Below are 44869 nucleotides of genomic sequence, written 5' to 3'. Positions count from 1 at the left end.
ACTAGTGGTAGCCAGCGATTTAGAGTTGCTATAAGTCTAGCCCTCGCTATTGGTCAATATGCAGGACAAGGCGCACGCCACATCGAGTCAGTCATCATCGATGAAGGCTTTGGTAGTTTGGACAAAAACGGGCGCGATGATATGATTCAAGAACTTAACGAATTACAACATCGACTAGCACGCATTATTTTAGTGTCGCACCTAGAAGATTTCTCCTGTGCTTTTTCCAATGGTTATTCTATTGAATTAGTCAATCAAGCCTCAAAAGTCAGACCGTTAGAACCTGCCTAGTCTAAAAATACTAAATTGCTAGTAATGTATAAGTCTATGCAAAACTACATTTAGTTGCTTAGGTCGCCTGTTAATGCAAATTGTTGCTGGCATCAGTCTGAAAGGAATCAAACCTCGCGTGTGGGATAAAAACTCTCCTTATTATCTTCCACAATTGCAAGCAGTTATGGTTTCCTACGCTGAATTTCATCAAAGACCAGTGCTTCGACGTAAAGTTATGGAGCAAGGTATTAGAAAATATCTTGGCATCCCAGAAGAAGTAAAGCTTTACCTTGATAATGGAGCTTTCTACTTTATTAGTCGCGGTGGAGAAATAGTAACAAAAGACTATGAAGAATTTGTTCAAGGCGCGAAACCAGACTGGTGTCCAATTCCTCAAGATTTTATTCCCACCCCCAAAATGTCATTGTCCGAGCAGAAAGAGTGCTTTACTCGGACAATGAAAATGAATCTTACTTATAATAAAGATAAACAATTTATTCCTGTTATTCACGTTAGTAATTTTTTAGAGGATTATGTTATTAAAGTAAAGAAAAATAAGGCACTAAGACTAAAAACAGGAATTGCATTGGGTGGTATTGTTCCCAACTTGCTACGCGCACCAAAAGCCATACCATATCAAAAAGTTTTAGAGAACCTTCAACACGTTCGAGAAGAATTTAAAGATAAAAAACTTCATGTATTTGGCATAGGTGGTACAGCAACATTACACATAGCAGCATTATTAGGAATTAATTCTGTGGACTCAAGTGGGTGGCGCAATCGGGCGGCTCGTGGAATAATACAGTTACCAGGAACAGGGGAGCGAATAGTTGCCGAATTGGGGAAATGGAAAGGTCGCAAGCTTAGTCAAGACGAGTTTAAACAACTTGAAGAATGCCAATGTCCAGCTTGTAAAATGTATGGTGTGGCTGGTCTTCAACAAAATGGAGGTATAGGCTTTTGGAATCGAGCTACTCACAACCTGTGGACTCTTCTAGAAGAAGCTCGGCTGATTGAACAACATTTAGTGGCAGGTACTTATCAGAATTGGTATCCAACACATCTGGATAACACTATCTATCGCCCACTCATTGATCAAATAATCAAAATTTCTCCCTCTGTAAATTACACAGCTTAGTCGGTCATAGCATGAAGCCGAGATGCGCTGCTGGCTTCTATTGATGAGTTGAGTGAAGAATATAATTTTAGATATTTGCGTACTCACATACTCAAAAACACAAATATTCAAACAGAACAGTACATAAAATGACGGCGATCGCCTGCTTGATTTTTTGCGTATCTAAAAACTCAAATATTCAAATACTTGATGTTTTTTCAATGAGTTGGTAAATTATGAGCATCAAGTTTTCAGATTTTTGCGTACCTGAAATTTCAAGTATTCAAAAACGCAAGTTTTCAGTATTTTAAAAACTCAATATTTAGCATGACACCATGATTATTACAGTTGCATCATTCAAGGGGGGGGTGGGCAAAACGACGACTGCCGTTCACCTCGCTGCTTATCTCCAGTCCAAGGGGGAGACACTGCTCATTGATGGCGACCCCAACCGTTCTGCTAGCGGCTGGGCAAAACGTGGCAATTTACCCTTCAAAGTAATTGATGAAAGGCAAGCTGCTAAATATGCGAAGAATTATCAGCATATTGTCATCGACACCCAAGCGCGACCGGAGCAGGAAGATTTAGAAGCATTAGTAGAAGGATGCGATTTGCTCATTCTTCCCACTACTCCTGATGCTTTATCCCTCGATGCCCTCATGCAGACTGTAAATGTCCTCAAGTCATTAGGTGCTGACCAGTTCCGTATCCTAATTACCCGCGTTCCACCCAAGCCCCGGCGGGATGGAGAAGAAGCAAGAGAGATGTTGACTGAGGCTGGATTACCTATATTCAAAGGGAGTATCCGCGATGCAGTCGCTTTTCAAAAAGCTGCACTAGCTGGTGTACCAGTTAATAAAGTTTCCGACCCACGCGCCAAGATTGCTTGGCGAGATTATCAACACATCGGTCAAGAGGTGATCAAGTGAGCAAATTTAAAAGTCTTTTGGATACGGTAAAAGGTCGTGAGCCGGAGCCAGAACCAGAAAAACCTCCTCAGGATTCAGATGTCAATCACAAAAAGCCAGTTGTTAGACAAGAGCCTATTGTTGAGCCACAGCCCGAACCAAAACGGGGACGACCAAAGGGTAAGCGTTCTGACCCTGATTACGAACAGGTGACGGCTTACATCCGCAAGGACACTCACGCCAGCATCAAAATTGCCCTGCTTCAGGAAGGTCAAAAGCGCGAGTTTAGCGAGCTGGTTCAGGAATTACTAGAGCAGTGGGTTAAATCGCGTACTTGAAATTTCAAGTACGCAAAAACCTGAAAATTCAAATATATTCGGTAGGTTGTAAAATTTAGAGATAGGTCAAAACTTCAGGCGAGGTGGTTTCTGGGACAGAGAATGAGTTTGCTGGTATTATCCTGGTTGATTTAGTGGAAAAAGCTTATTGTCGCGCGCTCCTTCTTCACGCATACCATTATCAGAAACCGTTGGATCAATAACTAAAATGCGTACCTGAAATTTTAGATATTCAAAAATCTGAAAACTCAACCTTTAGGCAGGAAGCAGGTCAAATACAGCCAAATAGCTCACAACTCAAGTTAAAAGAGGAGACTTTCAATGAGTACTGAGCAAACCTCAACTATAGCAATTCAAACATAAGCACGGCGGTAATATTTTTGTATTACACCTATGCTCTCAGAATATGACCATGCAACCATTGTTCAAAATTGGAAGGTATACCGACACCAAGTCCAGATGCAATCGTTTTGAGAATAGACTGCGCTCGTTGAGTTTCAGGTATGCTCTGTGCTTCTGATAATTCACTTTCAATTAGCCGAGGAGTACTAAAGCGGAATCGCGTCTTCTCAAAAGTATTAGTCCAGTATCTTAAAAGAAAAGGCAAAACGATACGACGGTAAGTGGCAGAAGATGGTGTCAACCACTTATACAAGTAATGCGTAACATATAGATGAGTCATAAGAGCGCTTTGAGGTGTAGCTTTATTTTGTAATGATGCGACTAAGTAACCAATTGCCCAGAGAATTTCATGTTCCGGAGTGAACCCGTTACTCCGGTTGATAAGTTCCTCGAACGATGCTTGTTGTAAATAAATTTGTTCAATCAATTCAGATGCTGTCACCCAAAGCACCTGGTCAAAAGCTATAGCACTGACTTGCTGGCAAGCTGCGACAACTTCTTGTGCTTGTACCTGTATTAATTCGGGCTGGGAGATTGCTACAGTAGCAAGCCGAAAAACAATAGGAAGTAACCCCATTGTAGCCGCATCACGTTCTGCCCTTAGCCACAGTTCATTTGGCTTTGAACCAAGCAGAGCTTCCACATTAAGATTGGGTTCAAGAGCATTCATGCCTGCGTCAAAACGTTGTTTAGATGCAATTAGAATCGCCCCCGTTTCTATGGCAAAATCAAGAACTTCGACGTAGCGGCTATCCAGCAGCAGATGGGGTATAGCATTTGTGCCAAGCACCGGGAGCGCGGTCAGTTGATTAGTTTGCCGTGCCACCTCTATTCCTTTTAAAGCCCATTTAGCTGCTTGTTCCTCATCGCCTGTAGCTTCAGCAAAATCCGCAAGATGTACAGTTAAAAAGCTATCATAAGAGTTATTGTAACGTGCTGCCATCTGAGGACGATGGGTGAAAAAGAACCCTCGTTCAGGTGCTACATATGGTCCACCATCCAAAGTGTTAGTCGGTGGAATTCCCCTACACGCAAGGGAAACCAAATATCCAGATACGTGACTAAACACGACAAAAAGTTCTTTCCAATCATCTGAATCCGTTTTACAAGCGAAAAGCCGTTCCGCAGCTTGCTCCCAAGGCTCAAACGCCCCAGCTAAGTCCCTAGCCAGCCACCGAGCGATAGCCAGTTCTCCGAGTGTCTTTACTAGCGTGTTTTCTGAAATGGCATCATTACTTTGAGCCAATTTTGCGGCTTGTTGAACGTACTTGAGCGCTGCATCGGGATCTTCAGGTGCTACTGCACGACTTGCTAGCATTAGCGCATCCAATCTAACAGTAGGATAGGAAGTTGTGTCTTGGCTTATCGCTTTGTTTAGCCAAGTCAGCGCTTCACTATTGCGGTGAGCATTAAAATACTGTCGCCCCATGCACTCGGCAATCAAAAGCTGGATGCGAGGTTCATCAGACTGAGAAATGACAGCTTCAGCAGCAGTTACTGCTGCATCAATATCATTTAAGTTTGTTCCAAGAACAGCTATCTGTGTACGCACCGCACATGCCCACAGTAGTTTTATTTCAAGTTGAGAAGCTCGCTCTGCTAATTCACGCAAGGCATCAAAAACTATGTGCCACTGCTGATTCTCTCTTGGTTTAGCTTCCTCTTTATGGTATAAATCTTCAGATACTATCAAACAACCAAGTTCAGCAAACCCATCTGTAAATGCACGTCGCCGCTGTCCATCTGTAAGATGCTCTAAAGTGTAAATCCAATCCCGCAGATGGTCAAAAGAAGCAATTCCCTGCTTAAGATTTGTCCAAATTAGGATTTCCAATGGCTCGCCATCAGGGAATAATAATTCACCCGTGTCAGGCATTTTTATTTCTGACCAAAGTTGAAGCGCAGACCGCACATAGCGGTTCATGCACATAGGGTCGTACTGAGAAAATAGTGAGTCTACAAGCAGTATAACTCCAACTACAGCTACAGCTTCCTTCTCAGATGCTTGCCTAAACAGTGCATCCAAATCTTCGACTAAGTAGGAAATACTCATGCCATACTTGTGTCGCACTACAATTTGTAATCCGCGCAGAAACAGGCGCGTCGTTAATTCCATTTGCTCTGGTAGTTGTTGGTCTGACCAAAGCAGCAACAAACCCTTATCATCAACGAGAACATCCAAATCCATCAAACTGCGAAGCCCAGAAATCAGTAGCCAGCCCGCACGATTGAAATTTTCAGCGCCGCAAAAATGTATCAGTGCCTGCATCCCATCTACTTGATTTAGCTGCTTTTTACGTATGATGCGCTCACCAAGTAAGAAATGACACTCTTTGCGTGTTTCAATAAGCAAATCATTACTGCCAAGTGCTTGAACCAGTGGTGAAACTAGCAAGCGATTGTTATCATCCCGTTGTACCCAAAGTCCAATTAGGGTGTTTAGACGTTCGCGTGGTCGCTCCACAATTGGCTTAACCGATGCAACTGCTTGCATATCGTCAAGCGAAAAATGTCTTTGCACCAAGTTAAGTCGGTATAAAAGCTCTCTAGTTTTTGTGTCTTCGATAGTTACTAATAACCTGCTAATTGTCTCGTTGTTGAGTTCTGCTGTATATTCACTCTTGAATAACCCCTCAAGAACGTCTTCGGTGAATTGCCAATTCTGCTGAAGTAAGTACCGTGCGGTCGCAGCTAGCAGTAATGGGTGTTGCTTCGCCAAGCCGTTTATGAAAGTAACCAACTTTGTAGTCAACAGAGAAGGAGGTGCCCCGTAAGCCAGAAGCATTTCAGATGCTTCCTGGTTATTGAGAAGCGGAATTTCCATCACATAAAGTGTCTGAACATTAAGGGATTCGCGCAAATTAAGTGGCAACTCATAACAACTAGTTGACAAGAGGTGAACACCTTTCTCTCGGCAACTATTCGCCAGTAGGAGTAGTCGCTCCGAAAATTCATCTCCTCCCAAAAGTCGGGGTATATCATCTAAAACGAGCATTTGCGATGGCGATCTCATCAATGTGTCCCAAGCTGCGTCTAGCCGGACACAAGCTTGTTCAGTAGTTAGCCCACGCAATCGCAACCAAGCAGTAGTAACACTGCAAGCACGAACAACTAAAATGGCTAGTTGGGTTTTACCTGTTCCTGCACTACCATGAATTGCTATCCAAGTGTGGCTACTAAAAAGACCTGTTAAATTATTGACGGTTTCTGCTCTACTGCTAAGATGCTTGACAGACGGAGGAACGTCCAGAATTGGTGTAGTGACAGTGTACCTGATTGACGCATCAATGCCTTGTTCCCTCGCTAAGCGTTGTACCTCAGCATTAATTAGCGTAATCGCCTGGTTAGTTTGTGATAAACCTTGCTCTAACGTACCTACACGAGATTCAATAGCTTGAACCAAAACCCAAAGGTTGTTGAGCAGTTGGCGATCGCTTTCACTAAGGGGTGGCAGAGAAAGTTGCTGGGTTAGCTCATCTACAGTTAACTGCTTACTTCCACGCTGCGAAAGCAGCTTGAATACGTAGAGAAAAAGCCGTTGGTATTGCTCTTGCGCCTGGAGATTGTCTGTAGCGTGCTGCTCGATAAGCAGTTTTTGAAGCTTGGGACTTAACGATAAAGCTTCAGGTGCGTTCGTACTCCACTCAAACTTGCAAATCAGGTCGAGGAGTTGGTCGTCACTAGCAGTTGTAATGAAGTCACGAAAAATCTGCCAGGTATTATCATGAAGCTTGTCAGGTTTCTTAGCACTGTTTAAAATTTTACGAATGCCTTCCAGAACCTCGCGTTGTGTCGCTGCTTGCCATTTCCCTTGGCGTATTTGTTCCCATGCACCGATAGCTGGTGTTTTGTTAGGTATCAGCGACAGTCGCTCTTTGCCAATTTTGCTATTAGTCGTAAATCGAAATACTAGGTTCGCGCTTGGGTTGCTCTGGCGATGCTCTATAAAACAAGCGATAGCGGTTACAGCTTCAGGAGTCTTGAGGGTAATGGAATCATCGCGATGCTTGACCTGTTCCAGCAGTCGCTGCTGTTCATCTGGAGTAGCTGTAAGCGAACGTGAAACTATATCTATATCTTCACCACACTCAAGTTCAAGGGTTTGTCCAAGCTGTAAGTTCAACCAACGCTCAATCGTCAGGTCAACTTGGTAGACATACCCTCGAATCGTGTTCCATGCATCTCTATCACGCAGTGTCGTGAAGGTAGACATAGCTCCAAAAACTCAAGCAATGCTTAGAAAATATAATTTTACTCTTCCTTAGCAATAAGCGCTTGTAGCTCTGCCAATAAAGATTTCAACTTCTCCTGTTTGTCAGGATTAGACCACACCTTTGACTTTTTGACTTTTTTGTAGGTATTTTCCAAGAGCTTTTGAAGTTCCCTACCCGAAGAGGGTGGTTGTAGAGCTTTGACCTGCTCTCGGATTTCATTTAAGGACAGAGAATGCTCTATAGCAGCTTCCAGCAGTTCCATACGGTCAAAATTCGACAAAACCTTATTTATCTCCCTAGCTTTTGTATATTCAATTTGTCCAGTTCGCAGAGCATCCAAGATGTCACTATGAAGGTTGAGCAACGGCAATCTGTGCGTCCTAAAAGCCTCCGGGGTCATCTTGCCAATGCTTTTAAACACTTCTTCAATTATCTGTTTCTCTTCTGGGCGGACATCGTTGTCCGCCATTATACCTCTTTGAGCTTTGGATAGTTTGTTGAGCAGCGAGACAATCCCCTCCTTATCACTTTCCAGCCTACTAGCCAATAAATCTAAAATCCCTTCCGTCTCCTCAACCGGATTCAAGTCCTCCCTTTGCAAATTCTCAGTAAGCGCATACTGTATTGCCTGTGTATCAGACATCTCTCGGATTGTCACAGGTACTTCGTACAAGGAGCATTCTTTAGCTGCCTTAAATCTTCTGTCTCCAGCCACCAACTCATACTTATCACCCACTGGTCTTACTAATAAAGGCTGGAGGATACCTTCACGGCGTACTGACTCCACCAGAGATTGCATAGCCTTGGGAGCAAAATAGCGCCGGGGTTGAGTCGCAGGCATGACAATCATGGATAACGGCACTAATTTGGGAGCCAAAGAAGAATCTTCTTTCTTATCCAAGACCACCGTAGTAGAATCTTCAACATTTTCTAAGGGCACTGTAGAAGCAGCTACATCAGAAGAATCTTCTTTTTTCTGTTGAACAACGTTTTTTGACTTAGACTTGCTTGAAGTTGCAGGCGGTCGTCGGGTAGCTTGTCTAGGACTCATCTTAAAATCTCCATGAATAATGATATTTCATCAAAACTGTGGACACAGTTCTGATTCTTTCTAGTACATTATGCTTTGGGTCTACCATAGCTACCGCGCCAAATACAACCCACTGCTTTCATCAGGCCGGATGTGCGTGTAGAGACTAGTAATGCTTGATTCATTACTCTAAGTCCAGTCAGAATAATAAACCTCCTAAGAGTACGATGATTTGCGTCCCCGTCCCGTTGATTGAGGCAGTGCGGGAATTATTTCGCTTGCACAGAGAAGGGCATACAACTGCTATCCTTCCTCCAAGGCTTGCAGGTATAACCAAGATACGGGGCTGCATGATCCAGTACGATAAGCAGACCTTGATTTATCAACGGTTTGAATGAGCCAGATCTGCCTAGTAGGGATTAGTGCGCTCCCGTTTACACCAAATCTTCCAACAGCGCGGTAATTCTCCCCTGCGCCTTAGTACGGTTGTCGTCGTAAATCATCAAAGTATTTAAACTCGCATGGCGACTCAACTTTTGCACGCTCCTCACATCTCCCTTACTTGCATCCAGTGCCGCCGTCACCGACGAATGCCTAATTTTGTGCGGGCTGATGGTTTTGGATATGCCAGCAACTGAAGCGATTTCCACAACAATCTTGCGGATACCATCACCTGTCAGCCTATGCCCGTAGCGCGGACGTAGCGAAATAAACAAGGGTTGCTTAATATCTAACTCAGATCGTGCCAACAACCAATCTTGGAGTGCCGCACAAGTCTTATGATGTAAATCGATATTTTCTTTTTGCGTACCCCTACCTTTTCCCAGGATAGCCAGCGTTCGCGCCTCCAAGTCCAAGTCTTCAATATTACATCTGGACACTTCCTCTCTTCTGAGCGCGTTCGCCCACAACAGCCGCAGCAGTGCATAATCCCGTTTTCCCTTCAACGTATCCCTATCAGGCACTGCTAACATTTTTTTAAAAGCTTCCGGTCCAATCCCCGTCGTATCGCGGTACGGCTTAACCTTCTCGCACTTTATATCTGCAAGCGTCCAGTCACACTTCCCCACACCGTAGGCATAATTAACCAGTGCCTTAATCGCCGCCAACCGTCGGTTAACAGTAGCTTCCTTTAATTCCCTATCAACCAGCGTCGCCTTGTAGCGCAAAACGAGGGTAACCGCCGAGAACCTGTCCATTTGTAGAAACTGCGCTACCAACACCGGAGTTGGCTTCTGACCACACACCGTCATAAAAAAGTTCTTTAAATCTTTAGCGTACTCGTGCCGGGTGCTTTTGTTACGCTTGCCCACCAACAACTCCTGCAACAAATCACGTTCCGGCAAGATCGCAAAGGGATTTGCCCATGAAAGCGAACTATCATCTGGTGGCGGCATAAACTATCGAAAATAAACCTTTTCGATACTTATTGTACGCCATGTGTCCCTTAATCTAACCGGTTGTCGCCACTCATCGAATCGCAACAGTACTGTTCTTTCATTCATGTTTCTGTACCAACAACGGGGCAGGCATAAACTGATATCCTGATAGCAATGCTATCTGTTCGATATCGTGCTTCATCGATATCAATACTGCTATCACCATGCCTGACACTAGTAATGACAAACCCAGCCAGATGATCCGCGTACCCACTCCCCTGATTCCAGCAGTTAGGGAATTATCCCGGTTGCACCGACAAGGACTTACAAACGAGGTACTTCACTCTTTGGATGAATTAATACTGGCGTTGGACAGTAACAGTAGAAGCGCCAACTCTACGAATCAAACGCTATTAGCTATTTGCTCACGACTTGATAAGCTAGAGTCACAGTTGTCAGGCGAATCTAATAGCAAAGAAACACCCTCAATCCATAATCTCGCCGATTTAGAACAAAAAATTGAGGTGATTACAAATCGGATGGCACAATTCGCCGAGGCGATTATTAAAATTCAAAATCATCTCAACAACCAACCGAGACGGCAGAAGAAATCGTACTACAACAATTCATCCTATCAAGGGCAAACTCCACGTATTCAACCGCTAACGGAAGAAAGTTTAGCTGCAAGACTTGGTTTAACGATAGAAACTATACGCGAGCAGCGAATTAATCTGCCACCACCGCTTTTTGTGGCATGGTGCAAGGGCAAGGATAAATCTGGTATGGGGTGGCAGTTTAATCAGGATACGGGACTGTATCATCCGGTAAGTTAAGGGATCTAGGACAAGTACGAAATTCGACAAGCGATCGCTTTTCTATGACTAGCACCAATTCAGAAATTGTTGAGCAGCTAAAACGTGCATCCGATGGTTTACTGTTCATGAGTGAGTCGGAATATCCATTTGAGGTTTTTCTTTGGGAAGGTATTGCACCTGCGACACCTGAAAAAGTTGTACAACAGACACATCATTCACAAGATACACCCGTTGAAATCGTGGGGGTTGACGACTTTTTAAAAGTAGCTACGACTCCTGAAGATTGGCACGGCGAAGAGGAGAAAGCAAGCGTCAACAAATTTCAAGCTCTTGTGCAAACACTTAAAGAAAACCTGAGCAATTTGCAGGTGTATCGCCTCGGACACAAAGAGGTTGATGTTTATATTGTTGGTCAAACCCCGACAGGAAATTTAGCGGGGATTTCTACTCAAGTTGTAGAAACTTGACTTGCTTAAGGACTATCTACTTTGCTTTCAATAACTTCCTGAATATTTGGGGAAACTGAGGAGAGAAAATCATAGCCTGTGAGTTTCTCTAATTCGTCAACGCTGACTTTATAAGCTCTCCAGTCATTGTTGATTTCTTGTTCATTTGGTATGTTCACCGCGATGACACGAGTGCTGGCGGTAATACCATTAATCCCAGAGCCTGGGCTATCTAGTACGACAACAATCTTCCAAGTTGATTTGGGAACTGTCACCTTACCTTTAAGGGGTTCGCCAAGACTACCACTTGGCCCTGCAACAACATAAAGTTCTTTTCCCTGGCTTACCAAATCTCGGCAATAGTCTTCTAAATTTCCCCATGTGTTGCGATTATTGTCTGGTGTTTGGGGCATCATGTTGGTCATTAGGAAAGTTGAGGAATTATCCTCTTTTGTCTTGGTGCGGTCTGCCGAAGGTACAATATGGCCTCGGTCATAACCTGAACCAGAGTACATAGAAGGAGTTACCCGCTCCCAACCAGCAGGCAATGTGTTGTCTGGGCGAAAGTTATCTTGGCGCTCTGCGTCCCCTAACCATGAGGAGTTAAGCTGCCAGCTTGCCCAGTTGGCAGTTCCTTGGCTTCGGTTGTAGGAGAGTGCATACTGATTTTTTACCATGAGGTAATTATCAGGCGTAAGCTTTGTTGGAGTTGCACTGCTGGGATTTCCCAGGAGTAAATGCACACTTATTGATGGGGAAAGTTCTGTGTTAGGAGGCACTTGGGATTGCGCTGGCGAACACCCAATCACAAGCGCAACCAAAGCCGCTACACCCCAAAAACGACGGTTTGGCATAAATTTCTGGACTTTTAAAGATTTATCATCCCTGGCGGGAAGACCCCAAGTGTAACGCAGTGGAACTTGGGGATGAAAGCCCGGGCAGGATCTAGAGCACTTAACTATCAGACTGCCACTTAGTTTTGCCTTACTGCAAGACTTACAGTCGTTGATGGGTGGCCGCCGAGATACCTGCAATTTGAAAAATGGACTAGGTATCGTGACCCAGGCTCGCTTTGTTGGCGATTTAATGAAGATGATCTGTTATGTCATCCTGTAACTCTGTAAGGTAGTCAACTTTCAAAAAAGTAATTATCCCCTTTCTACAAGTTTTTACTTAACTGCTTAAAACCCTTAACTTTGTAACCCCATCTCCATTCTCGCTATCAGTTCTTGAGCCAGGGGATAAAATATTTCGGCACGTTTTTGTGCATTGGGACTAAACCCAGCGTCCGCAATCTCACACTTGATTTCTGTCTGTCCCGTTGCGGAATGGGATTTCAGCACAATTCGACCAAGTTTACCCAATTCGCTGTGGGTAAATACGAAATAAAAATTATCCCCTTTTTGTTCTTTAGTAAAACTAACTTTTGGTGGCATGTTGATGGGAGTCATTTCTACTTCGGCAATTGCAACCATCTCCATTGCACCAGAATTTTGAGCTACAAATAGCTGGGTAGTAGGTGGGACAACCATTACAACTACTGCTTCTTTGTTTGGGTTGTATTTCTGGACAACGCTTGATACTTCTCGCTTAAATTGCAAGTTCGTCATCCATAAAGCTGTTGAAGTATTAGCTTCGGTGATATACAAAAAATCTTGCTGCGTCGGCATTTGTAGTCCTAAGATTATGCCTCTACCGTGCGATTGATATTGAGTAGATGCAACTTTAAAGGCACTAGCACCAAATACTTCCATGACGGGTGTGTTGGGATTACTATGGTTTTGTGCCATGCATTCGTCAATTAATTTTTTGACCGAACCGCCAATTTTGTCTTGATTTGAATCGTTCAATTTACCTTATCATCCAAAATATTTTTATTATCATACTTGGAAATTGACCGAAGAAAGGCAGCTATGCTGAAGGGAAGAATTTGTTTCTGACTCTACCAAAAGGTGTCAATATAATTGGAGTTTTAAATATTCTCGAATTATGTTGAAACAAGTCGGAGAGGTTATCCCCGACTTGGTTATAAATTAATTAATCTACTGATGATGAGTTATCCTTATTGTTGGTTGAACCAAGTTTCTAAATCAGCAACAGTAGAAAAGTCTAATAATGCTTCTCCTAAATTCTCTAATTGTTCAATCGATAATCCTTTAATTCGCTCGATTAATGATGCATCAATTTCACCAAGACGGCGATTGAGTTGACGCAGTATTAAATCTTGTCCAACTTCAAGCCTTCCCTCTTGCTTGGCTTGTTCTCTGTCTCTTTGATAAAGTGGTTCTAGTCGCATAATTAAATAACTCTAATCATATAATTAGAGTTTAAAATATTCTCAAATTCTGTTTTAACAAGTCGGAGAAATTAGACCAGACTGGGTTATGAATTAATATCCTGATGATTTTAACTCATTGTTGGTTTAACCAAGCTTCTAAATCAGCAATCCCAGAAAAGTCTAGTAATGCTTCTCCTAGATTCTCTAATTGTTCAATCGATAATCCTTTAATTCGCTCGATTAATGATGCATCAATTTCCCCAATACGGCGATTGAGTAAGCGTAGAACTAGACGTTGTTCTCCTTGCTTATTTCCTTCCTGTATAGCTTGTTCTCTATCTCTTTGATAAAGTGGTTCTAATCGCATAACTAACTCCCTATCATCTTCTTCTAATTCTTGGTTTACTCTCAAGTTTTCGCGCAAGTTGTAAACTAATTCGAGTGTTGCTTTCTGGTATGGATGATTTAATGGTAACGCTTGCAACTCGACAATCGCTTGTGACTGCACGCTTCCCCTTCCCAAAAGCCTCAACCACAAAGTCTCCGGTGTTTGCGGTAGTTGGTGTATCGCCACAATTGCTGTCCGCAAGGCATCTGGCAGAAAATGTACTCCCGATAACCAATCTTCTTTTTGAATAGTTCCAAAGCTAGACAATCTAGTTTCAGATACGGTAGGTGTCAGCACCCACAACTTGGGAATTTCTGAGTCCTGAAGTTTGGTTTTATTTGCTTTAGCTTCTCGTCGCAATAAAGCCTTTACTTCTAATAATTTTAGAATACAGTCGCATATTTCATCGGTAGAAACTGGATTGCGGAATGGTTCTATGAGCGCAGGATGTTCAGCAAATCTTCCTAGCAATCCTAGCACTTGTAAATTAGAGCTTTGCTGTTTATTAGGAGTGAATAAAACATCTATTTCTTTAATCTCTCCTGAAACTTTTTCTGATGCCTTGACTTCTCCGTAATCTTTTAATAATTCTTCCAGATAGTCCTTGGCGAATTTATCATGTATAAAGCGCGTCATTCAAATTAAATTTCGGGATATTTATGGAGGATGATTAATAATTGTATTATACATATTCTGACAATTAAATAACTATTTTTAAATTGATTGAGCTATTACTGGTAATTTAAACTAGCTTGATTCTGGAGATATCAGTCGAATATTTTTTTATTGGATTATCTACTACTTATAAGTTGGATTTTTGTTGGGGAAGAGAGTGAAGTGTTGGATTGGTGTTGGATACTGTAATCTCGATATATCAATACTTTTGGGTATTTCGGTTGGTTTTGGATGTGTTGGGTAAAAGTGCATATATTCCCCAAAAAGTGGAATTTATCCACCCCATCCAACAGTCCAACCTAATCGACTAATCTGTAACTATCTTCACCTGCACAAATGACTTTCTCTTTTTGCACAAGTAGGTTGAGTTCGTCGCGAATTTGTGCTTCCGATATGCCCTTGAATTTATTACCTGCATTCTGTTTAATTTGACGTGGAGTCTTTGCACCTTTCCCCTTAAGATAATCAACCAGTTTGGTTTGAATTTCGGTTAGTTTGATATCTGGGCTTGCTTGATTGTCATCAATTGCATTTTCATCAACCCGATGATTGGTTGTTTGATTAAGCAGACTATTTATACTAGTCGTGGATAAATCAATATCGAATTCCAGCTTGAGTAGATTATCAAGATATTCCGGACTAACTGTATCAAGTTGAATGGCTGGTTTAATTCCTGGCTTATAACTGGTGATGTCTGGCAGAATATCTAGCTGCATCGGGTCAACTGAGATAAATATTAGCGGTTGTCCTAGTTGCTTGGATTGTGATTTTAGGTCGGTAAATCTTTCTTTTAATGAGGAACGCAGTACTGCATCTTCTACAATCTTGGCATTAGTTATGAGGTTGTACAGCACACCATAGCTGTCATTAACTGTGCCGTCTGCTTCAACGTTATAATTGCCTTGGGCGATGATGTAAAGGTTTTTTCTAATATTACTGTCACCTATACCCAAGGCAGCTAAATTAAACGATTGAGTGTCGATAATCAGGCAAACATTTAGTTCTCTACCGACTGTAATAATGGTGCTGATTTTCTTGAGGTATGGTTGAAACCACGCTTCGTCCTTGCAAGTCTCGTAAATTGAATGCCAATCAGCAAGGATTAATCTGACTGGTTGATGCTCAAATTCATAGCGGCGATGTTCCGGTACTCGACGGCGTTGGTCATAGCTGTTGTAAACTTGGTCAATGGCAGCCATCGCCAGTTGTGGTTCTAAAGGGTCAAATAAAAGTACCCGTCCTTTTTTGTCTAGCCCACAAAAACTGTCATTCTTTTGAGCGATCGCCCAAACATCAGCTTGGGGAAAGCGTTTACTGAACCTGTTGAGCATATAGCTTTCAGTCACCGATTTACCAGCACCAGTGCCACCTACAATTAGGGTTGAGCGCTTGGCACCCAAGATGCGATTAAGCGGCTCCAGGGTGGGACTTGCATCATTACTAGAAGTCCGATTTTGGGTTGTTTCAGAGATTTCACCCCCTGTATTCTCACTTTCTAAGCGTGCTTCTTTATCCTCCGAACCTTCTACTTTGTCGCTGGGGTCAACTGTTCCCTGTAAAGTTTGGCTTCCTTGCAGGTATGGAGTCTTTGAGGAGCGTAGAAAGTTGATGTACTCCTGCTTCTGTTGCTCGCTCATCCCAGCAGTTTCTGCTTCAAACACCGCGTCGTTGGCTTCTATCTGGGTAATTTTGATTTCGGTTTCACCCAAGATTTCGGCTTTTTGGATGTCTACCGTGTGGTCGTTGGCAATCAGTTCTAGCTCAGTCTGCAATTCTACCTGTTTAACCGCAACAGCGCGATAATCATCTAGTAATCCTGATTGTGCCTTGAGTTCAGCCCGTGCGTAGTCCCGTTTCTCTGCTACAGTCTGGAAATTGGCTAGCTGGCGTTCTGTGTCTTGCAAGTGCCTGAGCATCCACCCCGCAGTGGCAAACCCAACGAATGCACCCATCGCCCACAGGGGTTTGTAAGGGTTAGTAGCTTTGACCAAACCCTTGGGTGAAATACCCTCATTGGGTACAACAACCGTAGGCATTCCGTCTTTCTGCCACTGCTGCCAGTGCCATAAGGTGATGCGGTAAGGGCGATTGTTCTTATCGACACACCGTAATTCTTGGTGGGGAGTGCGAATGCAAAAGTAAATGCGATCGCTCGCGAACTGAGTCCAGGAAGCAGCTGCACAGGTTACGCCGATGGTGAGAGAAACCCCAATGGCTGCAATCTTCCTATCAAAAGGCAGTTGTCCGAACCACTGCATGAAGCTGGACTGCTGCTGACGAGCTAATTGTTCGTGTTTGGGGGTCAAGTAGCTCATCTTCTCTCCCTACTAACACTGGTAATATAAACAACCAAAACAGCGATAACTACTGCAATCCCTACTCCCGTTGTCCAATTTGATTTGTTGGTAGGTGGTGCATACATCTGTTGGATTTCGCTCTGTGCCACAGATTTAGATGTACTTGCTTCCCACCATTCGCCCACAGGTTCTGAGAGGGAACACAGGAGGGCAAGGGAGGCACTACAGCCCGTCATTATATTGGTTACTTGTCTCCCCTTCTCCCCTACTGCCGTTGCGGTGAAGTACAAATGTGCTACACCCAACGCCAGAAGCAGACCAACAGGGTGGACTTGGAGCAAGTGGAAGGTAAAAATCACGGCGGAGTTGAGGGATGCTCCAGCCACAATCTCGCATAGATTGCCTGCCCGTCGAAATGTCCGTTCCCGGTTGTTTTCTGGTACGGGCGGAGGCTGTGTGTTGGATTGTTGGGATTTTACCTGTTGTGGTTGTACCAGCCCCATATACTCAAAAGGGCTGGTGTTAGTCGGTTTATCTTCGGGCTGACGTGCCAACACGACTCTATCCTCCCCTTAGCGCTTACTTAAGCCATCCCAGAAATTAGTCCACCAATTTCCAAAACCTCTGGGTATCCCAGAAGCAGAGACAGAACTGGCAGGGGGACTACTAGCAGCAACTGATACTGGTATCGTTTCCGGTTGCTCTTGGTGGGGGTTCAACGCCCTAGAGCCATATCTGGCACGGGCAAGTAATTCCTGCCTTCTAGCCCTCAACCCCTCTTGGATGGTTTGACGTTGTTCGCTTACTTGGTGGCGACTCTCGATGGAAGACATCTTGTTTTCGTGTCGCCACAGTTCCGCTTGCAAGTCTTGGTGTAGTTGCGTGGCAATCTCAGTAAGGGCATTCTTCCGCTTTTGCTCAATCCGCAGCAAATCCGCCCTATCTTGGGCATCAACCTTCTGCATTTCGGCATCAAATTCGGCATTGAGCTTCCTGATTTTGGCGATCGCGTTTGCCACTTTAGAGCCGAACTGTTTCCTTAGCTCAGTCCATGTCACCTGCCCGTCAGCCAGCTTTTGCATTGCCTCGAAGTAGGTCTTGGCGTTTTCTAAAAACGGGTCGAGGTACTGCGCGAGTTGGTCGGCGTTTTGCGCCATGTCTGCAAACTGCTCTAGCTTGCTGACATCAGAGAGATAAGCCAGAATATCAGCGTCTACACCTCCCCAAGCGAGGGATTTTTCGTCAATGTGGGAGCTATGCCCCATTGCTGGGTTTTTGATTCCAAAATCCATAAGTCCTCCTAGAAATTGCCCCAGGTCAACGCCTGGGACGTTGCTTAATGACTATTAATGTCTAGCCATGTCTAGTCAAAATCTTTCTGGTATTGCCCCAACGGAGTTGGGCAGTCAGCGCTTCGATTAGCCCTTCTACCTCATCTTCAGCAATACCCTCAAGAATGGCGATCGCTTCACGGATATTGCTCTGACATTCTTGTGAGTACCCCTGCAATGTTTCATCAGCAGCGTGTTTCAGGGTGTACTCTCCTTTGTCAGCAACTTCGATGTGAAACAGGTAGTAAGTCAGTGTAGCTCTCAAGGCAAGTTTTTCAGTATGGTCTAAGGAGTCTAATTGTGACCCGAAGCGTTCAACAAGGCGGTCAATTTGGTCAGTCTGGGTGAAATAAGTTACTGGTTTTGTCATGATGGTTAATGTCCTAAATCTCATTACTGGGATTTATGAAGGCAGGAGGAGTGACGCCTGAGATTCGCAGTCCGTAGTGTCACTCTCCTTTAAATGCTTTGGCTGCACATTCCATGCACTGGCTGACTGCCATCTTTGCGTCGCCCAAGGGTACATCTACATGTAGGTAATTCAATAACTGGCTAACTGCCATCTTTGCGTCACCCAAGGTTACATCCACGGAAGGGATATAGTCATCGACAATGACTTTAAACTCTGCACTGGCGATAATTTCGCCCAACCACTGCTCGATTTGGTTGAGTTTGGCGATTTGGTCTATTGTCATGCTGCCTCCGACTCATACAAATCACCCAAGTCTGCGTCAAACTCAAAGTTGTCTGGTTCTGGAACAGATGCTTTAAGTGTTGGAGCATCCGTCGCCTGTTGGTTCAATCCAACAACTCTACTACCAGGAACCCAACTCATCAGCCAACTAAACAATTTGGCGAATGGTATCTGTTTCGCCATTGACTGCGCCAACTTGTGTTCGTAGATAATAGCGTTGGTCAGGGTGGTTAACTCAGCACTGGTAACTAAAGATGCTGGTTTGTCTAACACCCTCTGTGCATGTGACTTGAGATATTCCTCAATGTGTGGCTCTAGGCGCACTCGCTTGTTCTCTGCCATTGGTTATTTCCCCCGCTGCATTCTGCCAAATGCCATGCGTTGCAATCCAACTGCATTGGCCCAACATCCCTCTGGTACTGGGGTAATACCCTCTCGTTGCAGCATGGAGGCTATTCCTGGCATCTCGACACCACCGCCCCAGGCGACAAAACTTTGAGCGGCATCTCGCCATTCCTCAACTTCTTTAAAGGCAAGGCGCAGGCGATCTGCTAACCAAGGTTTGAGATGACGGGCATAAATGTGACGGAAGTTAAAATTGCGAGTGCCGTACTGGAATAGATGCGATTCAATACCCTGGCGAATAATTTCAATGCTGCCAGCTTTGCCCGTTCCCAAGAATTGAACCAATTCTGGATCTGCGGCTATTGCATCCAACAAGTCGATACATCCTCCTACCTCTAAAACTTGGCGATGGATAATGCTGCCACCTGGGGCGAAAACTGTGGGGATAACTGTGGATGTACCAAAATCTACTGCGATGGCATGGGCGCTGCGGTCAATTAATGGTTCAGGTTTGGCTGAAACGCAGTAGGAGTAAGAGCCTGCACCTTCGGGAACAACCAAACTCACGTTCAAATTGACCTGTGACATCGGCGTATTTTTGCCGTTGAAACTGACTGTGTGACTGCCACTGGTTTTGTCGGTTAACAAATTTTTGAAAACCTTGACATTATGTATAGATAGCACTAAATGCAGGTTCCACTCTTGACGGTAGGGCAGGGTAGCCAACGCCCCAAGTAACGTGTGCAAGCCGTATTCAGCCTTGAGCGCTGGGTCGTCACTGAGTTTGATGTGGGTTGTAGGGGCTTTCCAACTGGCAAGTGTACCAGTGAGGAATTCCCGTCCAACTAAATCCTGCCTGTCGCCTGAGTGGTAGAAGAAGTGTCCTCCTTCATCTGAGGTCAGGACATCGTGCAATTCTTCCTTAATTTCCAGCACTTTTGAGGGAGTACGGACTCTTGTTTGGGTAGTCCCATTGCCTAAGCAAAGCTTTTTTAGCCCTGCCCCTGAGTCGTCTCCAACTGCAATTTTTGAGGTAGTTTGGGGTGTTTCAGCCTCTTTTAGCTGAGTAGCAATCATTATTCAGTTCCTCCAGATATTAGAGTTTCAGGCGCTCAATCCTTTGTCAGGAGTTGATTGAAGCGATTTTTTTGACAATAAAACTTTGTCACCCAAATTAAACTGCAAATAGGCTTGCAGTCAGGTTTTTGGGCGTTTTTAGTCTATGAATGTTAGGATAACATCAAGTACATCACCTATCAACTAGTACATCAAGTGCTGTTTTAATTAGGGTAAGTAGCAGGACAGCGCATAATGTCTACTGAGTAGATAATTTATGCCTTTGAATGCCTACAAAGAAGCCCAGAACTACCGTTACTTTTGACCCTGATGACTATGAGGAGTTGCAGCAGTGGGCTGAATCTGAGTTTAGGTCTGTGCCACAGCTAATTCTTGCAATAGTCAAAAGGGCATTGATTGAACGCAGAGAACGCAGACAAAGAGAGGAGAAAAAGTGAATGTAGCAAAAATCAACCCTTTAGAACTCCCATCGCTGCCATTGGTTGAGCGATCGCGGCCTGTCTGGCTAGCGCACCAGGAATCTACGTCGCTATCGACTGACTAGGCTCTTTTTAGTACATTGGTCTGTCAGTCACCCCTTAGCAACGTTGATTACAACACCATCGGCATTTAGCTGATATGGGCGGAGTCAGGTGTAAAAGATAATTTCAAAATAATTTTATGGCTAATAGCGATTGCATAAAAAATAATTATGAAAGCTTCTATGTAGAGGATTTATGCTCACTAGTAGGGCTTGTTAAAAAAACAGCCCCCGTGACTAAACCACCATTATTTCAAACAACTGATGATGCTCCCGTAATGACTTCTCACCCTTACTTATCAGGAGCGCAAGCTTGTTTAGGAAAAACCCTTTGGGATGATATTGAGGGTGTTCCTTGTTTTCGGCGCTTTTTTGGTCAAGGTTTTATAGAACACAACATCATTAAAGAAAACCCAGAAACCAACAGAATAGAACTTGTAGCTGGGAATGCAGCCTGGGAGATTATTCAGAAATTTAACCCAGAAGTTGCTTATATGTTTTTAGTTTTTGCATCTTGCGCCACGGATTTAGAGCAACCTTGGTCAGGTGCATTTACCATCAAAGGAACTGATTTAATTAAAACTTTTGGTTGGAGTAATAGAACAGATTTAAGTTTGGGTAATAAGCTGAAAAAACTCGGAATTCTTGCCCAGCAAGTAGCCCACCTGAGTATCACTATTAATGAGCTTGATCTAAAACGGATGAAATATTCAGCCGAAATTCAAGCTATGTGGCGGTTGAAGCTTAGATATGAAGGAGACGTATCTCCAACCGTGGAACATAATCAGCCTAATAAAGTTAGCAATGAGACTGACGAGCCTACAGAGTTATTCATCACGGTTGGGGCTAATGACTGGGTTCGACCGTTTCAGGATTTAGAAAACTACCGCTCACTGTATGAGTACGGACTTTTAGCTAAAAGCACTCTGCAAATCAATCCTTATCACAATCCGATGGCTGCAAAGCTAGCAGTATTCCTAACCATAATGAGCCGAATTAAAATTGATGGGGAATACAAGGTAGGAACATTACTAAAACGGATAGGATATCTTTCAGAAACACAATTGCAGGAGCTTCAGAGTACGAGTAATCGTTATAAAAGAAAGGAACTAATTGAACAGTGGGATAATGCCTTATTAACCCTACAAGATTTGGGTTGGCAAATTAGTTTTGATTTAGTTACCTACCCAGAATCAATTCAACCAAATTGGGTATTACCAGAAGATAAAAATATAGAAGGACAGCGACGACCTAACGGGTGGCTAAATATTTGGCTAGAAGCCAAATTAATTATCAAACCTACGGCAAAGATTCAGGAAAAGCTAGAAGCGATTAACGCTCCTGCACTTCCAGTTAGCAAGCCCAAGCCTTACTCTGAGCCAAACCTTAAAACTGTACTCACCGAGAGTAAAAATTCGCACACTAACAAGCAAAAAACCACAGCGCTAGAAAATAGCCAAAAACTAATTCCTGGATGGGCTTTGGAAGAAGCTTTGAAGCTTAGAGGATGGACTAAATCGCACCTAGCAGAACGGTTAGGCTTGCAAAAATCCCTTCCTGGTAAGTGGATCAATGGAAGCCGTAAAATTCAACCCCTTCATTTAAAACAGCTTTGGGAGTGGTTAGCTCCAGAATTAAACCAAATTATGAGCGATTAAACTATAAGGGGTAGTGTGACTGTTGCTGCGACCAGGGGCAAAGTACGCTCTTATCCTTGCCAACAAGGCTTTTTAGATGATTAACGCTGCGGTACTGCTTCGAGAGAATAATCTTTGGATAAACTTCCAATCTGCGTAGCGGAGGAAGATTAAACCCAATACTGGTACCGAATATTCAGAAGATTTAAGCTTAGAGTTTGCCCTTAGTTCATCGGCAGCATCCCATAGGCGTTTTTCTAAGTCAGTTGTGTTCGCAGGCATAGGGAAATTGTCATATTGTCATTAGGATAACCAAAGTTATGAGTATAGGACTTTTGGGTTGTCAATCACCGAATGACATACAAAATTTAGGTATGTAAAGATGAGAGTTACTTCACAGCTTAAGCGTGGATTGTTTGCTCAGCAGCTTTAGTTAAAATCTCGTCCATCCATCCGTTGATACTCTTACCCGCTTTACTGGCCGCAATAAAAATTTTGCGATGATTTTCTGGTGTCGTGCGAAAAGGAAGTTTACCAGAAAAAGGTTTATTAGGCTCTTCTCCTGATTCTTCACACCATTCGAGATAATCATCAACAGAATCTTCAAATGCTTGACGAGCTTCTTCAACAGTCTCGCCTTGAAATGTAATTACGTCCTTGATATCTATAACACGACCACAAAGAATGTTCTCTTCCGTATCGATTTCTAACTGACCTGTGTAACCTTTGTAAGTAAACATAATCATTTACCTTTTTTGACCTGCTCTCTTCTCTTAAGCATATCTAATATGCAATTGCTTTTCGACTTAGACAGTACTCGTTTTCCAGCTTATTAAGGTGGTACAGATGCTATGAAAACACGGTTAGATAGAGTATCTGATGAGTCATAGACAAGCTTTAGTTTTATTTTCAACTTATTTACTAAACCATCTATATATATTCTAGCTAAAAATGGGGATAAGTATTGTATTTTTATAAAGTTAAATAAAACCTTTTTAAAAATTAATTCAATCTTGAAATTACAGGAAATTTTTATCAATAAGTCATTGGAATATCTCAATACATCAATTACATATTTGCTGAACTCTGTATTACAGACAAAACTGTTATTTTCATAATTGATTAAATCTTCTACTACAAAAGCTAAATCTTTTGTATATTTAATCTTATTATCTTCTGTCACAATACTAGTGCTTGTTTGGATAAGCAATTCAAATTTTTCATAGACTTTGCCTAAGTCGTGACACATGTTAGCCAATAGAAGATAGCTTCTAGTCATTGTCGAATCGTTGGGATAAGTGTTGTGGGCATGGACAGACAATGATGCCTGATATGCAGCATTCACCCGTTCTAAACTTTCTGTTTTATCTCCAGGTATAAAGTAAGCTGTTTTGAATTCATTTTGAGTTGTTAAACAATTCCTAGAAAAAATATCATCACAAAAATTTCTAGTAACCTTTTCAAAATAAACAAGAAGCCAAGGATAAAAATAACTCTTACCGCTTCCATTAGAGGCTACTATTACTATTTCTTTATCTGTATCTGTATTCTCTTCTGACGAATCAGCCAATTTTCTCATTATTGAACGAAATTTGCCTTTTAAAGATGAAGAGGGTAGATAGAATTTATTTGTGTTTGCTTCTATAGTCCACAAACCAGGTGCGTCTAATAATACGTCAAGCGGGTAATTTATATTTTCTTCTTGGAAATCATTCATGAGTTTTTCTATTTTTCTCCAATGATTTACATGAGGGTTATCACTTTAATAATTCAAAACAATATTTAAAATATAATGAGCTTTAGTTTAACGAGGGGAGTAATCACCCCCCATTTATAATATTTTTTTTAATATTGGTTACTCAGGACTTATTCCGGCATTTTCTAATAATCTTCTTACCTCTTTGACAGTACACTTACAAACATTTTTACCAGTTGGATGCGGTTCGTGAAAAAGCCCTTTTTCCCCGTTCAACCTAACTCTAACTCTTGAACCCCTTCCCTCCGTAATAACAGCACCTTTACTTATTAGTAGACTCTCGATGTCCCTCCACTTGAGGTCAGAAGGAACTGGTGTTGCGAAAATCTCCTTCAGGGTTGCCGATTGTTTGTGATTCATGTCGGTTTTGTAGACGACTTTTTTATGATATCGTAGGATGATATCATCGTCAAGCGTTTTGCTCATCCAGGGGTAGTGTGACTGTTGCTGCGACCAAGTGCAATTCTTACTGTGCAGTTTAGTTGTGCTCCACAAAAAGTTCCGAATTTTTTTGAGGAACCGGAACTTTGGCGTTTGTCGAGTAGCGCAGCGTTAATCATCTAAAAAGCTTTACTGGCAACGAGAAGAGCCTATTTTGCCCCTGGTCGCAGCAACAGTCACACTATCCTACTTGTCTACTCTCCCTAAAATCGCCTCACATTCTGTCTACTTCTCTAGAATCGGGTAATAGTTTTTTTAACCTTTTTTTCAACTAATTCTTACATCCGACTTAAAAGAAACAGCCCCAAATCCCTTTCAATAAAAGGTTTATGGCTGTTTCTATCTTTCCAGCTTCAAGTTATTCTCAATAAGTAAAAAGCTGAAACCATTGATAAATCGTTTGTCTACTCAGTTTATTGAGAATAAAAAACCAAAACTCTTTACTCCATATAGCTTTGAGTGGGTAGACAAGTTTTTCTAGAATCCCCCTACGAAATCTATAGGATCGCCCTACGCAATCTCTAGAATCCCCCTACGCATTTTTTTTGAAACCTTTGTGAATTAAGAGTTCCAGCTTGGTAGACAACCTTAATTAAGTTAATTAAGTTAAGCAGCCTCAATTTTTAGGGGTCAAAAAAGCGGGATGGTATGAAAGAAGGTTGTTCCGTACCGGAATAGCCACCGTGAAGATTTCTATACAAAGTGCAAGCGTATCTAAAGTCTCAAGTCAATCGCTTTCCCCTTCACCTTTCTCTCTTTTGTGCCCCATTCCCGGACTATTGAGGTGTAATAGTGGCAGAAGGGGTGATGCTTCATGAACGACAACACCCCAAACCTTTACCCGAATAACCTAACTCCTGCCGAGTACCACGAACTTGCCTTTGGTAGCGCCATCCACCCCGCCCTCATTGAGCGCAATTTCATCCACATCGTAGGAGAAGTAGTATTCTCTTACCTGTTCATCTCCAATGCCATCCCCCGCAAAAATGCTGGTCGAGTCACGGATGGCTTCTTAAAGCAGTACCAGCACGCCACTGAGGGGGGATTATGGATTAGCGGACTTGACCCCCTTAATAATTGGCTACCGATGGAATGGGGGCGCTTTAAGCCTTCCCTACCCCGGATTGACGCGGAAAAAGGTAAACCCGTCAAGTACGAATCGCCACCCAAAACACCCAACCGTGTCACCTACTTCGATGTCCCTAACTGTATTTGGGATTTAGTAGCGCAACGGTACAATATCAAGCGGTATCATTCCCCCCTAGCACTGCGCCTACAAGACAGAATGAATCCGTGCTTATTTTGGGAGTGGGTGCAACGACACCCAGAAATCCCCATAATCCTGTGTGAAGGCGAAAAGAAAGCCGCTAGCTTGTTAAGTCTTGGGTTTGTGGCGATCGCCCTCCCCGGTATCTGGAACGGACGGGTTGGCAAAAAAGATTTTGACGAACGCCTGCACCCCGATTTAATGCCGATAGCACAAAAGGGGCGCAAGTTTATCATCCTCTTCGACCACGAAACAAAACTTAAAACTCGTTGGTCAGTCTTCCAAGCCACCGTGCGGACTGGCAAGACAATTGAGGCTGTTGGCTGTCACTGTGAGGTAGCATTGCTACCAGGGCCAGAAAAAGGCGTAGATGATTTTGTTGTTGAGCGTGGCGAAAAAGCCGACGAGTTACTGAGTGCGATCGTCGATGATGCCAAAACACTTGCAGATTACCAGCGCTCGTACTTCCAGAAACACCGGGGACTAAGCAGTAAATACAAGCCACATATTACAGTAAATGTCAAGTATCTAACTCAAGCCCTTTCAGTCCAGGGTGTAGGGGAAGAGGGGATGGGGGTTCGTGTTAATGAGCTATCGCCTTACAGGCAATACGGTTCGGATAAGCTCTTGAGGCAAGAGAGTTATTGTTCAATAAATCTTCTCCCCCACAGCCCCATAGCCACCACTCCCAAAGGAGAGTCCAAGCCCCATAGCCACCACTCCAAGAGTTTCCTACTTCCCCAGTCCGGACTGGTTGTCTTGTGGAGTGACATGGGCACGGGTAAAACCGAACTCATGCGACAGTGGCGCGTTGCACATCCTGACAAGCGGTTCCTCAATAACGGACATCGGGTTAATTTGCTCAAAAACCTGGCAGAACGTCTTAACACTGAGATGTATTCTGACCTGGGTTATACAGGTTTAGCCAAAGCTACTGCCCTCAGCATCACCATCGACAGCTTGCATAAACTTAACACTCAAGCCCTCACCTATGGCTGCGTGTTTATCGATGAAGCTTGCCAGTACCTCACGCACCTACTGCACAGCAAAACCTGCAAAGAATATCGGGCACAAATTTTAGAAGTACTGGAATACATCGTGTATAATGCGCCCTTGGTCGTCATCGCCGACGCGCACATGGACGACGTCACAGTGGATTTCTTCCGAGCAATGCGTCCTGTGGGCGAAAAGCCTTTTATTATCAAAAACGAGTGGAAAAATGGCGATCGCCCAATCTACTGGTATGAGGGAGATGATTCTTCTGCCCTAGTTGCCCAAATTTCGGCAGCGCTAATGATGGGACAGAAAATCATGGTGGTTTCTGACTCGAAGCGCTTTATTAAGAAACTTGAACAGTCGCTCTCTATGTCGGTGCGGGTGGAAGACTCAGATGAGCAGGATCTGGGTGTTGGGTGTTGGGTGTTGGGTGTTGGGGAAGAAAGCACAGCAGCGCCTACAACCCCAAACATTTCAGATGGCAGTCTAGGGGAAAGTGTCTCACCCATAACGGGAGAAACCAGAGTACACAACTTTGCTGACCACAGATCCCAGTCGCAGAGGGAGTCCCTGTACCCCATCCCAACTCATGGCACTACACCCCAAACTTGCAACCCCACACCCTTAAAAATCTGGGCGATTCACTCCGAAAACTCCGGCAGCGAAGAAAATGTCGCCTTCATTAAAGACATAACTAACGCTGTAAAGAGTCTAGATGCCCTTTTAACATCCCCTAGCCTTGGTACGGGGGTGGATATACCTAATTATCATTTTGATGCCGTTTTTGGCGTTTTTCACGGGGTTTCCCAAACTGCTACCGAATGCGCCCAACAACTGTACCGCTATCGCCCAAAAGTACCAATTCACGTCTGGGTAGCACAGCGACCGCCCTTTGGCTACCTTGACACCAACGCCACCAAAATCAAAGAACGGTTACTGCAAACCAATGAAATGACAGCTTTCCTGCTGCGGATTGACCGGGAAACTGGCTCTCGTGGTGCTGAGAAAGACTGGGCATTAGATGCGTACTGCCAAATCATGGCTTCTCGTCATCAATCCATAAATAACCTGCGGGCTGATTTACGGGAACTGCTGACCGAGATGGGCAATCAAATTATACCTATGGGTGCGGAGTCCGATAAACTAGCCCAGGAGCGTCTTAAAAATGCCGCTGCTGCTTTAGATACTGCTTATTACGCAGCTGTTGCTAAAGCCAAAGATATCTCCTCTAGCGAATATCGTCAGCGTACTAGCAAAGACTACCTCACACCGTCAGAAGTATTTGAATGCGAGAAATTCCGCATACTGGATGCTTATGGAATGCCCGTAACTCCTGCTCTGGTAGAAAAAGACAACTCAGGCAGATTGTCTAGGGCGATCGCCCATTTAGAAGCAATTCTATCAGAGCCAGAGGGCACAATTTTGGATGCACGTACCGGAAGACAATACCCTTCCCCGCCAAGAATTGTGGCAGACAAAGACCTCCAGGAGCGATTCCATCTACCATTGTGCATGGACTGGGGCAATTACTCCGCGCGGTGGTTGGCTAGGTTTAACTTGGGACTGCATGATATTCTCAAACGCTTAGTAGCAGGTGTTGAGATTACTGCTAATGACCCCGACTTGTTGAGAATGACCGATATCGCCAAATATTGTGCGCCTCATGTTAAAGCAATTTTGGGTTTCACAGTTCCCTCTAACTGCCAACCAATATGGCTGCTGGGGGTTTTGCTAGAACAACTGGGATTAAAACTAGTTGACCATAAAGTTGGGCCACGGGGTAAACAGGTTAAACATTTCTCGCTATCTCAAGAGGAATTGGATTTTGCTCATGCGGTAATTGCCCACCGTGCAAGCAAACGTGCCCAAAAGGAAGAACGGGCGAGACAAGCAGCCCTTGACCAACAGCGATATCAGGCGGCAATGCAGACTAGATATGGTGTTGCGTCGCCAAACAGCCCCGTATCCACCCCCCCCCATAATGGTATAGGGGAACCCCCATGGTTGGGGGTGGATACTAAAGTTGAGCGCATCGATTTTGGAGATTTTGAACCAGAAGATGGAGAACACACTCCCATAAAAACTTGTGTTGATTTGCTAAGGCAGGGCATTAAGAATGGAGTTACGGCTGTAAAAGCCATCCTAAGCAGTTGGAGTGAAGAGCGGCGGTGGTGTGCAGTCCTGCTACTTGAGGAAATTGCAGCTGCGGAACTACGTAGATTGGAACAAATAATACCAAACTTCTATATGTGGTTGAGTTTGTAACTATCTAATTGCTCTTCAAAAATACCTTGAACCAGTCGAGTCACCAACGTGGCACAGTTTCTGCTGCCAAACTTCAACTCCAAACTGAATTTCCCAACAAATAGGTACTAAACGGCATTTCAGTACCTATTTAATAGGTATAGTACCTATTTCTTGCGCCAACGCACATCTGGGCGACATTACACCAATTGTCTTGGAGTTTTCATCCTGTCAACCCTACTTATGAAGCTTTAGTTTTAATATTCATTTTTTCTTTGCGCCATTTGTCAACGCTTTTTTTAACTGCTTCTATTTCTGCAAAATCTACTTGGACGGTTGCAGTTTCAATTTCGACACCCAAAGCAGTGCTGACTTCGAGGATTTCTACAAAACTGGCACATTGATAATCTGTATCCTCATACTCATAAACTCTTTGTTCATCAATTCCCAATCTATCAGCAAGTTCTTGTTGACTAATTTTGGCTGCTAACCGAGCTTTAATTAAAGCATTTGGTAGCTTATTTAAAGAATCAATTTTAATTTTTAAAGGCTTGCTGGTGTCGCAATTAATAAGTCTTTCGTATTCTGCAATTTCTAACTTTAACTCGTCAACTTGACTCTGATATGAATCTCGGTGAAGCTTCCACCGTTCTGGTTCTGCCTTCAATTGTTCATTGTTATCCAATTGGGCTATAGACTGCTCAAAGCGTTGCAACCAATCTAAAGAATTTTGATATTGTTGCTCGTTTTTGATCATCATGGTTTCCACCTTTGTAAATCTATAGCAATAATTCCTTTGCGCGTATTCGTCCTAGTATCAAATTGAAAGAAATCTATGTAGGCTGTACCGGAATCATTAGCTGGATAATTTGACGGAAAAATTTCACCCTTGTACTGAATTTTTTGTTCGGCACGCAAGAGCGCAAAATTAAATAAAGCCGGAGCAATAGATTGTAGGTAATTTATATCAACCCCATTGTCCTCCCAACAAGCATCAAAGTCTCCAGGCCTTTGTTTAGTGGTGACAAAACTACCATCAATATAAATAGTTCTACAGCCTGCTGCTTTAAGAAGCGTCATTGCCAGTTCTAGACCATCTACCATGCGCTGTCTAGTTAAATTTGTACCAAATATTTCTTTAAATTCCTCCCATTCTGCCCAATGCACTCCTGGTGGTAAATTCCCATTGTCGTTAAATTCTGGAATCATTTCTCACACCCTAACACAGTTTAATTATCCGGTTATGAGTGTCCCATAATTATTTCAACTCAGCATGGTCTAACATAACGACTACAGCAACTAGCTTTTTCATTGGGTTTGAGCAAGTCACACCTATTTGCTTCTAGGTTGGAAACTGATTTTAGAGTCACAGCTATCACTTAATACTACTAGTAAAATACATTAAAACTACAAAACCAACTGAACAGTTCACAACTCTCACCCTGCTGCTGGCACTTCAAAAATTCTTCGCTTAATCAACTCCAAAAATCGTATTCAAATCAAGTGATGAAACCTGGCCTGGAATAAGAGTTGTTGGTCTTTTTGAATCGGGAGCGTCTGCCTCAGTGTCAGGCTGATTAGTGGCGCTATTGTGATGGGTTGGGGGATTGGGATTAACCCCCACCACAGATGTAGGCAACACAAACTGTGGCTGTTCCACCCCCAAAGCCAAACGCATATTACTGCCATGTTTGTTCAAAGAATCCTGCGCCTCCCAACACGCAAAGCGCAACTGCTCTTGAGTATACTTCCCACTGTGGTATCGGGCATAAGGCAACAAAGCCGCCACCAGAATATCAGCCACCTTCCGGTTAACCTCATCCTTGGGTAGAGAGTTCAGGTAGTCAACAACTTCCGCCATTGGGTCGCCCTCATAGGGCTGGAGACGCAGACTCAAACTCAGGCGCTTTCTCCTAACTCTTGTCATTAGTAGCCTCCAGTCCCACCAAATAATCAAACAACCCGAAACAATCCACAAGGCGAGAGGAAGTACACTGTTCCCCAAACTGCTTTTTCTCCAAGTTAAAAGTTTGTTTAACCTGCTCGCTTATACCACTACCCCAAATCATCGGTGTGAAGTGTTTGTTATAATCTTTACTTTTGTATCCCGAAGTTCTAATTTTTGTACCGCCACTACCGTAACTGTTCCTACTTAAACTAGGCTGAGTTTCTATTTTTGGTTCACAGTTGAAATATTTCTCCAACTCCGGCTCAACGTGATAAGCCGCACCCCCACCAATAATCACCTCGTCCAGTTGGGCAGGCAAAACCCGACTCATCCACCGCTCTAACTTATCCCAATACTCAGCCGTCGCCACAGAGATAGCCTTACCTATATCTTGAATTTCTTTATCTCTTAAATTGGGGTCTTTAGCACTGGCTAAAGCAATAATTGCCGCACATGTAGACCAGTCGGGACGGCGGGTGTTTGAATAATTTGGGTTATATATCTCATCAAGGACAGCATACCGTGCTTGGAATATAGCTAGAGCCAAACGTTCCCGGTCTAGACCGCTCGTCATCTCAATAACCATGTCCAGCATATTAGCAAATCCCAATAGCGGACTATCTCCCAGCTTTAACTGTCCTCGGTCGAAGTAAAGCGCTGTCGTATTCCTGTGACCAAACATCAGCACCCCCAACTGTTGGGAACGCAACCAATCAATCCCCTGCTGCTTAATCCTCACAGCAGCCAATCCCCCACCTTCTGGACGGCATAAAAAACGCTCCAGGCTCACCTTCAATGCAGTATTTCGTACCCCAAAGCCAGCCAGCATTTTCCGCAATTGTTCCTCAAACCTGCGGCGATCGCTATATTCATTCCAGGGAAGCAGCAGCGCCAACTCCACCTTTAACGGCTTTTTCGGCGATACCTTAATATTGCTAGTTTCTACAATCAGCCCAATAGCTCCCAACACCTTCCACAAAGCATTCTCGTACTTGAGTTCCTTAATTCTGTCTTGGGGGTCAAAACAAGCAGCGAAATCACCCAACACTACTACACGCTCATCCCAGACAACCCATAATTGTTGGTCGGGGCTAGGACTACCAATCCACCCCAAACGTGCCATGTAATTGTCGAGTTTGGTTTTGGTAATCTCCTCAACAGCAGGTGGCATTAGTAAATAATTGGGTTTTTTAGAGCCAGCTAGCTGATAAATAATCTTAGTTTGCGACCCACCCACGTCCACGCTGAGATAGATGTCGGCCATGCATCCAATCAGAAATGACTACCGCACCATCTTGGCTCAACAATGCCTCAAATCGCCTCAAAAAATCTACGTATTTTGCACCACTATTTAAATCGACTGTTGAGGAATCAAGCCATGTCAACCAACACAAATTGTGCAGAAATTGCACTCATACTGTGCCCTAGCTGCACCAAGTGCTACCCCAAAGACAGATTTCGGGTGGAGGGTATAAAATAGTCGTACTCACTACGGTTATTTGCCCTACGGGTTGCCTGTGGCAATGCCTTGCTGTCGCTCGTCACAAATAACCTGCGTTCGCCCTGCGGGGCAAGTAGCGCACCCCCTCTGAGAGAATCGCGGATGCTCCTATCAGCAATAAAAGCATTTACTACAGTTTATCTTCCCATCAATCAAGCAACAAACACACCATAAAAACCACGATGATTCAACTCAAATATGACATACGGCTACGCGATCGCCCGTACCAAAAAAACTCAAACGCCACAATCTTGCTGGCAGTGAAGCGCATACTGCCCGAACACGGGAAACACCCAACGCAGATTCATCCAAACAAAATATCAGGCTCATCGGCAGCACTGAACAAAACGAACGTTTGGAGGATTTGGTACTGGCGAAGATTGGGCAATACGAACAAAAGCGAAAAATCAGAACTGATGCTGTCTATTGCGTTGAGATTCTCCTCACCGCATCGCCCCAGTACTATCGTCCAGATGACCCAACTCGCGCTGGGTACTACCACGAAGACAAACTTAAACAATGGGTTGATGCAAACCTCAAATGGTTACAGGAGACTTACCAAGACCGAATTGTGAGGTGCGAGTTGCACTTAGATGAGGCGACACCACACTTGCACGCCTACCTCGTACCCCTCGACAAGGACGGACAACTCCGGTGTAATCATTTCTTCGACGGTCGCCAAAAGATGATGGCTTTTCAGGATGACTACCACACCGCGATGCAGCACCTGGGGTTAGAAAGAGGCATCAAGGGTAGCAAAGCCCAACACCAGGATATAAAAGACTTTTACCGGATTGTTGAAGAGGGGAAAGACCTAGAACCTGGGAAACTTACAAGCGAACAACTTCAAGCTAAAGCTGCTGATAGAGACAGGGCTATTAGAAAGAAAAAGGAGATGGAAGCGACTGCTAAACAACTGGTCAAAGAAAATGAAGCACTAGAAGCACGCATTCAACAGTTGTCAGCCGAAAATCAACAGTTGCGTTCTGAACTTAAGCAACTTGCTGATCAACTGCGCGACCTTCCCCTAGAAGATGTGGCTTGGCATTTGGGACTAACTCAAGATACCAAAGGCAATCTCCGGTGGAAAGGTGTGGGCCACATCATTAATATAGATGATTCCAAATGGTATGACTTCTCTCCCAGTGTAAATAAAGGTGGCGGCGGCGCTATCGACCTAGTGATGCACGTTATGGGGTGCAAATTTAAAGAAGCGATCGCGACTTTAAATGACCGCTTTGGGGAGTCTCTCATGCAAAGAGCCGTCACCCACCACGCCAGGGAACAGGCTGCTGAGATTGCCCAAACAGAACCAACGCCCCAGTTTGTACCCCCTGTCGAGGACGAAACCAACTGGCAGGCAGTTTACAACTATTTGACGCAGAAACGGGGATTGTCTGAAAACTTAGTCCAACACCTCCACACAAGCGGGTTAGTTTATGCAGACTCTCAACAAAATGCTGTGTTTTTGATGAGAGGGCTAGACGGTGAAACTACTGGGGCGTTTTTGAGGGGGACGAGAGGTGAAGACAATACTTTCATGGGATATGCCACTGGCACCAAACGTACTGAGGGGTGGTTTTATATACGTTGGGGAGGACAACCAAGTGATGAAATACAGAGAGTAGTGTTATGTAAATCTCCTGTTGATGCACTGTCTTTTGCCATGTTGGAAGTCGAAGCACTGGGAGAAATGCCCCAACAAAGGACAATGTGTATGGCAGCTGATAACGTTAGGAGTGTGTCTGTGGAGTTCCTTAAGAATATCCCCACAGTGGTAGCTGCTTATGATAATGATGCTGCTGGGGATGAAACGGCACAAGCAATTATGGAATTATTGCCTCTCTCTTGTAGGGTAAGACCTCAAGCCAAGGATTGGAATCAAGAGCTATTGGAGCAGCTGCGGAAGTCTGAACAAAAGCATAATAAACAATTAGAAAGGGACTAAATTGGTGTTCTAGCACAAACGAGATATTTGGACATTCTCTAAACTTGGTCAACCCACTAAAAAGGGAATTGAACCAGGGTGGAATTAGCCAAGCAGATTTAGCATTCGCAATCCTTGCTACTAACAGCAGTTGCCGAGTGACCTGGTAGCACTCTCAATAAACCTGGTGGAAAGTGGGAGCCTAAGTACAGCGAAAAAAAAACGGAAGTTGGGAACGAGATAACCCTCACACGTATTCTCTGAATCGCTCGATACCAGAGTAGGGGAGTCACCCTGGTGATGGAGCGGCTTAGTCTAACTCAATACCGTATTCGCAAGCGGATTATGCCACTGTTTGCGGAAGTCAAACATAATTAGTAAGTCTAGCTGGGATGTTATTGCATCATAAGAAATCATCATGTCTCTCCAGAGCTATGAAGGTACGAATACTGCTAATACCCGCAGTCTATTAATTATTGGGTGTTCTCAACGCAAGCGTTCAGATCCTGGGTTACTACCTGCAATCATTCGGTATGATGGCCCAAGTTTTCTTGTGCTGCGTCGTTTTCTGAGGCAATGTCCTTCAAAGTTGCCGCCAATAAACGTATGTATTCTGTCAGCAGAATTCGGTTTAATCTCTCAGCATCACTTGATACCGTATTATGATCGCCGAATGACAGCCACAAGAGCGCAGCAATTGCGGTCAGGAGTTCTCGCTGAACTAGAAAATGTTGTCAAGGCCCGACTCTACCAGGAAATCTTTATTAGCATTGGGAGAGATTATCTCCAAGCAATAAACGGCTACGAAACTATACTCCCAGCGAACTTGAACATCCGAATCGCCTCTGGTAGCTTGGGCAGAAAGTTAAGTCAATTACATGATTGGTTGTACGGGAAGCCACCAGACATAACCTGTGGTCTACCCAAATCGCTTCACTGCCACAAAAAAAATCAAATTCGGGGTATAAAGGTCGCACTTACTCCACAACAGGTGCTTGATGTTGCTTACCAGGCGTTGCAGACAGACGATCAGGAATTTACTCGCTTTCAATCTTGGTATGTTGACGTTGGTACTAATCGTGTAGCGCCGAAGTGGTTAGTTAGCCAACTAACTGGACTATCAGTTAGGGATTTTACTACCAAGGAAGCACTGCGATTGTTGGCACAGTTGGGCATTGAAGTCAAAAGGGTGTGAAGTAATACGTATGTTCTAGTGCTGTTTTAAAGACATCAAAAAATTTTTGCTTATAGCTGTAAGAATTTACCGACCTCATGGCAATTCTATATTAGGAACGATGTTTGGAGGATATTGAATGTGCAAAGTGCGGTAATTTTTGTCGTTACCACTGTAATAATTTATCGCCTGGCTGGCAATTATATATCAGGGGTAATGTTTAGGAGGTCACATTGAAACGACAAGTTGGGCAATCTGTAGACCCATCCTACGATCATGAGTTACTTCAGAAGCAACAGTTGCTATGTCAGGCAGTTCAGGAGGAGTGGCAGGTTCTTCAAGGTACAATTCAACTCTACGTTAGCCGGGTTATAAACCAATTTGGCGATAAGTTGGGTAAAAGTTGCGACCGCAATTCCATTGAGGCAATAGCAAAGGAAATTTTGCATGAAACTGTTGAAACGGCTCTCAAAATAGCTAATAAATTTGACCCTAGCTATCCGCCTCGCCCTTGGTTGCTGAAAATTGCCGCGAATAAGCTAAAACGGTGGCAACGGCAACAAACTCAACAAAATAAGCGAATCGCACTCGTCGCTGAACTTCCCCAAGCTCGTAAAATTAGACAGCAAAATTCAGAAATTCTTTCAGAAGAGGAAATTTTAGGAATATTATACAAGTCGTCTAATTCATCTGACCCCGAAATGTTGGAATATTTGCTGTCATTGGTAAATGACGGTTATCGAGAAGTACTTAAATTAGCTTTTGTTGACGGTTTAGATGGAGAATTCTTGGCTGCTGCATTAGGCATAACACAAGGGGCAGCTTACACCAAAAAGCACCGTGCGATCGCACAGTTGCGTCAAGCTTATGCCCAAGGTAACAAGTCATCAGAGGAGGGCAGATAAGATGCAAAATCAAAATCAAAATCAGCAGCCCTACTCCCGTGAAAAAGCCATTCATTTATATGTGCAGGCTTTAGACCAAGGTGACATGGAAGTAGTAGCCCAAATACTTGATGCTGCTTGCAATGACCCAGAATTGGAACGAATTATTACGGAAATCAATTCAGCCTACCAGGAAGAAGAACAACTAACACCAATCGCTACTGACGCGGAAATTATTAGAAATTTACTCCACAAGCACCTGCATAGCGCATTTGAAATTATTCAAGAAGAGGAAAAACCTTTAATTTTTGAAGACATTGATGAAGAAGAAAAACCTGTAACAGTTGGCGATGTTATTAAGCGTTTGCAAGATATCAACCGCGTACCATCAGCAGATAAGCACATTATTAGTAAATTCCTTGACAGTTCTGTGCCACTACCAGTCAAACTTAGTATCCAAGCTGTTAGGCAATTAGCGGCCGAATTAAGAATTAATGCGAGCGAGCGATTCTTGGATATGTTTCGAGATACCGCCATTACTTTATCGATGGGACGCAGCCACAATAGGGCGCAATTAGCAGCAGCCCGCGAACAAAAAAGTCGATATAAAACTACATCGAATAATCGTCAACCAATAGAAAACAAAGTCAAAAACAATACTGAGGTCGATAAAACATAGATGATACTAGAACATCGCCGTATGGTAATTTCCCAGGCTGTAGAACTGGCATATCAAGAAGCTGGACTGGAGTTAGCAAATCTTAAACCTGGTGTTGTACCCCTGTATGAACTGATTAGGGCTTACCCAATCAGGGTAGCAGAAATCAAAGATATGACCATTCAAAGTGTTGCCGATTTTTTAGAAGTGGAAACAGGACAAAAACTACCTTTAACAGATAGCGAAAATCAAGATTTAAAGTTAGCTGGATACTTGTATTTACTGGAATATAAAAGTTTTTTTTACGGCTGTATTTTAGTCGAACAAAAGCCTCATTTAGCCCCAGTATCACGCCGCCGATTTTCAGCCGCCCACGAATTAGGACATTACTTATTACATTTTATTCCTTTACTTCAAACTCCTCAAAAAAATAGTTTGAAAGAGCCTTTGATTTTAACAGAAGGTTTATACGTTCAAAATAAAAGTGAAGAAGATGATGAAAGTAAGGAAGATAACGATAAATCCACGGCACAATTTACCTTTACAAATGGCATACAAGCAGTAATTGATTCTCTAGGCATAGACGAGAAGCAAATGGAGGCAGAAGCCGACCAATTTGCGGCTGAACTTTTAATGCCAGCATCGGCTTGTTTCGCTTTAGCCAAGCGTTATCGTGGTCGATTTGGTACAAAAAGAGATGTTTTAGCCAAACGATTAGCAACCGAGTTTTTAGTCAGTCAGGAAGCCATGAAACGACGGTTAAAAGATTTGCAATTACCAGAAATACTCTTAAATAAGAATTCACAAACAACTAATAAATAGGAGGAGTATATCTATAAAAATGGGATTAGATTTTATTAAAAACTACGGTGGTTGTCGCGTCGAACAATATGATGCACAGTTTCCTTTTTTAGAAGAAGAAACCGACGAAGACTTGAACCAAACCCCAGAAAAAGTTGATTTAGATTATGAAGTAAAACACCGTGCAATTGATTGGGAACCTATCAATTTAAGCACCTCACCTAACTGGCGACCTAGTAACTGGCATGAACGACCAACTCACTTTATAGATGGTAAAGATGTAGGGGAAACAGTCGCTTCGGTGCGTTCTCCTAGCGGTCAGTTAGTTCCTATCCGCCTTTCTCAAATTGGCAGTATCACCATGCGGGTAGAAAACGGAGAATGTCGGCGCTCCTTTGAGGTTGTTGAGCGTGTGGTATCGATGGCGGTAGACCTTTTCCCCTGGACAGAAGTAGAAAGTTTTGCTGCTGCTTTACAAGACAATGGATTTCGTTTGCTACCAGTTCGCCCTCCTGGTGGGATATCCTCCTACGATTTTGAAACCATGCGAAAACGAACTCAAAACCGCTCCAATACTGAAATGGAAGCGTTGGAAGAATCTGCAATTTCCCACAGTGGCGGTGAACCGACAGTGATAGATGGACGATTACAACCACGGATGGGAGGTTTTGACATTGACGAATCACCAGTTTTCGGTGTGATTAAAACCCAGCGCCAAAATTACTTACATATTAAAGGGATACAAGTTTTATATGGACTGGAAGCGGGTCAACGTACACCAGTATTTACTATCTCTAGAGGATGGCTACCCGTTGTTTCTTGGTTTGTTCGTCTTTCTGGAGGGGGTGGTGGAACTCCCAGTACGGGAATAGTGCGCGTGGAAGCATCAAAAAGCTGGTTTGAGAAGTATCACAAGCATAATTGGGATTTCGTGGATAAGTTATCCCGAACTGTATATGAGTACCGTTGTCGAGAGTGCAGTTATGGACGCGCTGCTATTTCTCTACACCCAATTGTTCGAGCTGAAGAAAGTTTAGGTTCGCTTTTCCAACCATTAAGTATCTTATCCAATCGTTTTTATCGTTTAACTCAGTTATAAGGTATAAAATTAAACTAAGAATATGACTGACGAAGTATTAATTCCGGAATTTGATGTTAACGGAAACGGCTCCCATGCTGGTATACCTAATGCCGATGAAGCGGATAGCACAGAAGATACAAATGCAAATCCATCAGCTAATACCCCTGGTGTCAGAATTATCGGGAAAGTAGCATCACCACCCCAAAAAGAATCTACCTCAGAAGAGTTTCATTTTTGGGTGCGGCGAGATGAGTTGGTTGAAAAAACTCAAATTGTTCGTACTGAAAGTCATGTAGGCGGTGAGACAATAAATTTTTACGCAATTGTAGAAGAGGTCTATCGACAAAGCCGTAAAAAAGATATTGGCGAAGAATTTGATGCTTTTGACGGCGATGTTGATTACCAACCGGAATTTCGGGGTGAAGGCGTTACTTTTGCTACTGCTACAATTTTACGTACAGATCCTCCTGTTTTAGCTCCACCTTTAGAACAAAGTTCGGTTTTCTTAGGGGATGAAAATGATGCTCGACGTGCTTACAGAGCAGATGAAATCGATAATCCCTTAGCGATTGGTTTGATTAAAAATGGTGGAAGCGCGATCGCTGGCCCAGGGATGATAGACCTGGATTATTTACTAGGTATTAATGGCGGACACATGAACGTTAACGGTGTCGCCGGTCGAGGAACAAAATCTAGTTTTTTGCTATTTGTTATTTACCAATTATTGCGGGAGGCACGTAGCCGTGCTGAGGAATACCCATCAGACCCAAATCCCCTAATAGTTGTCCCGATAATTCTCAATGTTAAAGGCTACGATTTATTCCACATTAATCGCTGGAGTAACAGATACAGACCTGAAGAACATTTAGCAGACTGGCAAAGATTAGGTGTTGAGGAACCAAGACCTTTTGAAAATGTTACCTTTTTTGCACCACAAATTCCTGGTGGAATTACAGCAGTTTCTACAGGATGTCGGAGTACAGTGCAGGCTTATAGTTGGAGTCTTGGCAATATTATTGAAAAAGGCTTATTTACTTATTTATTTGCTGATGATGATTCCGTTAACGACAACTTTAGAGCTTTAGTCCTGGATTTAGAAGCTCACCTGACAGATGAAAGGATAGAAAATGATGGTACTGTCACCCGCAGTTTACGAAATAATGCACCTCGTACTTTCCAACTACTTTTAGATTGGATATCAGAGCCTGACAATCGTAGTCAATTATCCCCCGATCATCACAGAGCCACTTGGAGCAAACTACGCAGAAAACTTTTATTGCTGGTACATGAAGGAAATGGGGTACTTCGGCGTTATGACCAAAACGGTAATCCTCTTAATTTAGGAATAAGAGAAACAACAGACCCAATAGTTGTTGATTTAAATGCTTTAACGCGAGTCCCATCTTTGCAACGGTTTGTTGTCGCCACAATTCTTCAACAATTAGTTAACGAACGTACTGGAACCAATCGTGTTGAAGGCTTAATTTACCTAATTGCCTTGGATGAACTTAACCGTTTTGCTCCCCGTGGTTCCAAAGACCCCATTACGCAACTAATAGAAACCGTTGCAGCTGAAATGCGATCGCAAGGAATCATCTTACTCGGCGCTCAACAGCAAGCCTCAAAAGTTTCCGAAAAAGTAATTGAGAACGCAAGTATCCGCGTAATTGGTCGTAGCGGCAGTCTTGAACTTTCCCAATCTATTTGGCGATTTTTGAGCAAAAGCAACCAACGCAAAGCCGCAGAACTAACTGTCAGCGAAAAGATGGTGATTCAGGATAACGAACCAATGCACGTTCTAGTACCACTTCCTCCTTGGGCGATGAATCCCAGAGAAGCAACAGGTAATCCCGTTGTTGATGCTGAAGCGACAACTGTGGAAGAAGACGACGATGATATTGCTACTTATTAGTGAGGAAATAGAATGCAAATTTTACATACATCTGACTGGCATTTAAACGACAAATTGGGGCGAATACCCCGCCAAGGCGATATTGTCAAACGTTTAGAAGAAATCGCCAATTACCTAGACGAACATAAGGTTGATGTCATGGTTGTTGCTGGTGATTTATTTAGCCAGTACAACCGACTTGACGAACTAAAATCAGCCGTTGGGGAAATGAGGGATGTTTTTCAGCCTTTTCTTTTAGGGGGTGGCACAATTGTCACCATCAGTGGCAATCACGATAACGAAGCCTTCTTTAATTTAATGCGTTTTGCTCTTGACCTTGCCGATCCAATAGACCCAAAAAAACCAGGTGCGAGACCAGGCGGCAGGCTTTATCTAGCAGCACAACCGACTTATCTATTACTAGAAGATAAAGCTGGGCAACAAGTTCAATTTGTTTTGATGCCCTATCCAACTTCGTCACGCTACCTAAAAGACGAAAAAACAAAATATGGCAGCTTAGATGAGAAAAATAGTTTACTCCATCAAGCCATGCTGGAGAAAATCGACCTCATCAAAAATAAACACATCAAGCCAGAATTACCAAGTGTACTGGTTAGCCATGCACATATTCGCGGTAGTCAACTACATAATCTTTATCGCATCAGTGAACGCGAAGATGTCGTTTTTGATGCAGGAGATATCCCTACTAATTGGAGTTATGCGGCCTACGGTCATATTCATAAAGCACAAACTTTGGCAGGTACTACCCATGTTCGTTATTCCGGTAGCATTGAACGTCTCGACTATGGTGAAAGAGACGATGAAAAAAGTGTTGTTTTAGTTGAAATTGGTGCTAAAGGTCGGACTCAAGAACCAGCAATTTTACCACTCAATGCCACACCAATATATCGCATAGAAATTAACAATCCTGAAGAAATTCCCAGCATTAAAGATAAATATTCCGAATTAGATAGAGCCTTAGTTTCTTACAAATTAACCTACAAACTAGGGGAATATAACCGTGATGCAATTTGCCGCGAATTGGATAAAATATTCCCCCGTTGGTACGACCGAGAAATAGTGACTGAAGGTTCATCAATATCCCTTAAAAGCTCTACTTTAGTTGCCGACACGCAAGATGTAGCAACAAATGTACGCACATATTTACAGCAACAATTAGCAGGTACCCCAGAGTGTGATGCGGTGTTGGCTTTGGCTGAACAATTATTAGCTAACGAACAATTTTTAAATAATTCTGAGGTAGAAATATGATTCCTGTTCGAGTTTATGTTGAAAATTTTATGAGCTATCGTGAGGGTCAGGAGTTGCTATTTGATGGCGCTCCCCTGTGGGTACTATCAGGACCTAATGGTGCAGGTAAATCAACAATTTTTGATGCTATTACCTTTGCACTTTATGGTCTTTATCGTGGAGGACAAAAAAATTATAAGGATTTAATTAACCACCAAGCTGATGCTTTAAATGTAGAGTTTGATTTTATTGTTGATGAAGTAGCTTATCGTGTGTGCCGCACAGTTTCCCATAGAGGACGCCCAACACGAGAGGTATTTCGCTTAATTCCTTCAAAAACAGGAGGAAAGCCACGTCCTGAGCCAATAGCCGATACAGATAATGATTCAGGTTTTAAAAACTGGGTAGAACGTACTATTGGTTTGAAGGAAAACGCCTTTACCTCATGCGTACTCCTTTTGCAAGGACAAAGCGAAAAATTATTACAGGTTGGTTCTACTGAACGAGGAGAAATTCTCAAGCAGTTAATAGATTTGTCTCCCTACAAGCGACTGCATCTACTCGCAGATGACCGTCGTAAAGAACTTGAAATTCAGGTAAAAAGCCTGAAACCGAGATTGGATTCTATGCTCACTGTTAGCGATGCGGAATTAAATGCAGCAGCAGAAGCTTTTAATCAAGCAGCAGCACTTTTAAAAAGTGTAGATGAAAAAGTAGAGAAACTAACTGTTTTTCGAGAACAATCAAAACAATGGCAACAACTCAAAGCGCAGATTAATGAGGCTCAAAAAGAGTTACAAGAATTAAATAATTTGCTTGCCAGAACTGAAGAGATAGAAAGAAAATGTAGCCGCTTACGAGAACTTGGAGAGGTACTTCCTTTACTGAGTTCTATCATTAACCAGCGTCAAAGGATTCTTGTTACCGAACAACAAGTTCAACAATTACAACATAAATGCCAGCAAATACAAGAAAACTTGGAGAGGGCAGAAAGCGAGAAACAAAATGCCAGCAACCAAGTTCAACACATAGAAAAGGAAATTGAGCAGTTAGAAACTAACATTAACGCCTTGACAAGTCGTTTAGATAAACTAGCTCCTTTTGTTGCAAGCCTGTCACAAATGGAAACAATTCAAATCCAACTGCAAGATCAACAACAGAAGCTAGCTACTTTCCCTTCAAATTTAGAGCAATTAGTGCAACAAGCACAACTGCGAGATAATCAACTAGTAGAGGCAGCCTCCGCTTTACCTTGGCTGGAACAACTGACTCAATGGCGTTCAAATTTAGCTGATGCTTTGAACAGAGAAAAAACGACTAGTAATAGACTAGCTTATTTAGAAAGTCAGTTAAAAGAATGTCAAAATCAGCAAGAAAAACTTAACTCCGACATTGCTTTAGAACATAAAATAGAAAAAAACTTATCTCAAGAGGTAACTCGCGCTGAAACTGGATATGATACAGTTTGTAAGCAACGTAAACGTTTTGAAAAGGCTGCTCATAAACCTACTTGCGAATTATGCGGACAAGAGATTACACCAGAACACGCACATAAAGAAAAAGCACGTTTGGATGCTGAAATAGCAACCTCGCAAGCAAATCTTAATAACTTGAAAAATCAACATCAACAAGTACAAGAGCATCTAAATCAACTCACAACAGAGTTGAAATTTATCGACCAGCAGATTTCAAGTCTACAATTAGAGCGTAATCAAAATGGAAACCAACAAAATCAAGCCAAAATAGACACGAACAATTGTGTTCTTCAAATCAATAAAGCTTTTAATAATTTGCCTGCTATTTATCAAGCATGTGTTTCCCCCTATCTTCCCAGCGATGTTTTGGGTTGGCTTGATACAAATTATCCGACTGATACAGACTTGGAAGAACTAAGCCGATATCTGAGTGGTAGGCAAGCCCACACTAACTATTTAAGCAGTATAGGTACACAATTTGAAGAGTGGAAGCTTCTAAATGCCCAAATTCAATTTAATAGTGAACGTTTAGCGGAGCTTGAAAAAAAATTACCATTAGCTCAAGCACAGCAGGCGCGTGTCGAACAAAATAATTTACAGCAGGATAAAGTACAACAGCAATCACAGTTAAAAGAGCTAAAGACGCAACAGCATCAGCTAAAAAATCAACTCAACAAAGCCATTGAATCAGTAAATAATCTGTCGGATGAATTGCAAAGTTTCCAGCTAGAACTGAGTAACAAGAGAGGGATTCAAGGTGAAATACAGCGTAGCATAGCATCTGATTTGGAAAATTTACCACAACAATGGCAAGAAAAAGCAAATACAATTCAGTCTTTTGAAATAGAACAGTTGGAAACAGAACAGCAAGAACTTGTTGAGTACGAATTTTTATCAAACAGGTTAAACATAGCTAATGGTTCGGTAGCCTTTATTCAGCAACAGATTAGTAATTTTAATACTCAAATTGAACAGTTGCCCTCAGAAGCACGACGCAGCATAGAGGTGATTGAACTAGAACTTAATAGTGCTAAAACTCTAAAAATAGAATTTGATGCAAATCGGAGCAACGCCGAAAAGAATTTTAATGAACTCGTAAGGCAGCGTGAGCAGCGTTCGCAATTAGAGCAAGATTTACAGAAAGTAGAGCGCGAGCATCGACTGTATGACTTGCTATCAGTTCTTCTTGGAAAAAAGGGTCTTCAATTACAATTATTACGCAATGCTGAAAGGGCTATTGTGGAGCTTGCTAATGAAATTTTGGATGGCTTATCACGAGGGCGAATGCGACTAGAGCTACGGGGAGAAGCAGAAGAAAGTCCTTCTGAATCCGACAAAGCCCTTGATTTACAAGTGTATGACTACGAAACAGGACAACGACCTACTGCTGTAGCAATGACTAGTAGCTTG

General features: G+C 43.1%; 40 protein-coding genes and 2 pseudogenes. 19 read left to right on the top strand and 23 right to left on the bottom strand.

Annotated features, from left to right (window positions below; genetic code table 11):
- The 4 genes from UYC_RS0135095 to UYC_RS0135080 all read left to right on the top strand — a co-directional run.
- Nucleotides 1-291: P-loop NTPase family protein (locus UYC_RS0135095; RefSeq protein WP_016879875.1), on the top strand; the 291-nt coding region annotated here is incomplete at its 5' end.
- A gap of 73 nt (nt 292-364) precedes the next feature.
- Entirely contained in the window at nt 365-1411 is a 1047-nt protein-coding gene (locus tag UYC_RS0135090; RefSeq protein ID WP_016876070.1) for a tRNA guanosine transglycosylase family protein, read from the top strand.
- Nucleotides 1412-1725: 314 nt separating this feature from the next.
- Nucleotides 1726-2319, top strand: coding sequence for a ParA family protein (locus tag UYC_RS0135085; protein ID WP_016876069.1), 594 nt, complete (start codon nt 1726-1728; stop codon nt 2317-2319).
- Complete coding sequence (locus tag UYC_RS0135080) at nt 2316-2636, top strand: hypothetical protein (RefSeq protein ID WP_016876068.1); 321 nt, start codon at nt 2316-2318, stop codon at nt 2634-2636. The genes UYC_RS0135085 and UYC_RS0135080 overlap by 4 nt, the downstream gene beginning before the upstream one ends.
- 391 nt (nt 2637-3027) lie before the next feature.
- Here UYC_RS0135080 and UYC_RS0135070 read toward each other — a convergent pair whose 3' ends face one another.
- From UYC_RS0135070 to UYC_RS0135060, 3 genes are all read right to left on the bottom strand, one after another.
- Nucleotides 3028-7251, bottom strand: coding sequence for a tetratricopeptide repeat protein (locus tag UYC_RS0135070; RefSeq protein ID WP_016879874.1), 4224 nt, complete (start codon nt 7249-7251; stop codon nt 3028-3030).
- Between the two features lie 38 nt (nt 7252-7289).
- Complete coding sequence (locus UYC_RS0135065; protein ID WP_016876065.1) at nt 7290-8303, bottom strand: ParB/RepB/Spo0J family partition protein; 1014 nt, start codon at nt 8301-8303, stop codon at nt 7290-7292.
- 413 nt (nt 8304-8716) lie between these two features.
- Complete coding sequence (locus tag UYC_RS0135060; protein ID WP_016879872.1) at nt 8717-9679, bottom strand: tyrosine-type recombinase/integrase; 963 nt, start codon at nt 9677-9679, stop codon at nt 8717-8719.
- A gap of 206 nt (nt 9680-9885) precedes the next feature.
- Here UYC_RS0135060 and UYC_RS0135055 point away from each other — a divergent pair, with 206 nt between their 5' ends.
- Together UYC_RS0135055 and UYC_RS0135050 are read left to right on the top strand one after the other, a co-directional pair.
- Entirely contained in the window at nt 9886-10494 is a 609-nt protein-coding gene (locus UYC_RS0135055) for a hypothetical protein (protein ID WP_016876063.1), read from the top strand.
- 44 nt (nt 10495-10538) lie between these two features.
- On the top strand, nt 10539-10943 hold the full coding sequence (locus tag UYC_RS0135050; RefSeq protein WP_016876062.1) for a nuclease A inhibitor family protein: 405 nt from the start codon (nt 10539-10541) through the stop codon (nt 10941-10943).
- 5 nt (nt 10944-10948) lie between these two features.
- Here the strand turns inward: UYC_RS0135050 and UYC_RS0135045 are convergent, their stop codons facing one another.
- The 11 genes and pseudogenes from UYC_RS0135045 to UYC_RS0134995 form a co-directional block, all read right to left on the bottom strand.
- Nucleotides 10949-11776: a DNA/RNA non-specific endonuclease gene (locus UYC_RS0135045; RefSeq protein WP_016876061.1), complete on the bottom strand. Its 828-nt coding sequence runs from the start codon at nt 11774-11776 to the stop codon at nt 10949-10951.
- Between the two features lie 336 nt (nt 11777-12112).
- Complete coding sequence (locus UYC_RS0135040; RefSeq protein ID WP_016879871.1) at nt 12113-12772, bottom strand: hypothetical protein; 660 nt, start codon at nt 12770-12772, stop codon at nt 12113-12115.
- A gap of 212 nt (nt 12773-12984) precedes the next feature.
- Nucleotides 12985-13224: pseudogene (locus tag UYC_RS0135035) on the bottom strand (DUF4351 domain-containing protein); the annotation flags it as partial.
- A 109-nt stretch (nt 13225-13333) separates the two neighbouring features.
- Entirely contained in the window at nt 13334-14224 is an 891-nt protein-coding gene (locus tag UYC_RS0135030) for a DUF4351 domain-containing protein (protein ID WP_016876058.1), read from the bottom strand.
- A gap of 338 nt (nt 14225-14562) precedes the next feature.
- Nucleotides 14563-16578, bottom strand: coding sequence for a type IV secretory system conjugative DNA transfer family protein (locus UYC_RS36100; protein ID WP_016879870.1), 2016 nt, complete (start codon nt 16576-16578; stop codon nt 14563-14565).
- Nucleotides 16575-17117: a hypothetical protein gene (locus UYC_RS0135020; protein ID WP_016879869.1), complete on the bottom strand. Its 543-nt coding sequence runs from the start codon at nt 17115-17117 to the stop codon at nt 16575-16577. Before UYC_RS0135020 ends, UYC_RS36100 begins: the two co-directional genes overlap by 4 nt.
- Nucleotides 17118-17132: 15 nt before the next feature.
- On the bottom strand, nt 17133-17852 hold the full coding sequence (locus UYC_RS0135015; protein WP_016879868.1) for a GumC domain-containing protein: 720 nt from the start codon (nt 17850-17852) through the stop codon (nt 17133-17135).
- Nucleotides 17853-17913: 61 nt separating this feature from the next.
- The gene (locus UYC_RS0135010; RefSeq protein ID WP_016876054.1) at nt 17914-18261 is read right to left on the bottom strand and encodes a hypothetical protein; all 348 of its coding nucleotides are present in this window, start codon (nt 18259-18261) and stop codon (nt 17914-17916) included.
- Nucleotides 18262-18340: 79 nt separating this feature from the next.
- Nucleotides 18341-18586, bottom strand: coding sequence for a hypothetical protein (locus UYC_RS0135005; RefSeq protein WP_016876053.1), 246 nt, complete (start codon nt 18584-18586; stop codon nt 18341-18343).
- A complete protein-coding gene (locus UYC_RS0135000; protein ID WP_016876052.1) occupies nt 18583-18927 on the bottom strand; it encodes a hypothetical protein in 345 nt (114 codons plus the stop codon). Before UYC_RS0135000 ends, UYC_RS0135005 begins: the two co-directional genes overlap by 4 nt.
- A 3-nt stretch (nt 18928-18930) precedes the next feature.
- The gene (locus UYC_RS0134995; protein ID WP_016879867.1) at nt 18931-20007 is read right to left on the bottom strand and encodes a ParM/StbA family protein; all 1077 of its coding nucleotides are present in this window, start codon (nt 20005-20007) and stop codon (nt 18931-18933) included.
- A gap of 266 nt (nt 20008-20273) precedes the next feature.
- Here UYC_RS0134995 and UYC_RS37050 point away from each other — a divergent pair, with 266 nt between their 5' ends.
- Nucleotides 20274-20444 (top strand): ribbon-helix-helix domain-containing protein, encoded by a 171-nt coding sequence (locus UYC_RS37050; RefSeq protein WP_016876050.1) that lies wholly within the window; start codon nt 20274-20276, stop codon nt 20442-20444.
- Nucleotides 20445-20760: 316 nt separating this feature from the next.
- Complete coding sequence (locus tag UYC_RS0134985) at nt 20761-22185, top strand: helix-turn-helix domain-containing protein (RefSeq protein WP_235082988.1); 1425 nt, start codon at nt 20761-20763, stop codon at nt 22183-22185.
- 72 nt (nt 22186-22257) lie between these two features.
- On the opposite strand, the gene UYC_RS37045 is transcribed toward UYC_RS0134985, so the two are convergent.
- From UYC_RS37045 to UYC_RS0134970, 4 genes are all read right to left on the bottom strand, one after another.
- A complete protein-coding gene (locus tag UYC_RS37045) occupies nt 22258-22446 on the bottom strand; it encodes a type I restriction-modification system subunit M N-terminal domain-containing protein (RefSeq protein WP_200862418.1) in 189 nt (62 codons plus the stop codon).
- 119 nt (nt 22447-22565) lie between these two features.
- Entirely contained in the window at nt 22566-22910 is a 345-nt protein-coding gene (locus UYC_RS0134980) for a type II toxin-antitoxin system HicB family antitoxin (RefSeq protein ID WP_016876048.1), read from the bottom strand.
- Nucleotides 22911-22996: 86 nt separating this feature from the next.
- Complete coding sequence (locus tag UYC_RS0134975; protein WP_016879866.1) at nt 22997-23881, bottom strand: RAMP superfamily CRISPR-associated protein; 885 nt, start codon at nt 23879-23881, stop codon at nt 22997-22999.
- A gap of 138 nt (nt 23882-24019) precedes the next feature.
- Nucleotides 24020-24280 carry a type II toxin-antitoxin system HicA family toxin gene (locus UYC_RS0134970; RefSeq protein WP_026087805.1) on the bottom strand — a complete coding sequence of 87 codons (261 nt, stop codon included), beginning with the start codon at nt 24278-24280 and terminating at the stop codon, nt 24020-24022.
- Nucleotides 24281-25175: 895 nt separating this feature from the next.
- Between UYC_RS0134970 and UYC_RS0134960 the strand changes: the two genes are divergently transcribed.
- A complete protein-coding gene (locus UYC_RS0134960) occupies nt 25176-28889 on the top strand; it encodes a DUF3854 domain-containing protein (RefSeq protein ID WP_016879864.1) in 3714 nt (1237 codons plus the stop codon).
- 220 nt (nt 28890-29109) lie between these two features.
- On the opposite strand, the gene UYC_RS0134955 is transcribed toward UYC_RS0134960, so the two are convergent.
- The 5 genes from UYC_RS0134955 to UYC_RS39790 all read right to left on the bottom strand — a co-directional run bounded on the left by UYC_RS0134955 (nt 29110) and on the right by UYC_RS39790 (nt 32647).
- Nucleotides 29110-29628 (bottom strand): helix-turn-helix transcriptional regulator, encoded by a 519-nt coding sequence (locus tag UYC_RS0134955; RefSeq protein WP_321164299.1) that lies wholly within the window; start codon nt 29626-29628, stop codon nt 29110-29112.
- Complete coding sequence (locus tag UYC_RS0134950) at nt 29625-30077, bottom strand: DUF6932 family protein (RefSeq protein WP_016876043.1); 453 nt, start codon at nt 30075-30077, stop codon at nt 29625-29627. Before UYC_RS0134950 ends, UYC_RS0134955 begins: the two co-directional genes overlap by 4 nt.
- 262 nt (nt 30078-30339) lie before the next feature.
- On the bottom strand, nt 30340-30795 hold the full coding sequence (locus tag UYC_RS0134945) for a hypothetical protein (protein WP_016879862.1): 456 nt from the start codon (nt 30793-30795) through the stop codon (nt 30340-30342).
- A complete protein-coding gene (locus UYC_RS0134940; RefSeq protein ID WP_016879861.1) occupies nt 30782-32080 on the bottom strand; it encodes a ParM/StbA family protein in 1299 nt (432 codons plus the stop codon). Before UYC_RS0134940 ends, UYC_RS0134945 begins: the two co-directional genes overlap by 14 nt.
- A gap of 429 nt (nt 32081-32509) precedes the next feature.
- A complete protein-coding gene (locus UYC_RS39790) occupies nt 32510-32647 on the bottom strand; it encodes a hypothetical protein (RefSeq protein ID WP_235181639.1) in 138 nt (45 codons plus the stop codon).
- Here UYC_RS39790 and mobV point away from each other — a divergent pair.
- The 10 genes and pseudogenes from mobV to UYC_RS36000 all read left to right on the top strand — a co-directional run.
- A pseudogene (gene mobV / locus UYC_RS39785) lies at nt 32607-33047 on the top strand (MobV family relaxase); the annotation flags it as partial. The gene UYC_RS39790 and the pseudogene mobV overlap by 41 nt on opposite strands.
- Complete coding sequence (locus tag UYC_RS40255) at nt 33036-34265, top strand: DUF3991 domain-containing protein (protein ID WP_321164300.1); 1230 nt, start codon at nt 33036-33038, stop codon at nt 34263-34265. The pseudogene mobV and the gene UYC_RS40255, both read left to right, overlap by 12 nt.
- Nucleotides 34266-34662: 397 nt before the next feature.
- Complete coding sequence (locus UYC_RS0134930; RefSeq protein ID WP_016879859.1) at nt 34663-35439, top strand: DUF6884 domain-containing protein; 777 nt, start codon at nt 34663-34665, stop codon at nt 35437-35439.
- Between the two features lie 212 nt (nt 35440-35651).
- Nucleotides 35652-36323, top strand: a complete 672-nt coding sequence (locus UYC_RS0134925) for an RNA polymerase sigma factor (RefSeq protein WP_016876038.1) — start codon at nt 35652-35654, stop codon at nt 36321-36323.
- 1 nt (nt 36324) lies between these two features.
- Complete coding sequence (locus UYC_RS0134920) at nt 36325-36981, top strand: hypothetical protein (RefSeq protein WP_016876037.1); 657 nt, start codon at nt 36325-36327, stop codon at nt 36979-36981.
- Nucleotides 36982-37782 carry an ImmA/IrrE family metallo-endopeptidase gene (locus UYC_RS0134915; protein WP_016879858.1) on the top strand — a complete coding sequence of 267 codons (801 nt, stop codon included), beginning with the start codon at nt 36982-36984 and terminating at the stop codon, nt 37780-37782.
- 19 nt (nt 37783-37801) lie between these two features.
- Entirely contained in the window at nt 37802-38860 is a 1059-nt protein-coding gene (locus UYC_RS0134910; protein WP_016879857.1) for a hypothetical protein, read from the top strand.
- Nucleotides 38861-38882: 22 nt separating this feature from the next.
- Entirely contained in the window at nt 38883-40754 is a 1872-nt protein-coding gene (locus tag UYC_RS0134905) for an ATP-binding protein (RefSeq protein ID WP_016876035.1), read from the top strand.
- A gap of 12 nt (nt 40755-40766) precedes the next feature.
- A complete protein-coding gene (locus tag UYC_RS0134900; RefSeq protein WP_016876034.1) occupies nt 40767-42005 on the top strand; it encodes a metallophosphoesterase family protein in 1239 nt (412 codons plus the stop codon).
- A partial coding sequence (locus UYC_RS36000) for an AAA family ATPase (RefSeq protein WP_016879856.1) occupies nt 42002-44869 on the top strand: 2868 nt, incomplete at its 3' end. The genes UYC_RS0134900 and UYC_RS36000, both read left to right, overlap by 4 nt.

The organism is Chlorogloeopsis fritschii PCC 6912 (genome assembly GCF_000317285.1).
GTDB lineage: Bacteria > Cyanobacteriota > Cyanobacteriia > Cyanobacteriales > Nostocaceae > Chlorogloeopsis > Chlorogloeopsis fritschii.
This window is presented reverse-complemented; position numbering and strand designations above follow the sequence as displayed.

Coding starts and splice junctions, on each gene's coding strand:
- UYC_RS0134970 (WP_026087805.1), bottom strand. CDS start 24,280: ATGAATCACAAACAATCGGCAACCCTGAAGGAGATTTTCGCAACACCA.
- UYC_RS0134920 (WP_016876037.1), top strand. CDS start 36,325: ATGCAAAATCAAAATCAAAATCAGCAGCCCTACTCCCGTGAAAAAGCC.
- UYC_RS0135015 (WP_016879868.1), bottom strand. CDS start 17,852: ATGGATTTTGGAATCAAAAACCCAGCAATGGGGCATAGCTCCCACATT.
- UYC_RS0134980 (WP_016876048.1), bottom strand. CDS start 22,910: ATGATTATGTTTACTTACAAAGGTTACACAGGTCAGTTAGAAATCGAT.
- UYC_RS0135085 (WP_016876069.1), top strand. CDS start 1,726: ATGATTATTACAGTTGCATCATTCAAGGGGGGGGTGGGCAAAACGACG.
- UYC_RS0134995 (WP_016879867.1), bottom strand. CDS start 20,007: ATGATTGCTACTCAGCTAAAAGAGGCTGAAACACCCCAAACTACCTCA.
- UYC_RS0135000 (WP_016876052.1), bottom strand. CDS start 18,927: ATGGCAGAGAACAAGCGAGTGCGCCTAGAGCCACACATTGAGGAATAT.
- UYC_RS0135090 (WP_016876070.1), top strand. CDS start 365: ATGCAAATTGTTGCTGGCATCAGTCTGAAAGGAATCAAACCTCGCGTG.
- UYC_RS0134975 (WP_016879866.1), bottom strand. CDS start 23,881: ATGAATGATTTCCAAGAAGAAAATATAAATTACCCGCTTGACGTATTA.
- UYC_RS37045 (WP_200862418.1), bottom strand. CDS start 22,446: ATGCCTGCGAACACAACTGACTTAGAAAAACGCCTATGGGATGCTGCC.
- UYC_RS0135065 (WP_016876065.1), bottom strand. CDS start 8,303: ATGAGTCCTAGACAAGCTACCCGACGACCGCCTGCAACTTCAAGCAAG.
- UYC_RS0135045 (WP_016876061.1), bottom strand. CDS start 11,776: ATGCCAAACCGTCGTTTTTGGGGTGTAGCGGCTTTGGTTGCGCTTGTG.
- UYC_RS37050 (WP_016876050.1), top strand. CDS start 20,274: ATGCCTACAAAGAAGCCCAGAACTACCGTTACTTTTGACCCTGATGAC.
- UYC_RS0134900 (WP_016876034.1), top strand. CDS start 40,767: ATGCAAATTTTACATACATCTGACTGGCATTTAAACGACAAATTGGGG.
- UYC_RS0135005 (WP_016876053.1), bottom strand. CDS start 18,586: ATGACAATAGACCAAATCGCCAAACTCAACCAAATCGAGCAGTGGTTG.
- UYC_RS39790 (WP_235181639.1), bottom strand. CDS start 32,647: ATGAGCCTGATATTTTGTTTGGATGAATCTGCGTTGGGTGTTTCCCGT.
- UYC_RS40255 (WP_321164300.1), top strand. CDS start 33,036: ATGCAGCACCTGGGGTTAGAAAGAGGCATCAAGGGTAGCAAAGCCCAA.
- UYC_RS0134945 (WP_016879862.1), bottom strand. CDS start 30,795: ATGACAAGAGTTAGGAGAAAGCGCCTGAGTTTGAGTCTGCGTCTCCAG.
- UYC_RS0134910 (WP_016879857.1), top strand. CDS start 37,802: ATGGGATTAGATTTTATTAAAAACTACGGTGGTTGTCGCGTCGAACAA.
- UYC_RS0134960 (WP_016879864.1), top strand. CDS start 25,176: ATGAACGACAACACCCCAAACCTTTACCCGAATAACCTAACTCCTGCC.
- UYC_RS0134915 (WP_016879858.1), top strand. CDS start 36,982: ATGATACTAGAACATCGCCGTATGGTAATTTCCCAGGCTGTAGAACTG.
- UYC_RS0135010 (WP_016876054.1), bottom strand. CDS start 18,261: ATGACAAAACCAGTAACTTATTTCACCCAGACTGACCAAATTGACCGC.
- UYC_RS0135050 (WP_016876062.1), top strand. CDS start 10,539: ATGACTAGCACCAATTCAGAAATTGTTGAGCAGCTAAAACGTGCATCC.
- UYC_RS0134940 (WP_016879861.1), bottom strand. CDS start 32,080: ATGGCCGACATCTATCTCAGCGTGGACGTGGGTGGGTCGCAAACTAAG.
- UYC_RS0135055 (WP_016876063.1), top strand. CDS start 9,886: ATGCCTGACACTAGTAATGACAAACCCAGCCAGATGATCCGCGTACCC.
- UYC_RS0135030 (WP_016876058.1), bottom strand. CDS start 14,224: ATGACGCGCTTTATACATGATAAATTCGCCAAGGACTATCTGGAAGAA.
- UYC_RS0135060 (WP_016879872.1), bottom strand. CDS start 9,679: ATGCCGCCACCAGATGATAGTTCGCTTTCATGGGCAAATCCCTTTGCG.
- UYC_RS0134955 (WP_321164299.1), bottom strand. CDS start 29,628: ATGATGATCAAAAACGAGCAACAATATCAAAATTCTTTAGATTGGTTG.
- UYC_RS0134905 (WP_016876035.1), top strand. CDS start 38,883: ATGACTGACGAAGTATTAATTCCGGAATTTGATGTTAACGGAAACGGC.
- UYC_RS0134950 (WP_016876043.1), bottom strand. CDS start 30,077: ATGATTCCAGAATTTAACGACAATGGGAATTTACCACCAGGAGTGCAT.
- UYC_RS36100 (WP_016879870.1), bottom strand. CDS start 16,578: ATGAGCTACTTGACCCCCAAACACGAACAATTAGCTCGTCAGCAGCAG.
- UYC_RS0135070 (WP_016879874.1), bottom strand. CDS start 7,251: ATGTCTACCTTCACGACACTGCGTGATAGAGATGCATGGAACACGATT.
- UYC_RS0134930 (WP_016879859.1), top strand. CDS start 34,663: ATGTCTCTCCAGAGCTATGAAGGTACGAATACTGCTAATACCCGCAGT.